This window comes from Mycobacterium sp. ELW1, assembly GCF_008329905.1.
Taxonomy (GTDB): domain Bacteria; phylum Actinomycetota; class Actinomycetes; order Mycobacteriales; family Mycobacteriaceae; genus Mycobacterium.
On record NZ_CP032155.1, the window covers coordinates 2,231,385 to 2,287,885 of the forward strand.

Genomic DNA, 56,501 nt, shown 5'->3' on the forward strand with positions numbered 1-56,501 from the left:
GGGGACCCGGTTCAATCTCGGGTTCGGCAATGTGGGGTCGTTGAACGTCGGGTGGGGCAATGTCGGCAACCTGAATCTGGGGTCGGGTAATCAGGGCAGTGCGAATGTCGGTGACGGGAACGTGGGTGGCTCGAACCTGGGGTCCGGCAATGCCGGCGACGGCAATATCGGGTCGGGTAATCACGGTAGTTCCAATGTTGGGTTCGGGAATCTGGGTAACTCGAACTTTGGTTGGGGGAACTTGGGGGACTTCAACTTTGGGTTCGGCAATGTCGGGTCGGGCAATATCGGGTTCGGTAACTCGGGGACCGGGAATATCGGGATCGGTCTGACGGGTAACAATCAGGTCGGGTTCGGTGGGTGGAACACCGGTACGGGGAACATTGGGTTGTTCAACTCGGGGAACAACAACGTCGGGTTCTTCAACTCTGGGGATGGCAATGTCGGGTTCTTCAACTCGGGCAACAACAACTGGGGTTTCGGTAACGCGGGCAACCTGAACACCGGGTGGCTCAACGTCGGCAACACCAACACCGGCTTTGTGAACGTGGGGCACTCCAACACCGGGTACGGCAACACCGGCAACACCAACTCCGGTGTGCTCAACGTCGGCAACACCAACACCGGCGGCTTCAACCCCGGTGATCTGAATACCGGTTTCGCGAATACCGGCAACTCCAACACCGGATTCGCCAACTCCGGCAACGTCAACACCGGCGCGTTCATCGGCGGAAACTTCAGCAACGGCCTGTTCTGGCGCGGCAACAACCAAGGACAATTCGGCGGCACCATCGGCATCGCCATCCCCGAGATCCCGATCACCTTGGACATCAACGCCCCCATCAACATCCCCGTCAGCGTCAATCTCGGCGACCTGGCACTGCAGACCTTCACCATCCCCGGCTTCCCGGTCAAGATCCCACTGTGGCCCCTCCCGCTCGGAACCAGCGGCGGCACACAGTTCGACATCAGCAACATCACCATCCCGACCGTTCCGATCCAGCTTCCCGACATCGGCGCCGTCGTCGGCGGTCCCGACACCAACATTCACATCACCGGTACCGGTGGAGTGGGCCCAATTGTCATCTCACTCTTCGATCTTCCGAAGGGGCCGGGTTTCTTCAATTCGACGACGAATCCGACGTCGGGGTTCTTTAACACCGGTGGTGGTGGGGGGTCGGGGTTCTGGAACGCCGGCGCGGGTGCGGCGTCGGGGTTGTGGAATGTGGCGGTGTCGCAGTTGGTCGGCTCCGGGGTGTCGGGGTTGTTCAACTATGGGGCGTTGTCGTCGGGTTTCTCGAACTTGGGTAACACGGTCTCGGGATTGTTCAACACGAGCAGTCTGAATCTGGCGACGCCGGGATTGGTGTCCGGAATCGGTTCGGTGGGAACGAGTTTGGCGGGTTGGTTCCGTGACGCCACGGGGACCCGGTTCAACCTCGGGTTCGGCAATGTGGGGTCGTTGAACGTCGGGTGGGGCAATGTCGGGGAGTGGAATCTGGGGTCGGGTAATCAGGGCAGTGCGAATGTCGGTGACGGGAACGTGGGTGGCTCGAACCTGGGGTCCGGCAACTCGGGGGATCAGAACGTCGGGTCGGGTAATCACGGTAGTTCCAATGTCGGGTTCGGGAATCTGGGGTCGGGTAATCAGGGCAGTGCGAATGTCGGTGACGGGAACGTGGGTGGCTCGAACCTGGGGTCCGGCAACTCGGGGGATCAGAACGTCGGGTCGGGTAATCACGGTAGTTCCAATGTCGGGTTCGGGAATCTGGGTAACTCGAACTTTGGTTGGGGGAACCTGGGGGACTTCAACTTTGGGTTCGGCAATGTCGGGTCGGGCAATATCGGGTTCGGTAACTCGGGGACCGGAAATATCGGGATCGGTCTGACGGGTACCAATCAGGTCGGGTTCGGCGGCTGGAACACCGGCACGGGGAACATTGGGCTGTTCAACTCGGGGAACAACAACGTCGGGTTCTTCAACTCTGGTGATGGCAATGTCGGGTTCTTCAACTCGGGCAACAACAACTGGGGTTTCGGTAATGCCGGCAACCTGAACACCGGGTGGCTCAACGTCGGCAACACCAACACCGGCTTTGTGAACGTCGGTCACACCAACACCGGGTACGGCAACACCGGCAACACCAACTCCGGTGTGCTCAACGTCGGCAACACCAACACCGGCGGCTTCAACCCCGGCAACACGAATACCGGTTTCGCGAATACCGGCAACTCCAACACCGGATTCGCCAACTCCGGCAACGTCAACACCGGCGCCTTCATCGGCGGAAACTTCAGCAACGGAATCTTCTGGCGCGGCAACAACCAAGGACAATTCAGCGCCAGCCTCGGCATCACGATCGCCGAGATCCCCGCCTTCCTCGACATCAACATCCCGGTGAACATCCCGATCGCCGTCACCGCCACACCGGTACACATCGACCAGATCACCATCCCCACGATCACCATCGGACCCGGCCCGATCACCGGCATCGCCCTCGGTATCTGCGATCTGGGTTGCACGGTCAACCAAGTCGGCCTCAGCGGCTCGTTCGGCCCGTCGACCATCGGACCCGTCGACATCGGCTTCACCGACAACAAGGCCGCCCAATTCGTCATCGGCGGACTCAATACCGCGATCCTCATCGGCGCGTCCGGCGGCGTGGGGCCGATCCGAATCTCGTTGTTGGACATCCCCGCCGGGCCCGGCTTCTTCAACTCGACCACCAATCCGACGTCGGGCTTCTTCAACACCGGCACCGGCGGAGGATCGGGCGCTTTCAACTTCGGGGCCGACACCTCCGGATGGGCCAACTTCGTCACCGGCGCCGGATCCACCCTGTCCGGCTGGCTCAACTACGGTGCGCTGTCATCCGGCTTCGCCAACCTCGGCAACACCGTCTCAGGGTTCGTCAACACCAGCACCCTGAACACGGCTACGCCGGGCTTCGTCTCCGGAATCGGCACGGTCGGAACAAATCTGGCCGGCTGGTTCCGCGACGCCACCGGGACCCGGTTCAATCTCGGGTTCGGCAATGTCGGGTCGCTGAACGTCGGGTGGGGCAATGTCGGGGACTGGAACCTGGGTTCGGGCAACGAGGGCAGCACCAATGTCGGCGACGGCAACCAAGGCGACGGGAACATCGGGTCGGGTAGTCACGGCAGTTCCAATGTCGGGTTCGGGAATCTGGGTAACTCGAACTTTGGTTGGGGGAACCTGGGGGACTTCAACTTTGGGTTCGGCAATATCGGGTCGGGCAATATCGGGTTCGGTAACTCGGGCACCGGGAATATCGGGATCGGTCTGACCGGCAACAATCAGGTCGGGTTCGGCGGCTGGAACACCGGCACGGGGAACATCGGACTGTTCAACTCGGGCAACAACAACATCGGGTTCTTCAACTCTGGTGACGGCAATGTCGGGTTCTTCAACTCCGGCAACAACAACTGGGGCTTCGGCAATGCCGGCAACCTCAATCGGGGTTGGCTCAACGTCGGCAACACCAACACCGGTTACGGCAACACGGGCAACAACAACAGCGGCGTGCTGAACGTCGGCAACACCAACACGGGTGGGTTCAACCCGGGCGACACCAACACCGGCGTCGCGAACAGCGGAAACGGCAACACCGGATTCGCCAACACCGGCAACGTCAACACCGGCGCCTTCATCGGCGGAAACTTCAGCAACGGCCTGTTCTGGCGTGGCGACCACCAAGGACTCGTCAACGTCAAGTACTCCATCACGATCGAGCAATTCGGCTATCACTACGCCGTCCACGTCCCGATCGACATCCCGATCACCGGCACCATCAACGCGATCAACCTCAGCGCTGTCAACATCAACATCCCGTTCTCCGTGCGAACCTGGGACCGCCAGGGCCTGTGCGGACTCGGCGACTGCATCTGGACGGATTGGGGCCTGCCCATAACCGTTGCCAGCGGCAACATCCCGGTCACCATCGACCCGACCACCATCATCGACCCCATCCCACTGAGCTTCGCCTTCCAAAGCCTCATCGATCTCATGGGCAACGGGACGCTGGGCCCCTACGAGTTCGATGTCATCGACTTCCACCAGACCCCCGGTTACTTCAACTCCACCGCCAACCCGTCCTCCGGCTTCTTCAACAGCGGAACGGGCGGCAATTCCGGGGCGCTCAACTCCGGCACCCTCACGTCAGGTCTGGCCAATGCCGGCAATCAACTCTCGGGCTTGTTCAATCGGTAGGTTGGCATCCCATGTACCCCAACGCCGAGACAACCGGCACCGCACCGGTGGTGGCCGTCATCGCGGAAGTCCGATTCACCGATGCACCGCGGCTGCGCCGGCAGGAGAACCTCGACGCCGTGGCCATTGCCGTCGACGGACGCTTCCCGGTCACCGAGCCGCTGACCGGTGTCAACCTCGCGGACGCCGGGCCGGGTCTGCCGCCGCGGGTGGAGCAACGCCAGGGCATCCTGCTGCGCAACGCTGACAGCACCGAGTCGCTGACCGTCACCGCGACCACCCTCAGTTACGAGACCACCAACTACGCCGGCCTCGACCCGATCCGCACCGCGATCACCGCCGGATGCCGGGCCCTCGCCGACGCGCAGATCACCTCCGGTCTGCAGCGTGTCGGCCTGCGCTACATCGACGAGATCCGGGTGCCGAACCCCCCGGCCGACGCCCGCGGATGGGCCACCTGGATCGATGGCGGCCTGCTCGGCCCGCTGGCGGTGGCCCCCGACCACGTGCCGTCCCGCGGCATCCAAGGAGTCGCCGCCTTCGACCTCGGCGGGCGCGCCGGACTCAACGTGCAGTACGCCGCATTCGCGAACGGGTCCGCAACCCTCCCGCAGCACCTGCGCAGGCGGCCCTTCCAGCCCGGGCCGTTCTTCGGCCTGGATCTCGACGGGTTCTACGAGTTCGGCACCGACGAGTTCGTCGGGCTGGACGGCGACGTCGTCACCGACATCCTGGCCAAACTGGACGCCCCGATCACCTCGGCGTTCCAGCGCGCCATCACCGAGGACGCCAGGTCCCTGTTCGGGCTGGCCGTCGGTGGCCCCAACGGCGCCTCCCGGCATCGCGGCGACCCTCTGGCCGGACCCGCCTAGACCGGGCCCCACCTGCCGGTTGGTCGGGAGACCGATACCCTGAGGGGATGAGTGTCGAAGCGGAGTCCGCACCTGCGGGCAGGAGCGCAGCGGCCCAGGGTTCGGGTGGTGCGGACCTGCGCGACCAGGTTCACGACGCCGCCCGCCGGGCGCGGGTGGCCTCACGCACCCTCGGAACGCTGACCACCACCATCAAAGACCGCGCCCTTCATGCCGCCGCGGACGCCGTGCTGGCCCACGCGGATGCGATCCTGGCCGCCAACGCCGCCGACCTCGACGCCGCACGTGCCGCGGGCACTGCGGAGGCGATGCTGGACCGGCTGGCGCTCAACCCGCAGCGCATCGACGGCATCGCCGCCGGCCTGCGTCAGGTCGCCGGGCTGCCGGACCCGATCGGTGAAGTGTTGCGCGGCCGCACCCTGCCCAACGGTTTACAACTGCGGCAGCAGCGGGTTCCGCTCGGCGTCGTCGGGATCGTGTACGAAGGCCGGCCCAACGTGACCGTCGACGCGTTCGGACTCACCCTCAAGTCCGGCAACGCAGTCCTGCTGCGCGGCAGCTCCTCGGCCGCCAACTCCAACGCCGCGCTCGTCGCCGCTCTGCGCGGCGCCCTGGCCGCCGAAGGCCTGCCTGACGACGCGGTCCAGCTGCTGCCCAGTGCCGACCGCTCCAGCGTCACCCACCTCATCCAAGCCCGCGGGCTGGTGGACGTGGTGATCCCGCGCGGCGGTGCCGGGCTGATCGACGCCGTCGTACGCGATGCCACCGTGCCGACCATTGAAACCGGCGTCGGCAATTGCCACGTCTACGTCCACGCCGCCGCCGACCTCGACGTGGCCGAGCGAATCATCCTCAATGCCAAGACCCGTCGGCCCAGCGTCTGCAATGCGGCCGAGACCCTGTTGGTCGACCAGGCGCTGGCCGACACCGCGCTACCGCGCCTGATCGACGCCCTGCGGCGGGCCGGCGTCACGGTCCGCGACAACCCGACCGAGGACGACCTGCGGGCGGAGTTCCTGTCGATGGACATCGCGGTGGCGACCGTGGCCGGCCTCGACGCCGCCATCGAGCACATCAACACTTACGGCACCGGGCATACCGAGGCGATCGTCACCACCAATCTTGAAGCGGCGCAACGCTTCACCGAACGTGTGGACGCCGCCGCGGTGATGGTCAACGCCTCCACGGCATTCACCGACGGCGAGCAGTTCGGCTTCGGAGCCGAGATCGGCATCTCCACCCAGAAGCTGCATGCCCGCGGCCCGATGGGTTTGCCCGAATTGACGTCAACCAAGTGGATCGTCTGGGGAGACGGCCACACCCGACCTGCCTGAGACGACAACAGGAGAATCCGTGACTGAAACCCCGGCCCGCCCGGCGCCGCTGTTCGCCGACATCGAGGATGTCGCCAAGCGGCTGGCCGAGACCGGCTACCTGCCCGACACCGCGACCGCCACCGCGGTGTTCCTCGCCGACCGGCTGGGCAAGCCCCTGTTGGTCGAAGGGCCGGCCGGCGTCGGCAAGACCGAACTCGCCCGCGCGGTCGCCCAGACCACCGGGTCGGGTCTGGTGCGCCTGCAGTGCTACGAGGGTGTCGATGAGGCGCGCGCGCTCTATGAGTGGAACCACGCCAAGCAGATCCTGCGGATGCAGTCCGGGTCCAACGACTGGGACCAGGCCAAGTCCGACATCTTCAGCGAGGAATTCCTGTTGTCCCGCCCGCTGCTGACCGCGATCCGGCGCACCGAGCCCACCGTGCTGCTGATCGACGAAACCGACAAGGCCGACATCGAGATCGAAGGCCTGCTGCTGGAGGTGCTCAGCGACTTCGCGGTCACCGTCCCGGAATTGGGCACGATCACCGCCGCGCGCACTCCGTTCGTGGTGCTGACCTCCAACGCCACCCGGGAGCTGTCCGAGGCGCTCAAGCGCCGCTGCCTGTTCCTGCACATCGACTTCCCCGACCCCGACCTCGAGCGGCGCATCCTGTTGTCGCGGGTGCCCGAGCTGCCCGAGTCGCTGGCCGCCGAACTGGTCCGCATCATCGGGGTGCTGCGCGGCATGCAGCTCAAGAAGGTGCCGTCGGTCGCCGAGACCATCGACTGGGGCCGCACCATTCTGGCCCTCGGGATGGACACCATCGACGACGCCACCATCGCCGCGACGCTCGGAGTGGTGCTCAAACATCAGTCCGATCAGCAACGCGCCACCGGCGAACTTCGGCTGAACTAGACCGATGGCCGTCCGCAGGGTGCGTCCCGCACAGCCGCTGGCCCCGCACGGGTTGCCCGGGCATCTGGTCGGCTTCGTCGAAGCGCTACGCGCCCAAGGCATCTCGGTGGGCCCCTCGGAGACCGTCGACGCGGGCCGGGTACTGACAGTGCTGGGCCTGGGGGAACGTGAGGCGCTGCGCGAGGGACTGGCCTGCGCGGTGCTGCGGCGTGCTGACCATCGTCAGACCTATGACGCGTTGTTCGACCTGTGGTGGCCTGCCGCGCTGGGCGGGCGCACCGTGCTGGTCGACGAGGACGCCGACGACGAGCCCCAGCAGGGCCTGCCGCCCGAGGACATCGAGGCCATGCGGGAAATGCTGCTGGACCTGCTGGCCGACAACCCCGACATCGGCGACATGGACGAGCGGCTGGTCGCGATGATCGCCCAGATCGTCGAGGCCTACGGCCGCTACACCTCGAGTCGCGGACCGTCGTACTCGTCGTACCAGGCGCTCAAGGCGATGGGACTCGACGAGCTGGAAGGCCGGCTGCTGGCCGGTCTGCTCGCACCGCACGACGACGACCCCACTCCCACGCAGGAGCAGATCGCCAAAGCGCTTGCCGCGCAAAAGATCGCGCAGCTTCGCCGGATGGTGGAAAGCGAGACCAAGCGGCGCACCGCCGAACAGCTGGGCCGCGACCATGTCCAGATGTACGGCATCCCGCAGCTGTCCGAGAACGTCGAGTTCCTGCGGGCATCCGGGGATCAGCTGCGCGAGATGCGCAAGGTGGTCGGTCCGCTGGCGCGGATGCTGGCCACCCGCCTGGCGGCTCGACGCCGTCGATCCCGCTCCGGTTCCATCGACCTGCGCAAGACGCTGCGCAAATCGATGTCGACCGGGGGAGTTCCGATCGACGTCGTGCTGCGCAAGCCGCGCCCGGCCCGCCCGGAACTCGTTGTGCTGTGCGATGTCTCAGGTTCGGTGGCGGGTTTCAGTCACTTCACCCTGCTGCTGGTCAACGCCTTGCGTCAGCAGTTCTCCCGGGTTCGGGTGTTCGCCTTCATCGACACCACCGATGAGGTGACACACCTGTTCGGTCCGGACGCCGACCTCGCGGTCGCGATCCAGCGCATCACCCGCGAGGCGGGGGTGTACACCCGCGACGGGCACTCCGACTACGGCAATGCGTTCGTCTCGTTCACCGAGAACTTCCACAACGTGTTGTCGCCGCGCAGTTCGCTTTTGGTGCTCGGCGACGGTCGCACCAACTACCGCAATCCGGCCGTCGACATTCTGGCTCACATGGTGACCTCCAGCCGGCATGCGCACTGGCTCAACCCTGAGCCGCGGCACCTCTGGGGCAGCGGCGATTCGGCGGTGCCGCGCTACGAGGACGTCATCACCATGCACGAATGCCGGTCTGCCAAGCAGCTCGCCGCGGTGATCGACCAGCTGCTGCCGGTCTAAGCCACATCGCCCAAACCGACATTTGGCAGGGTTTGCGCGAGTAAGGCCCTGCAAAACGTCGATCTCGGTGCGAAGACTTAGTCGGCCTTCTTCGCCGACGGCCGGGCGCTGCCGCCGGTCGACTTCTTCTTCGGCGCGTCGCTTCCTGACGAGTCGGTCGACTGGGCCGAAGAGCTCTTCTTCGCGCCGGTCGGCTTCTTGGCAGGCGTGCCGGCTTTCGGCGTCGTCTCCGCCGCCGGCGTGCTGACCTCCGGCGTCTCGGGCTTGCTCACCTCAGGCGTGCTGACCTCGGGTTCGGCGGCCGCCGCCGTGACGGCCTTCGGTGTGGCGCTGGCCGCTGCGGGCAGGCTGGGGAAGGCAGGCAGGCTGATTCCCGGCAGCAGCTGCGCTCGCGTCGGCGCGCTGTAATCGGCTCGGTTGTAACCCATTTCGATGAACTTGCGCAGGACCGGGTCGATCGCGCCCAGAATCGGATCGGGCACGATTCCCTTGAGCGGCATCAGTAGCGGCACCAGCGGGGTCCGGATGAGGTAGTACGTGGTGTCGCCATGCTGCTGGTAGTACGCGCTGCCGCCGGCCTTCGCGGCCTCGATGTCGGCGGCGGTGAGCTCGGTCTGGGTCTGACCGTGGACGTAGATCATGCCCATGATCGCGTTGATCGTTGCCAGCAGATTCAAGGGATAGGTGGGGAAGTCGGCCCAGCCGTCGTACTGGCGGGCGACGTCGACCGTCGTATCGCCGTTGTCGGGAGTCGCCCCGCTCACGCTGATATCGAGGACCGGAATGTACAGTCCGGCAAACCGTTCCAGGATTCCGCCGTTGGGCCGGCTCGGGTTCTCGACGAGGACAAAGGTGTTCCCGGTGCCCTCGGGGTGGGCGGCCTTGTAGCGGGACAGCACCACCGCACCCTGCGACAGTCCGAAGATGACGTCGCCCTGGGGGTCGCGTGCCTCGACGTTCTTCACGCCCTGCGCAACGGACTGGTTCCACGTCTTGTCGAAGATGTAGTTGTTCGACACCGGCCAGAACCCGGCGTTGTAGGCGATGTTGCCTGCCGAGGTGGGGGTGGCGGCCGGGGTGTCGGTGCCGTCGAGCACGCGGGAGATGAAATCGCGGTACTGCTGGTCGGTGGGGGTCCAGCCGATGTTCGTGCCGCGCAGATAATCCACGGTGGCGGCGGTGAGCACCGGTGCCGATGACACCGTCGGCGTCAGCCCTACCGCGACCGCCGCGGCCACAGCCACCACACTCGTCACAGGCACAGACATCCGTCGGCTACCGAGCTTCTTCATCACAGGCCCCTTGATCGGCATAACTCGACTCGGGGAAAAGGCTACCTGAACTTCGGTGATATCCATCACGTGCCTTTGCCAGAGCACAGAGTCCGCGACCGATCGCGAGCGTGAGGAAACCCACCTGCGCCTCCCGTAAGCTGGTCAATCGTGGTTTCCTCGGCGCGGCGCCGGCTCGGCGTGATGGGTGGGACGTTCGATCCCATCCACAACGGCCACCTGGTCGCGGCCAGTGAGGTCGCCGACCTCTTCGAGCTGGACGAGGTGGTGTTCGTGCCCACCGGCCAGCCGTGGCAGAAGTCCCGGGAGGTGACCCCGGCCGAGGATCGCTACCTGATGACGGTCATCGCGACCGCCGCCAACCCCCGGTTCTCGGTGAGCCGCGTCGACATCGATCGCGGCGGGGCCACCTATACCAGCGACACCCTGCGGGATCTGCGCGCGCTCAATCCCGACGCCGACCTGTACTTCATCACCGGAGCCGACGCACTGGCCTCGATCCTGTCCTGGCAGAACTGGGAGGAGCTGTTCGCGCTGGCGAAGTTCGTCGGTGTGAGCCGGCCCGGTTACGAGCTCAACGGCGAACACATCGTCGCCGCGTTCGACCAACTGCCCGAGGAGGCGCTGAGTCTGGTCTCGGTGCCTGCCCTGGCCATCTCGTCCACCGACTGCCGGCTGCGTGCGGCCAAGAGCCGGCCCATCTGGTACCTGGTGCCCGACGGTGTCGTGCAGTACGTGTCCAAGCGCGGCCTCTACCGCGACCTGGGCCGGGTGGACCGCCTGTCCGTCACCACAATCGAGGAGACCACCACGTGACCGCGTCCGACGAAGCCGTCCAGATGGCCACTGTGGCCGCGCGGGCCGCCGCCGCCAAGCTCGCGCAGGACGTCGTCGTGATCGACGTGTCCGGCCAGCTGGTGATCACCGACTGCTTCGTGATCGCCTCGGCCTCCAACGAGCGGCAGGTCAACGCGATCGTCGACGAGGTCGAGGAGAAGATGCGGCTGGCCGGATACAAGCCGGCCCGTCGGGAAGGCACCCGCGAAGGCCGCTGGGTGCTCTTGGACTACGTCGACATCGTGGTGCACATCCAGCATCAGGAGGAGCGCAACTTCTACGCCCTGGACCGGTTGTGGCGGGATTGCCCCTTCCTGAGCGTGAATCTGGATGACGTTGAGGTCGAGGACACCCCATGAGGGTGCGCAGGCTGGTCATGCTGCGCCACGGGCAGACGGAGTACAACGCCGGCAGTCGTATGCAGGGTCAGCTCGACAGCGAGCTCACCGACTTGGGCCGGGCTCAGGCTGTTGCCGCTGCCGAGGTGCTCGCCAAGCGTCAGCCGGTGCGCATCGTTTCCTCGGATCTGCACCGCGCTTACGACACCGCGGTGGCGCTGGGGGAGCGCACCGGGCTGCGGGTGGAGGTCGACACCCGGCTCCGCGAAACCCACCTCGGTGACTGGCAGGGTCTGACGCACCATGAGGTGGACGCCATCTCACCAGGTGCGCGGCTGGCCTGGCGCGACGACGCCACCTGGGCTCCGCACGGCGGCGAGAGCCGGGTGGATGTCGCCCACCGCAGTGTCCCTTTGGTTGCCGAATTGGTTGCCGCAGAACGTGACTGGGGTGTCGACGAGCCCGACCGGCCGCTGGTGCTGGTAGCCCACGGTGGGCTGATCGCTGCGCTGTGCGCCGGGCTGCTGGCGCTTCCGGTCGAGAGCTGGCCGGTGCTGGGTGGGATGGGCAACGCGAGTTGGGCGCAGCTGTCCGGACACGGTGCCGACGACGCCGCCTTCGAGGACATCCGTTGGCGTCTCGACGTGTGGAACGCTTCGGCGCAGGTGGCCAACGATGTCCTCTGAGCCGACACTTCTGATCTTCTGCGACTCGCTGTCCTACTACGGCCCGCAAGGCGGCCTGCCCTCGGACGATCCGCGGATCTGGCCCAATATTGTTGGCCGTCAACTGGGTTGGGACGTCGAGCTGATCGGTCGCATCGGGTGGACCAGCCGCGACGTCTGGTGGGCAGCCACCCAGGATCCGCGGGCGTGGGCCGCGCTGCCCCGCGCCGGTGCGGTGATCTTCGCGACGAGCGGGATGGATTCGCTGCCCTCGCCGCTTCCCACCGCGTTGCGTGAATTGATCCGCTACGTCCGCCCGTCCTGGCTGCGCCGCTGGGTGCGCGACGGCTACGGCTGGGTTCAGCCGAGGCTCTCGCCGATGGCGCGTCCGGCGCTGCCGCCGCACCTGACGGTGGAGTACCTCGAAATGACCCGCGGTGCAATCGACTTCAACCGACCCGGTATCCCGATGGTCGCGTCGGTACCCTCGGTGCACATTGCGCCCACCTACGGCATGTCCCATCGCGGCAGGCCCGGCACGGTCGCCGCGATCAACGAGTGGGCGGCGCAGCACGACATTCCGGTGGTCGATCTGAAAGCCGCGGTGGCCGAGGAGGTTCTGGCCGGCCGCGGCAACCCGGACGGGATCCACTGGAACTTCGAGGCGCACTCCGGTGTCGCCGACCTGATGCTCAAGGCCCTCGCCGAAGCGGGGGTCCCACTCGACAACGCGCGCGACTGATCCATGGCCGTCGTGGTGGTCACCGATTCGTCGGCTCGGCTCCGGACCGATGACGTCCGCGCCTGCGGTATCCGCGTTGTGCCACTGCACATCCTGGTCGACGGCCGCGACCTGCGCGACGGCGTCGACGCTGTCCCGGCCGATCTGTATCAACGCGGTCATGTGACGACAGCCGGGGCGACCCCGAGTGAACTGTCCGCGGCCTATCGGGAGGCATTGCGCGCCAGCGGCGGCGACGGAGTGGTGGCCGTGCACATCTCCGGCGAGCTCTCCAGCACGCTGGGGGCTGCCGAATATGCGGCCCGCGAGTTCGACGGTGCCGTACGGGTGGTGGATTCGAAGTCGACGGGGATGGGCACCGGGTTCGTCGCTCTGGCGGCGGCGCGTGCCGCGCTCGGCGGAGCTGGCCTGGAAGCCGTTGCCGCCGAGGCGGAATCGACGGTTTCCCGGGTGCGTGCCTATATCGTCGTGCAGCGGCTGGACAACCTGCGCCGCAGCGGCCGCATCGGTACCGCCGCATCCTGGTTGGGCACCGCGCTCGCGCTCAAGCCGCTGCTGCGCATCGACGATCAGGGCCGGCTGGTGCTGGCCCAACGGGTGCGCACCGCATCCAAGGCCCAGGCCGCCATGATCGAGCAGGTTCTCGAGGTGGTGGGCGAGCGGCATGCCGCGCTCGCAGTCCACCACATCGACAATCCCGACGCCGCAGGGGAACTGGCCGCCACGTTGGCGTCGGCGCTGCCCGGGTGCGGTGACGTGATCGTCACCGACCTGGGCCCGGTGCTCGGCGTGCACGTCGGCGCCGGCGCGGTGGGAATCGTCGTCGCACTCGATCCCACCCCGCCGGATCGCCTCACGCCTGCTTGAGGGCCTCGATTTCGAGGGTGATGGTGACCTTGTCGCCGACAACCGCCCCGCCGGTCTCCAACGGCATGTCGATGTCGATGCCGAAGTCCTTGCGGTTCAGCACCACTGATGCCTCGAACCCGGCGACCGCGCCGTGCCCCATGCCGGGATTCACCCCGTTGAACTGCACGGGCAGGCTGATCCGGCGAGTCACGCCCTTGAGGGTGAAGTCGCCCTCGAGCCGGTGGGTATCGCCGTCGGGAATCACCGCCGTCGAAACGAAGGTGGCGGTGGGGTACTGCTCGACGTCGAAGAAGTCGGGCGCCCGCAGGTGCGCATCGCGCTGCTCGTTGCCGGTGTAGACCGAGGCGACGTCGATCTCGGCGGTCACCGACGGCGTGCCGTCGGCCGCGACGGTGACGGCGCCGCTGAACGCGCCGAAGGTCCCGCGGACCTTGCTGACGACGAGGTGACGTACTGAGAAGCTGATCGACGAATGGACGGGGTCGATCGACCAGGTTCCGGTGAGGTCGGTGGCCTGAACCGCTGCGGTCATCGTGAGATCTCCTTGATCGGCGGCGCCGTGCCCTGTGCCGACGCCTCTCACGAAGTAACCGGACCGTGGTCCGGTTTCATTCCCGCCCGGTCAGCTGGGGGCGAACCTGCCCGTGACCGGCGGCAGATCGGCCAGCGTCGCGATGCCGGGCTTGGCGGCGACGACAGCGGGCACCGCGTTGGTGACCGGCAGCGCGGTGTAGATCATGCCCAGCCCCATGAAGCCCGGTTCCGGCCAGTTCTTCGGCGGCAGGCAGTGCAGCACCGTGCGCATGTTGGGCACCCCGTACACCTGGATGACGTGACCGTGCTCGAGTGGCTTGGGCGGCACCACGTGACTGCCCATGATCCAGTTGAACCCGACGCTGACGACATTGCGATCGCCCACCCAGCCCCGGTGGTAGCCGTACACGCCGCCGACGGTGCCCTCCGGAATCGTCATGAACCCGAGGTCGCTGTCCCCGGTGGCGGTGGTGAACGTGACATCGAAGGTCATCCGGTCCAGCTTCGCGCCGATCGCGTCGGCCATCATCGCCGCGGACTCGGCGAACACCTCGCTCTCCACCCGCACACTCTCGGCCAGCCCTTCGGTGTCGGGATCGCAGCCGAATCCCATCGCCGACTGGGTGCCCGCCGACTCATAGGTCGAGCAGTCCACCGACTCGGTGATGCGGATTTCGTCGACGCGCTCGCAGGCACCGGAGAGCACCATGCCGACCATATTCGTCATCCCGGGATGCGCGCCGCTACCGAAGATCGTGGAATTGCCTTGCTCACAAGCCTTTCGGATCCTGGCCAGATCCTCGGGTGACTGCTTGCCCCCGGTGATCCACGCCGCCGACGAACACACGTTGACGCCGGCCTCCAACAGCCGCACCAACTCGTCCACGCTGGGCCACAACGGGTTGTAGCAGCAGGCGTCCGGTTTGGCCGCCAGCAGCGCATCGATGTCGTTGGTCGCGGTGACGCCCGTGGGTTCGGGCCAGCCGGACAACTCGGCAGCGTCGACACCGAGCTTGTCGGCGCCGTGGGCGTACACCCCGACCAGTTCCAGATCCGGCCGGCTGATGATCGCGTGCAGCGACCGGCGACCGATGTTGCCGGTTGTCCACTGGATCACCCGGATGGGGCGGTCGGTGATGGCGGTCATGGGGTGCTCCCTGGGTGGCGAGGTTCGGACGTGTACACAGTTCCGGATTCATCCACAGGTTCGCACCGCGCAGTCCCGCACAGCGGATCTCCAGTCGTCATCGCGTCCTACGGTCGCGGCATGCGAACCGATGAGCCGCTGGCCGGCCTGCAGCGCCGGCTCCGAGGTGACCCGGCGGGTGAGCCGACTGATGATGACGACGAGGACGAGATCCCGGTACCCAGCTGGATCCCGGACGGGCGCACTGACCGCGGTGCGAACTGGCTGGCCGCGATCCGGGCCGACCCAGGCCGCTCCGGCGGTATCGCGCTGGCGGTGATCGCCGTTGTGGCCGTCCTGATCACGGTGTTCGCTCTGATGCGTGACGACCCGCCACCGGTGGTGTCGGCCAAGCTGCCGCCGGTGGAGATGGTGTCCTCGGCCGCCTCGCGGCCCGGACCGGATCCCAACCAGCCTGTGGTGGTCAGCGTGGTCGGGCTCGTCACCAAGCCCGGTCTGGTGACCCTGGCGCCGGACGCCCGCATCGCCGACGCGGTGTCGGCCGCGGGCGGCGCACTGAACGGGGCCGACACGCTCGGGCTGAACATGGCGCGCCATCTCACCGACGGCGAACAGATCGTCGTCGGCATCGGCACCCCGGCCGGCCAGCCGACCGCACTGGGCAGTTCGGTCAGCGGCACACCGCCCGCCGCGTCCGATCCGCCGGCGGCGCCGGGGAAGGGCGCACCGGCAGAGCCGGTCAACCTCAACGCCGCCACCGTCGAGCAGCTCGATGCGCTTCCGGGCGTGGGGCCGGTGACAGCCGCCGCGATCGTGGCGTGGCGGGACGCCAACGGCAAGTTCGCCAGCGTCGACCAGCTCGGTGAGGTCGACGGCATCGGCCCGGCGCGGCTGGAGAAACTACGGGCGCTGGTGCGGGTTTGACGGATGTGGGGGCCCGGCTCGATCTGCGGCTGGTCCCCGCGGCGGTGACGGCCTGGGCGGTGACCGCGGTGGCGATCACGTGGGCGGTGGGCCCGCTGCTGGCAGCAGCCTGCGCGGGCGTCGGCATCGGTTGGGCGCTGCTGGCTCGCCGGTGCAGCGAGCGGGTGCCGGTTCTCCGCATGGCCGGCGCCGCGGTGGCGGGCGCTGCGGTCGTGGGTGCGGGCTTCGCGCTGGCGGCGGCCATGCGCAGCGACGCGGTCCGTGAACATCCGATCGCACAGCGATTCGGCGCGGTGGCGACAGTGACGGTGACGCCGGGGGAGGAGCCCCGCCAGCTGGGCAGTGGACGGCTGATGTTCCGTGCCGCGCTTTCGCAGTTCGACGGTGCCGAGATGACCGGCAGTGTGGTGGTTTTCGCGCAGGCACAGGGTTTCGGTGAGGTGATGGCCGGCCAGCCCGTCCGCTTCAAGGCCCGCATCAGCCGGCCGACCCGGCGCGACTTGACGGTGGCCGTGCTCAACGCGACCGGCCGACCCACGGTGGGGCGGGCGTCGCCGCTGCAACGGGCGGCCCGGGCGGTGCGTGACCAGTTCGCCCGATCGGCCCGCGACGTGCTGCCCGCCGATCAGGCTGCCATCCTGCCGGGGCTGGTATTGGGCGATACCTCAGCGGTATCACCCACCACCGCAACGGAATTCAAGACAGCCGGGCTCACCCACCTCACCGCGGTCTCCGGCGCCAACGTCACGATCGTCTGCGGCGCCGTGCTGCTGTCCGCCGGCCTGGTGGGACCGCGCGCGGCGGTCGGGCTGGCGGCCGTCGCGCTGGTGGCGTTCGTCATCGTCGTACAGCCCACGGCCAGCGTGTTGCGCGCGGCGGTGATGGGCGCCATCGCATTGGTGGCCATCGTGAGCGCCCGCAGGAGGCAGGCGGTTCCGGTGTTGGCGGCCACCGTACTCGGATTGCTCATCGCGGCACCGCAATTGGCTGTCGACGCGGGCTTCGCGCTGTCGGTGTCCGCGACCGCCGCGCTCATCGTGCTGGCCCCCGGCTGGTCGGCTCGGCTGATCGCCCGCGGCTGGCCGAAGCCTCTGGCCGACGCGTTGTGTGTCGCGTTGGCCGCCCAATTGGTCACCGCACCGTTGGTCGCCGCGATATCGGGCAAGCTGAGCGTGATCGGCGTCCTCGCCAATCTGGCTGTCGCCGTGGTGATCCCGCCGATCACGGTGCTGGGTACCGCGGCCGCCGCGCTGTGTTGGCTGCTGCCCCCGGCCGCCGGGCTGCTGATCCGCTTCACCGGTCCGGAGCTGTGGTGGCTGCTGCGCGTCGCGTCCACCGCCGCGGACGTCCCCGGTGCCGCGGTGAGCGTGCCGTCCGGGCTCGGTGGCGTGCTGGCCGTCGCGGGAACGTCGCTCGCCGTGTTGCTGGTGTGGCGATGCGTGAAGGTCGGTGTCAGCCGATGTCGGCCGCACATGAAACGATCATCGGGTGAGCGCGACGGTAGACGGTCTGCATCTGATCCTGGGTGATGAGGAGTTACTGGTGGACCGCGCCATCTCCGAGGTGATGCGGCTGGCCCGCGACGCGTCCGGCGGCGCCGACGTCCCGGTGGACCGGTTGCGCGCGGGCGATGTGTCGGTCAACGAGCTCGCCGAACTGCTCAGCCCGTCGCTGTTCGCCGACGAGCGGGTGGTGGTGCTCGAATCGGCCGCCGAGGCCGGCAAGGAGGCTGTGGAGCTGATCGCGACGGCAGCAGCCGACCTGCCGCCCGGAACTGTGCTCGCGGTCGCACACTCCGGTGGTGGGCGCGCCAAGGCGCTCGCCGATCAGCTCAAGAAGCTCGGCGCCCAGGTGCATCCGTGCGCCAAGATCACCAAGGCCGCCGAGCGGGCCGACTTCGTGCGCGCCGAATTCCGCGCACAGAAGATCAAGGTCGACGAGGACACCATCACCGCGCTGCTCGACGCCGTCGGCTCCGACATCCGGGAACTCGCCGCGGCGTGCTCACAGCTGGTCGCCGACACAGCCGGTCATGTCGACGCGATCGCGGTCCGGCGCTATCACAGCGGTAAGGCGGAGGTCTCCGGCTTCGATATCGCCGACAAGGCCGTGGTGGGTGATGTCGCGGGCTCGGCCGAGGCGCTGCGCTGGGCGATGTTGCGCGGCGTGCCGCACGTCGTGCTGGCCGATGCGCTCGCCGAGGCGGTGCACACGATCGCGCGGGTGGGCCCGGTATCCGGCGACCCGTACCGGTTGGCCTCGGAGCTGGGGATGCCGCCGTGGAAGATCCAGAAGGCGCAAAAGCAGTCGCGGCGCTGGTCGCGCGACAAGGTGGCGACGGCGATGCGGCTGGTCGCGGCGTTGAACGCCGACGTCAAGGGTGCAGCAGCCGATGCGGACTACGTGCTGGAGGATGCGGTACGCAAGGTGGCGCAACTGGCCGCTGGAAGCGGCCGGGACTGAATCAGATCTTGTTGAAGGCCTGCGCCAGAGCGGACTTCTTGTTGGCCGCCTGGTTCTTGTGAATGACGCCCTTGCTGGCGGCCTTGTCCAGCTTGCGGCTGGTCGTCACGAGCAGCTCGGCGGCCTTGTCCTTGTCGCCCTCAGCAGCGGCCGTCCGGAAACCGCGGATCGCGGTATGCAGCGCACTCTTCACCGACTTGTTGCGCACCCGGCGCCGCTCGTTGGTGCGGATGCGCTTTTCCTGCGACTTGATGTTGGCCACGCGTTAGTTCCTCGTCTTCAAGCTTGGGGTTCGTCAGTCTTGCCGGGGCCGTCAGGCCCTCGGGCAGCGACTGCTCAGAGTACCAGTGGTGGCCCTGAACTCACAAAATGGAGGTCACTGGCCTGCCGAAACGGTGAACGTGCGGCAGCATGGGACACGTGAGCCTTCGAACCCTGCCTTCGGAAACAAACCGGTCGTCGCGCAATGGGTCGCGACAACCTCGGCATCACGACCATATCTTCGGCGGCTACAACAACCTCGGCTCCTATGCCAAGGCCTTCGACGAGATGTTCGACAACCAGGGCAATGTCCGGGGACCGTACAAGGGAATCTTTGCCGAACTCGCGCCGTCCGACGCCGAGGAGCTCGAGGCCAGGGCCGAGGCGCTGGGCCGCGCGTTCATCGATCAGGGCATCACGTTCTCGCTGTCCGGTCAGGAGCGACCCTTCCCGCTCGACCTGGTGCCCCGGGTGATCTCCGCCGCTGAGTGGTCCCGGCTCGAACGGGGCATCACCCAACGGGTCAAGGCCCTGGAGATGTACCTCGACGACATCTACGGCGACCAGGAAATCCTGCGTGACGGGGTCATCCCGCGCCGGCTGGTCACCTCCTGCGAGCACTTCCACCGGCAGGCTGCCGGCATCAGCCCGCCGAACGGGGTGCGCATCCACGTCGCCGGCATCGACCTGGTTCGCGACGCCCAGGGCACCTTCCGGGTGCTCGAAGACAACCTGCGCTCCCCGTCGGGCGTGTCCTACGTCATGGAGAACCGGCGGACCATGGCCCGGGTCTTCCCCAACCTGTTCGCCACCCACCGGGTGCGCGCGGTCGGTGACTATTCGTCGCACCTGCTGCGGGCGCTGCGCAATGCCGCGGCCACCAACGAGGCCGACCCGACGGTCGTCGTGCTCACCCCGGGGCCGTTCAACTCGGCCTACTTCGAGCATTCCCTGCTGGCCCGGCAGATGGGCGTGGAGCTGGTCGAGGGCCGCGATCTGTTCTGTCGCGACAACGTCGTCTACATGCGCACCACCGAAGGGGAGCGCCAGGTCGATGTCATCTACCGCCGCATCGACGACGACTACCTCGACCCGATGCAGTTCCGTCCCGACTCGGTGCTCGGCGTGGCGGGCCTGCTGAACGCCGCACGTGCCGGCAACGTCGTGATCTCCAGCGCGGTCGGCAACGGCGTCGGCGACGACAAACTGGTCTACACCTACGTGCCGACGATCATCGAGTACTACCTCGGCGAGAAGCCGTTGTTGGCCAACGTCGACACGTTCCGCTGCTGGCTCGACGAGGAGCGCGAGGAAGTTCTCGACCGGATCGACGAACTGGTGATCAAACCGGTCGAGGGTTCCGGCGGTTACGGCATCGTGTTCGGTCCGGACGCATCCGAGAAGGAACTGGCGACCATTCGCAAGAAGGTCATCGCGGATCCTCGCGGCTGGATCGCGCAGCCGGTCGTCCAGTTGTCGACGGTGCCCACCAAGGTCGGCGATGCCCTTGCCCCGCGTCACGTCGATCTGCGGCCGTTCGCCGTCAACGACGGCGAGGATGTCTGGGTGCTGCCCGGCGGACTGACCCGCACGGCGCTGATCGAGGGGTCGCTGGTGGTCAACTCCAGCCAGGGCGGGGGATCCAAAGACACCTGGGTGCTGGCCTCGAAGACATCGGTGGCCGCCCGCGAACTCGGTGACGCCGAGGTGGTGCGCAAGATTCCCAAACCCGGAAAGGCGCCGGTCGCCGAGAAAGGCCCCGAGTCGTCCGGTCAGCAGCAACAAGGCCAACAGCAGCAGAGCCAGAGCCAGCAACAGCAACAGCAACAGCAACAGCAGCAGGTGATGCGCTGATGCTGGCCCGCAACGCCGAGGCGCTCTACTGGATCGGGCGCTACGTCGAGCGCGCCGACGACATCGCCCGCATTCTCGATGTGACTGTGCACCAGCTGCTCGAGGACTCGAGCGTCGATCCTGACCAGACCTCGCGGATTCTGTTGCAGGTGCTGGGAATCGAGCCGCCCAAACATCAGCTCGATCTGTGGTCACTGACCGACCTGGTGGCATTCAGCCGCGATACCGCAGGCGGCTGCTCGATCGTCGAGGCGATCTCGGCGGCCCGTGAAAACGCCCGATCTGCACGGGAAGTCACCTCCAGTGACATGTGGGAGTGCCTGAACACCACCTACAACGCGCTCGCCGAAAGGGAGCGGGCGGCCCGCCGGCTCGGCCCGCACGAGTTCTTCAGCTTCATCGAGGGCCGGGCAGCGATGTTCGCGGGGCTGGCCGATTCGACGCTGTCCCGCGACGACGGGTACCGCTTCCTGGTGCTCGGCCGCGCCATCGAGCGGGTCGACATGACAGTGCGGCTGCTGCTGTCCCGGGTGGGCGACAGCGCATCGTCGCCCGCCTGGGTGACGGTGTTGCGTTCGGCGGGTGCCCACGACACCTACCTGCGCACCTACCGCGGGGTGCTCGACGCCAGTCGGGTCGTCGAATTCATGTTGCTGGACCGGCTTTTCCCACGTTCGATCTACTACTCGCTCAAGCTGGCCGAGCACAGTCTCGACGAGCTCATGCACCGCCCGCACAACCGGTTGGGTTCCACCGCCGAGGCTCAGCGTCTACTCGGCCGCGCCCGCAGCGAGTTGGAGTTCATCGGGCCCGGTGTGCTGCTCGAGTCGCTGGAGGAACGGCTGGCCGGACTGCAGGCAACCTGTCGCGACGTCGGAGATGCGGTGGCGCTGCAGTACTTCCACTCCGCGCCGTGGGTCGCGTGGTCTGACGCCGGGCAGCCGGGCTTGCTGGTGATCGAGGAAGGGGAAATCTGATGTGGCGGATGCGGGTCGTACACGCGACGGGGTACGCCTACAAATCACCGGTCACCGCGTCGTACAACGAAGCTCGGCTGACGCCGCGCTCGGACTCCCGGCAGAACGTCATCCTCAACCGCGTGGAGACCATCCCGGCGACCCGAAATTACCGTTACGTCGACTATTGGGGCACGGCGGTAACGGCTTTCGACCTGCACGCGCCGCACACCGAGTTGGAGGTGACAGCGTCATCGGTGGTCGAGACCGACAAGCCGGAACCTCCGAGCGAGGACGTGACGTGGGATGAGCTGGCGTCCGCGGCGGTCCGGGACCGGTTCGACGAGGTGCTGACTCCGACGCACTACGCGCCGGCCAGCCGGCGACTCGAGCGGGTCGGCAAACGCATCATCAAGGAGAACGATCCGGTGCACGCCGTGATCGCCGCCGCTCAATGGGTGCACAGCGAACTGAACTACGTTCCCGGCACCACCGGTGTGCACTCGTCGGGTATCGACGCTCTCCGCGAAGGCAAGGGTGTGTGTCAGGACTTTGCCCATCTGACGCTGATCCTGTTGCGTGGCATGGGAATTCCGGCTCGGTACGTGTCGGGGTATCTGCACCCCAATCGCGATGCCGTGATCGGAGACACCATCGACGGGCAGAGCCACGCATGGGTCCAGGCCTGGACGGGTGGGTGGTGGAACTACGACCCGACCAACGACAAAGAGATCAACGAGCAGTACATCAGCGTCGGCGTCGGGCGGGACTACGCCGACGTGACGCCGCTGAAGGGCATCTACTCCGGCGAGGGCTCGACCGATCTCGATGTGGTCGTGGAGGTCACCAGACTGGCATGATCGGCCGGTGGCCGCCGAGCACTGATGATCGCCTCGGCCACCAGCACCACCAGCAGCGATATACCGAAGACCGGGAACAAGATTCCGAGAACGACCGCGATCGCGGTCACGGCGATCATCGCCTTCTTCGGGGTGTTCGCCCGGGTGGATTCGCTGGCCGGGCCGGGTAGCCCGCTGCGGCCGGCGGGGCGGCGTTTCCACCACATCAGCAATCCTGTCGCCGCGCTGAGAAGAACACCGAGGCAGGCGACGGTGGCCGAAATGCGGGTGAGCCAACCCATTTGGTTGCCCATGTGCATGGCGATCCCGAAGCTCGTCAACCGGGACAGGGCACCGTCCTGGGCGGCGGTGGCGTTGGTGATGGTGGCGCCGGTGAACTGGTTCAGATACAACGTCCGCTGTTCGGACACTCGTTGCGGCCACCGGTTGACCACCGTGTAGCTGCCGTAGACCGTGGTTCCGTCCTGCGTCGTATCAGTCGGCGGGAAGATCGAATAGCCCGGCACCATGTGCTCGTCCTTCGCGATCCGGTCAATGTCGTTGTAGGACATCCGGGTCGCGCCCGCGGGAGACTGCGACGCGTAGATCGGGTCGTCGGTGGCGGACCAGGCGATGCGGCGCCCCAGACGGTCGTAGTCGCCGAGCTTCGCAGGCGTTGAGGGGGCATCGATTTCGGTGGACGGGGTGACCGTCGCGGTCACCGCCCGCCAGTTCTCACCCCAGTACCGCGTCCAGGTCATCCCGGACAGGATGTAGCAGATCAGGATGACCGCGACGACAACGCCGGTCAGCGCATGCACATCGCGCCACCGAAGCCGGCCGCCGGCACGCCATCGCACGCGCAGCAGCGGCTTGGCGGCTTCGGCGGCACGCGGCCACCACAGATAGATGCCGCTGCCGAGCAGCACCAGGATCCAGGTCGCGGTCAGCTCCATCCACAGGTTGCCGATCCCGACCGGGATGGTCGACTCGGGATACGCGGACGGATTGATGAGGTGTCCCAACGAGGGCAGCTGGATATGCGGGCCGTCGTTGCCGAACATCCGATGCAGCTGATTGGCCCAGCCGACCAATCCGGACAGTTGATCGCGCTGCCCCAGATAGGCGCCCGTGTAGGGATCGACGAACACCTGGATGACGTTGGCTTCGGCCTGCGGGTAGCCCTTGGCGTCGGCAGCGGAGAAGTCCACCCGGGTCGAGGCATTCGGTCCGTCCGGCGGCGTGACCGCCTCCAGTGTGCTTCCGGCGCCGGCGTGCTGGGTGGCGGTCGCCACCTGCGCGTCGAGGGGAACCGTCTGCGGTCCCTGCTCGACGACGAGCAGATGCCGGTTGAGCAGGGCGTCCAGCGGTTGGCTGTAGAGGATCACCAGGCCGCTGCAGGCCAGCACCACCAGCACCGGCGCGGCGAACAGCCCAACCCAGAAGTGCAGCCGCCAGATCCGGCGCAGCACAGCCGCATCACCGCGGCGCGTCGAAGTCTCCGTCGTCGTCATCGCCCATAAGTCGGGCGACGGGGCGGCTTAGTTCCCGACGGCTAGTTCCCGACGGCTAGTTCCCGACGGCTAGTTCCCGACGGCTAGTTCCGACGGCTAGTTCCCGACGGACACCCGATGTAGGTCGTTGCCGATCTCCACCGGGCCACTGAACTCGGTCGCCGCCTTGGCGCGCCACTGGTCTTCCTGGCCGGGCACCAGCGGCGGTACATAGTGGGTGAGCACCAGGGTGCCGACCCCGGCGCGGGCCGCGGTGGCGGCGGCCTGCTCGACCGAGGAGTGATAGTCGAGGATGTCCCGGATCCGCTGAACAGGCATCTGCTCGACGAGATCCGCGCGGATCACCGTGTGCACCAGTGCGTTCGCCCCCTTGGCGAGTTCGTCGAGCCCGGCGCAGGGCACGGTGTCACCGGCCAGCACGACCGAGACCCCGTCGTGTTCGACGCGGAAACCGAGCGTCGGCTCGACCGGACGGTGATCGGTCGGCGCCGCGGTGATCCGGACGCCGCCGTCGTCCCACACCTGACCGGAGGCGTATTCGTGCACCTGAATCGACGGCGGTTCGGTGATGTCGGGGTGGTGGCCGATGCGGTAGGAGATGTCGGGTGCCAACGCCGCCAGCGTCGCGTCGACGACGGCCTTGGTGCCGGGCGGCCCGATGATCGGCAGCGGGCTGGGCACGAACGTGGTGACCCAGCGGGTGGTGATCACATCGGACAGGTCGGTGATGTGGTCGCTGTGCAGATGGGTGAGGAGCAGCGCGGTGATGTTGGCGGCGCCGACGCCCGCCGCGGCGGCCCGCATCAGCACCCCGCGCCCGCAGTCCACCAGGAACAGCGAGTCGCCGGCTTTGACCAGGGTTGACGGCCCGGCGCGATTCGGGTCGACCATCGGGCTTCCGGTGCCGAGCAGAGTGACGTCGATCATGGGGTTAATTACTACCCTGCCGGGCAGCGACTCGGGGGCAATTGGTTCCCGGCATGGCGGGTTTCACAGCGCATGCGCTTTTCAATGACCTATTGACACATCTCGGCCAGCAGATATTGCCAACTGCTCAGTTCACAGGCATCGCTATCCAAAAAGTTTCAATAGGTCATTCACTCGTTGGAAACAGCGCAGTTACAGAGCGTGGCTACCGTGGCGTCGACCGGCTGCGAAAGGGAACAGATGACAAGCACGCTCAACGGGCAGGCGCACACCGACGTCCGCGAGGTCGCCGAGAAGCTGACCGCCGCGGGAGTCCGCTACGCGGCGATCAGCTTCGTCGACATGCACGGCAAGCCGAAGGCGAAGATGGTGCCGTTGGCCCACTTGGAGCAGGCCGCGAACGGGTCGGAGATGTTCACCGGGGCCGCCCTGGACGGTGTGCCGCAGGATGTCAACGACGACGAGGTCGCGCCGCACCCGGACCTCGACGCGGCGATCGTCATGCCGTTCAATCGCGAGATCGCATGGTTCCCCGGCGATCTGTGGGTCGGTGACAGCCCGTTCGTGTCGTGCAGCCGCCAGATCCTCAAGCGGGTCACCGCCGAGGCGGCGACCCTGGGCTACACCTTCAACCTCGGGATCGAGACGGAGTTCTTCCTGCTGTCCGATCGCACCGGGGTGCCGGAGCCCGCCAGCCCCGACGACAACCTCGACAAACCCTGCTACGACCTGCGCGGCATGCTGCACAACTTCGGAGTGGTCGACGAAATCGTGGCGGCGATGAACGAACTGGGCTGGGATGTCTACTCTTTCGACCACGAGGACGGCAACGGTCAGTTCGAGACCGACTTCACCTATACCGACGCGGTGTCGATGGCCGACCGGTTCGTCTTCTTCCGGATGATGGTCGGCGAGATCGCCCGCAAGCACGGCCTGTTCGCCTCGTGGATGCCGAAACCCTTCGCCGATCGAACGGGCAGCGGCGCGCACTACAACATGTCACTGGCCGACGCCGACGGGACCAACCTCTTCGAATCCAGTGACGATCCGCATGGCTGCGGGCTGTCCCGGCTCGGCTACCAGTTCATCGCCGGTGTGCTGCGCCACGCGCCGGCGATCTGCGCGGCCATCGCGCCGACGGTCAACAGTTACAAGCGACTGGTCAAGCAGGGCAGCATGTCCGGCCTGACGTGGGCCCCGATCTTCGCCTGCTACGGCGACAACAACCGCACCAACATGCTGCGGATCCCCCGGGGCGGCGGCCGCGTCGAATGCCGCGCCGCCGACAGCGCCAACAACCCTTATCTGGGCGCGGCCCTGATGCTGGCCGCCGGGCTGGAAGGTATCCGGGAGGGGCTCGACCCCGGTGCGCCCAACCGCGACAACCTCTACCGGCTCTCGGAAGCCGACCTGATCGAGCGCGGTATCACCTGGTTGCCCCGCTCACTCGGTGAGGCCATCGACGCGATCGAAGCAGACCCCTTGGTGCGCAGTGTGTTCGGCACGGCCATGTACGACTCGTTCGTCTCCGAGAAGAAGCTCGAGTGGGATTCCTACAACGCGCACGTCTCGTCGTGGGAGTCCGATCGCTACCTGCGGTTCTTCTGATGAGCAACCGCTGGGAAGACCTCAACTCGGTGCAGATCGCCCACCGGCTTTCCACCGACCCCGACACCGTTGCCCTGATCCCCGTCGGCGCCACCGAACAGCACGGGCCCCATCTGCCGGTGGGCACCGACACCATCATGGCCACCGCCGTCGCCCAGGCGGCCGCCGGTGAGCACGCTCTGGTGTTGCCTGCGATCGCGTTCGGCGCCAGCTTCTTTCACGGCACCGCGCCGCCGGGCACGGTGGCGTTCGACGGGGACCAGACCGCGACCGCAGCGGTCCGGGTCGCCGAGGCGTGTGTGGACTCCGGGGTGCGCCGCGTCCTGTTCGTCAACGGTCACGTCGGCAACAGCGCGCCATTGTGGTTGGCCTGCGACCGGTTTCGCAGACACCATCCCGACCAGCGCATCGGCGTCATGCAGTGGTGGGATCTGACACCCGACATCGCGCGGCGAGCCACCGAGGATGCGGTCGACTGGCACGCCAATGCCGCGGAAACCTCGCTGATGCTGGCGGTTCGGCCAGAACTCGTGGACGTCGACGCGATGCTCGACGCCGACGACCCGGACCGCACCGCGGGCACGGTGTTCCGTTATCCCGTCCAGCAGGTCTCCACCAACGGAGTGACGGGGTACCCGTCGCGGGCCTCGAAGAGCTACGGCCTCCAGTTGTGGGCGGACGTCGTGGCCGCGGCACGCGACGTGGTGACGCGCGCGCACAGTGAAGTCCCACCGCTGGGATGACGGCAGATCCCGGCCGTACAATTCGCGACGTGCCGACACCGCAGGGCCGGTCACGGGTTCGAGTGATCGGACGGCCCCGCAACGATGCCGATTCGGCGGCGACGACCTCGCCACGTACCGGGATCGTCAACGCCGCGACCCGGTTGTTCTCCGAAAAAGGTTATGCGCAAACCACAATGAGCGACATCGCGCGGGCCGTCGGCCTGCAGCAGTCGTCGCTGTACTACTGGTTCCGCAGCAAGGAGCAGCTGCTGGGGGAGACGCTGCTGGTGAACCGGGCGCCGCTGAAGTTCATCGCCGAGGTCGGTGCCGGTTCGGGATCACCGGCCGTCAAGCTCTACCGGCTGTTGCGGTTCGACACCATCCAGTTGGCCCTCTCGCCGATCGACTTCAACGAGATCCAGCGGATCGCCCACGACCAGCGGGCTGACTTCCACCAGTTCTGGACCGACTACGAGCGGCTCAAGGACTGGGTGTCCGACCTGATCGGTGCGGCGATCGCGGAGGGCAAGTTCATCGACTGCGATCGGGAGGAAACGGCAGGGTTGCTGCTGAACTTCGACGAGGGCGCACAGAAGCGCACCCGCCTGCACACCGATGAGGGCGACCGGGTGGCCGAGGCGGTCCGGGTCGCCGAGCAGGTTGCCATCATCTCGGTCCGCGGACTCCTCAAGCGGCCCAGCGAGATCAGCCGGATCAGTGCTGTGGCCGCTCAATTCGACGACGCCGCCGTCGCGACCGCCGGCTTCACTCCCGTGCCGAGGACACCCAATTCGGATCAATAGAGCGGTGGCCGGACACGCTCGCGCCGGCGGCCTCCAGAGCCACCACCTGATCGGCGTTGAGCTGCACCGACAACGACGCGGCGTTCTCGTCGACGCGCGCCGCGCGCCGAGTGCCCGGGATCGGCACCGATGCCACGCCGAGGACCTCGGCACGCTGCCGCAGCCATGCCAGCGCCACCTGCGCCGGCGTCGCGCCCACCTCGTTGGCGATCGAGGAAACCACCTGCACCACAGCAAGATTGGCGTCCAGTACGTCTTCGGCGAAGCGTGGGATGCGGCTGCGGAAATCTCCCGCTGAGGAGAGGTCGGCCGCCGACCGGATGGTCCCGGTGAGGAAGCCGCGCCCCAGCGGCGAATACGGCACGAAGCCGACGCCGAGTTCAGCGGCCGCCGGCACCACGTTGCGTTCGACGTCGCGGCTCCAGATCGACCATTCGCTCTGCACGGCGGCGATCGGGTGTACGGCGGCGGCCGCGCGCAACTCGTCTGCGGTCACCTCGGACAGGCCGAGGTGGCGCACTTTGCCCGCGGTGACCAGTTCGGCCATGGCGCCCACCGTCTCCTCGATCGGCAGCGACACGTCGCGGCGGTGCATGTAGTAGAGGTCGATCACGTCGGTGCCGAGCCGGCCCAGGCTCTCGTCGACGCAGCGGCGTACGTACTCCGCATCACCGCGGGCCTTGAGCTTGCCCGTCGTCGGGTCGCCGTCGATCCCGAATTTCGTCGCCAGCGTGACCTCGTCGCGGCGGCCGGCCAGCACCTGGCCGATGAGTCGCTCGTTGGCACCGCCGCCGTAGACGTTGGCGGTGTCGATGAAGGTCATCCCGACGTCCAGGCAGTGGTTCAGCGTCGCCAGTGACTCGGTGTCGTCGACCGCGCCGTAGACCGGCGTCAGCGCCATCCCGCCGAACCCGATGGCGCTGACCGTCAAACCGTCGCCCAGCTGCGTTTTCGGCAAGGTGCCCATGCGGATCTCCTCGTGTCTCGTGGTCGCCTGTTCTGTCTCAACGCAACCATTGCGGTTTGCTTCCCCGGCACCGCACTAAGCCTTAACCTGGTGTGACATCCATCACAAGGGGGTGGCGATGCGTATCGCCGACATCCTTCGCAGTAAGGCACGACGGTGGGGTGGCGATGCGTATCGCCGACATCCTTCGCAGTAAGGGCACGACGGTGGCCACGGTCACCGAGACCACGACGGTCACCGGCCTGCTGGCTGAGCTGGTCATCCACAACATCGGTGCGATGGTCGTCGTCGGGCCCGACGGCGGCGTGGTGGGCATCGTCTCGGAGCGCGACGTCGTGCGCACGCTGCACGATCACGGCCCCGACCTGCTCCGCAGCGCGGTCGCCGACATCATGAGCAAGGTCCTGGTGACGTGCTCACCCGACGACCAGATCGACGACCTGAGCGCGCTGATGACCAACAACCGGGTTCGGCATGTGCCGGTGATGCAGGGCGGGCGACTGGTGGGCATCGTCAGCATCGGGGACGTGGTGAAGAACCGGATGGAGCAGCTGCAGGCCGAGCAGGAGCATCTGCAGGCCTACATCACGCAGGGCGGCTAGCTCCAGGAGTATTCCGCGCGCAGCCGCGCTGCGACCAGTTCGAAGGTCGGCTGATCCAGGATCGCGCCCTCGCGGCGGATGCCCTCCTCGGGAACGTCGAGCACCCGGTCGAGGCGCACCCAGCTGGGGCGGCCGTCGTAATCCCAGCCGCCTGCGCCGATCGCCATCCAGTTGCGGTCCTCGGCGTGGTGGGCCTGGCTGGACAGCATCAGCCCGAGCAGCGTCCGGCGGTCCCGGCCGACCACCAGCACCGGGCGGTCTTTGCCCTTGGTCGGGTCGTCCTCGTAGACCACCCAGGTCCAGACCACCTCGCCCGGGTCGGCCCGACCGTCGAGATCGGGCGCATAGACCAGCCGACGGGCGCGGTGCGCGGTCGGGACACTGTTGTCGGTCACCGGCCGTCCCGCGGTGATGGCGGCAGGTTGGTCTATCTGGGTTGCGCTGGCCACCAGAACGTCGAGGCCCAGCTTGAGGCCCTGCTGGATGGTCCGCGGCACCGCCTGCGCGATCGGCAACTGCCGAATGAACTTGGGCGCCTCGTTGAAAACGAGGTGCTCCGCGAGTCTCTGAAACGTCCTCCACTGCGACGCCATTCTGATGAGCATAGGCGGATCGAAAGAGCCCCGCGGCGCGCGATTGTGTCCGGCCGGGCCCTACTCGATACGCTGGAGACACCCGAGGGCCCCCTCGAAGCACCACCCGACCAGGAGATTCCCATCAGCAGCTTCGCCGACAAGACGTTCACCGCGCCGGCGCAGATTCGGAACTTCTGCATCATCGCGCACATCGATCATGGGAAGTCCACACTCGCCGACCGGATGCTCGGCATCACCGGTGTGGTCGCCGACCGCGACATGCGCGCCCAGTACCTCGACCGGATGGACATCGAGCGCGAACGCGGCATCACGATCAAGGCGCAGAACGTGCGGCTGCCCTGGAAAGTGGGGGACACCGATTACGTCCTGCACCTGATCGACACCCCGGGCCACGTTGATTTCACCTACGAGGTGTCGCGCGCGCTGGAGGCCTGCGAGGGTGCGGTGCTGCTGGTGGACGCCGCGCAGGGCATCGAGGCGCAGACGCTGGCCAACCTCTACCTGGCGCTGGACCGCGATCTGACGATCATCCCGGTGCTCAACAAGATCGACCTGCCCGCTGCCGACCCCGATCGGTATGCCGGCGAGATCGCCCACATCATCGGCTGCGAGCCCGATGACGTGCTGCGGGTGTCCGGCAAGACCGGTGAGGGTGTCGCCTCGCTTCTCGACGAGGTGGTCCGGCTGATCCCCGCACCGGTCGGGGACGCCGACGCTCCCGCGCGGGCGATGATCTTCGACTCGGTCTACGACATCTATCGCGGCGTCGTGACGTATGTCCGAGTGGTCGATGGCAAGCTCAACCCGCGCGAGCGGATCAAGATGATGTCCACCGGCGCCACGCACGAACTGCTCGAGGTCGGCATCGTCTCGCCCGAACCAAAACCCAGTGACGGCCTGGGCGTCGGCGAGGTCGGCTACCTCATCACCGGGGTGAAGGACGTCCGTCAGTCCAAGGTCGGTGACACGGTGACGACGGCCCGGCACGGCGCCACCGAGGCGCTGACCGGCTATCGTGAACCCAAACCGATGGTCTATTCCGGCCTGTATCCGGTCGACGGCTCCGACTACCCGAACCTTCGTGAGGCCCTGGACAAGCTGCAGCTCAACGATGCGGCGCTGACCTACGAGCCGGAGACGTCGGTGGCGCTGGGCTTCGGGTTCCGCTGCGGCTTCCTCGGTTTGCTGCACATGGAGATCACCCGGGAACGTCTCGAGCGCGAGTTCGACCTCGACCTGATCTCCACCTCGCCGAACGTCGTGTACCGGGTGATCAAGGACGACGGCAGCGAACTCATCGTGACCAACCCGTCGGACTGGCCGGAGGGCAAGGTCCGCGAGGTCTACGAGCCGGTGGTGAAGACCACCATCATCTCGCCGAGCGAGTTCATCGGCACCATCATGGAGTTGTGCCAGTCGCGGCGCGGCGAACTCGGTGGCATGGACTATCTGTCGCCCGAACGTGTCGAGCTGCGCTACACGATGCCGCTGGGCGAGATCATTTTCGACTTCTTCGATTCGCTGAAATCGCGTACCCGCGGCTATGCCAGCCTGGACTACGAGGAGTCCGGCGAGCAGGAAGCCGCGCTGGTCAAGGTGGACATCCTGCTGCAGGGTGAGGCCGTCGATGCGTTCAGCGCGATCGTGCACAAGGATTCGGCCCAGGCGTACGGCAACAAGATGACCACCAAGCTCAAGGAGCTGATCCCGCGCCAGCAGTTCGAGGTGCCGGTGCAGGCTGCTGTCGGATCGAAAATCATTGCCCGCGAGAACATCCGGGCGATCCGCAAAGACGTGCTCGCGAAGTGCTACGGCGGTGACATCACCCGTAAGCGCAAGCTGCTGGAGAAGCAGAAAGAGGGCAAGAAGCGGATGAAGACCATCGGGCGGGTCGACGTGCCTCAGGAGGCTTTCGTCGCCGCGCTGTCCACCGACGGCGGCGACAAGGCCGGCGACAAGGCAAAGAAGTAGGGGATTTCATCACACGCGACCATCATGTCGTTCGGGGGCGATCGATTGCTGGTGCCGTAGTCGGTATCGCCGTGCTCACGGGCTGTGCGAGCACGGTCGACGGTTCTGCGGCGCGCCAGGACCAGAGCGTTGTCCTGCGTGATCTCGCCGAGGTGTTGCCCACTGGTGCGGAGGTCAGCCGGGCAGCGGGAAATCCGTTGTCCGACAGCGAACCTCCAACCGTCGGTGGGATCGATGTCCTGCCCAACGGAATTCGCGACAACGCCGCCGCCGATCCCATCGACTGTCTTGGACCTGCCACGCCCTTCATGCGCGTGGTGTACGAGGTGGGTGACGTGCGCCGGGCCGCCTGGCAGGAGTTCTCGAACTTCGGTGGCGGCCAAACCGTTTCCAGCGTGGACGCCGGTGTCGTCCAATTTGCATCCGATGCCGAAGCGCAACGGATGTTCGGTGCATTCGTCAGCCAATGGAAGGCATGCGAAGGCAAAACGGTGCGCTCCGCTCTGCCCGGCCCGGCCGGCGCCGAGATGCGTCAGAAGGTCACCGACGTGAGGGTCGATGGTCCGGTGTTGTCGGCGACGGTGATCAACTCCGACAACCAGTCGGACGCGTCGTTCCCCACCGAGCGGGCCATCGGGATGGCGGCCGATTGCGTGGTCGACGTGGACGCTGCGGTCACCGGCGGCCAGCGGCGGCCTTCGGGCCGCGCCGTGAGCTTGGCCGGAACCATGCTGGACAAGGTCACCCACGGACGATGATCCGTAGTTGAGCCACCCGATCGGGCCACCGGGGGCACAATATCGTGCGTGAGCCGCGTGCCCGTGTTCTGCGCCGCCGTCCTGTTCAGCGCGCTGCTGTCCGGATGTGAGTCCACCGTCGGGGGAACGGCGCTGCGCGGCCAGAGCGCCGGCCCCGCGTCCTTCGACGTCCCCACCCTCACGGAGTCCGACCTCGACCGGGTGCTGCTCACCCCGGGTGAGGTCAACGGCATCATGGGTGCCACCGGAATCCGGATGACCGCGTCCTCGCAGAACATGAGCGACAACTCCGACGGAGTGTCGGACGTCGACTGCCTCGGGGCGATCTACGGCGCCGAACAGATGGTCTACCAGGGCAGCGACTGGTCCGCGGTCCGCGACCAGGTGCTCCAGGAACCCACGACCGATAATGCGCACTGGGTCGAGCAGATCGCGGTGCTGTACCCGTCGACCGCGAAGGCGACGGCGTTTGTCGAGAAGTCCCGCACCACGTGGCAGAAGTGCGGCGGCACATCGATCGACATCGACAATTCCGACGTGCACTCGACCTGGAAGATCGACACTGCGGATGTGAGTGGCGACATCCTGACCCAGGTCTCCACCCAGCGCAACGCCGGCGGATGGGGCTGCCAGCACGCACTGACCTCAGCGTCCAACGTGGTTGTCGAAGCCTGGGCGTGTAGTAATTCCATCGCCGACGAAGCCAGGGCCATCGCTGCGGATATGGTCAAGAACGCGGCAAAGAAGTAACCGCCGCCTTCTCAAAATCGATGTGCAGCACCCAGATTCGGCTCGAAGAGGTTCGCCCGCGCGGCGAGCAGATCAGCCCACGCGTCGAAGGCCTCCGCCTCGAAGGGCACCGAGTCGCCCGGCGATCCGGCGATCGCCACCAATGCTCGGGCGATGCTGCCGATTCCGACACCGGTCCGATGTACGACGGCCACGAGTTCGGCGAATGCGTCGCGCTCCGAACACCCTCGCAGACCCACCAGAATGCCGGTGGCCAGATCGATGACACGACGGGGCGTTTCGCCGGGGCGATGGTTCATGGCAGTGATGTTCCGCAGCGCAGGCCACCTCGGACAAGACATCGGAGCATCGTGATCCTGAGGTGGCACGCCCACCGGGCACTGCCGCACAATGGCTCTCGTGCTTCCCGTACTCGACCTGACCGATGCCGAGCGCGATCCCACGGGGTTTCGTTCCCGGCTGCGTGAGGCCGCGCACGGCATCGGGTTCTTCTATCTGGTCGGGCACGGGGTGTCCGATGCTCAGGTCGACGAGGTGCTGGCGCTGGCGCGGGCGTTCTTCGCGCTTCCGCTGGAGGTTAAGAATGAGGTCAGCCAGCTGAAAAGCCCCCAGTTCCGCGGTTATTCGCGGGCCGGGGGAGAGCTGACCAATGGCACGATGGACTGGCGCGAGCAGATCGATATCGGGCCCGAACGCCCCGCCATCGATGGGGCGAGCGGTTATTGGCGACTTCAGGGGCCCAACTTGTGGCCGACCAGGCCGGAGGGGTTCCGCGCCGCCTTCGAACGCTGGGACGCGGCGCTGTCCGAGGTGGGCTTGCGGTTGCTGCGGCAGTGGGCTGTCTCGCTGGGCGCTGCCGAATCGACCTTCGATGCCGCATTCGCCGACAGGCCCGCCACTCTGATCAAGGTCGTTCACTACCCGGGGCGTGACGACTACGTGCAAGGCGTTGGCGCACACAAGGATTCCGGGGTGCTGACGTTGTTGCTGCTCGAGCCGGACTCGACCGGGTTGCAGGTGGAACTGGCCGACGGGCAGTGGCTCGATGTACCACCGATGGCGGGTGCATTCGTGGTCAACATCGGCGAGTTGCTCGAGGTGGCCACGGGGGGATACCTGCGTGCCACTCGGCATCGCGTCGTGTCGCCGCGGCCCGGCACCGATCGGGTGTCGATTCCGTATTTCGTCAACCCGGCACTGGATGCCACGATCCCGATCATCGCCCTGCCGCCCGAACTGGCGACCCGATCGCGCGGGGTGACAGCCGATCCGGACAACCCGATCTTCGACACCTACGGCGAGAACGCCTGGAAGTCGCGCACGCGTGCCCACCCCGACGTCGCAGCGCTGCATCACGCCGATCTCGTCGGCCCGGCCTTTCGGCCGTTGGTCAGCTAGCTGTACTGACCACGGACGTTAAGTACGGCGTGGCGTAGTGACATGACGAAGACCTCCGAGTGAAGTGCGAGCTGCTTAAGGAACGCACCAACTCACTCCGGAGGTCTTCATGGTCCACCGTAATGCCCCCTTGTCCGAAACCGGTCGTCTGCGGCTGGCACGTTGCGTTGTCGAGGATGGCTGGACGCTGCGACGGGCGGCCGAGCGGTTCCAGGTTGCGGTCACTACCGCTGCGCGCTGGGCCCGCCGCTACCGCGAACTAGGCGAAGCCGGCATGGCCGACCGCAGCTCACGCCCACATCACAGCCCTAATCAAACCCCCACACGCACCGAGCGGCGCATCATTAAAGTCCGAGTACTTCGACGTTGGGGACCGGCTCGCATTGCTTATCTGCTGGGACTGAATGTCTCGACTGTCCACAACGTGTTGAGGCGCTACGGCCTAGCCAAGCTGCGGTGGCTGGACCGGCCCACCGGGCGAGTTATCCGGCGGATGGAGTCAGCCAGCCCCGGCGACCTGGTGCATGTCGATGTCAAGAAGGTAGGCAAGATCCCGGCTGGCGGCGGATGGCGCATGTTGGGCCGCAGCGCAGGAAATCATCACTCCCGCAAGGACAGAAGCATAGGAACTGGCAGCGACCGTTCCGGGCGGCGTGGTTATCACTTCTTGCACACCGCCATCGACGCTCACTCCCGGCTGGCCTACTCCGAACTGCTAATCGACGAACGCAAAGACACAGCTGCTGACTTCTGGCAAAGGGCTAACGAATGGTTCAACGCATGCGGCTTCACCGTACGGAAAGTGTTGACAGACAACGGCTCCTGTTACCGATCCCACTCATTCCGAGATGCACTCGGGCAGATCGAACATCGTCGAACCAAACCCTATCGACCCCAGACGAACGGCAAGGTGGAGCGATTCCACCGAACCCTTGCCGATGAATGGGCATATGCGCGGCTCTACACCAGCGACGCCGAACGGTGCGCGGAGTTCCCTCGCTGGCTGCATACCTACAATCACCATCGCGGCCACACCGCACTCGGCGGCCAACCACCCGCCACCCGCGTACCTAACCTCTCAGGTCAGTACAGCTAGCCCGGCGGCCGACGAGGAAGGCAGCCAACGCCAGCACCGCCAGCGTCACCATCACGATTGCCAGCGGCAGGGCGGTGTGCTCCCCGCCCAGGCTGACCAGCGGTGAGACGGCGGCGCCGAGTCCGAATTGCAGCGCGCCGAGGCCGGCCGACCCCGTGCCGGCCGCGCGGGGGACGGCGGCCAGGGCCAGCGCGGTGGCATTGCCGAGGATCAGGCCCTGGGATGCGACGGCCACGAAGATCGGGATGGGAATCAACCATGCCGGTGCCCCGGTGAGGACCAGGCCGAGGAGGACCAGCGTGGCGGCCATGGTCAGGCCCAGGCCCACACCCAGCAGCTTCGCGGTGGCGATTCGCTGGTTCAGCCGCGCCGACAGCGCGCTGACGCTGACGATGCCCAGTGCGTTGATGCCGAACGCGACGCCGTACTGCGTCGGGGTGAGCCCGACCATCACCTGGTAGACGAACGGTGAGGCCGAGATGTAGGCCATCATCACGGAGAAGCCGAATGCGAAGGCCAGCGTGTTGGCGATATAGGCCCGGGATCGTAGTGCTGTCCACGGTGAGATGCCCTGCGCAGCATCAGCTTTCAGTTCGGCTCGGCGATGAGCGGGGTGTGACTCGCGCACCACGGCCACGGTTGCGACCAGCATGGCCACCGTGAGGCCGCAGACCACCCAGAGGATGCCGCGCCAGCCGACCGGGCCGACCAGCAGTCCGCCGGCGAACGGTGCGACCACCGGCGCCACGCCGCCGACGATCATCATCAAGCTGAACGCCCGCCCGGCGCTCTTGCCGACGGCGAGGTCGGAGATCACCGCGCGACCGATGACCATGCCCGCGGCGCCGGTGAAGCCCTGAGCGAACCGGGCCGCGATGAGGATGGCGATGTTCGGGGCGGTGGCGGCGACGACGCTGGCCAGCACGCATAGCAGCGCGCCGACGATCAGCGGGTTGCGCCGGCCGAGCCGATCAGACAGGGGGCCGAACAGCAATTGCCCGAACGTCAGCCCGAGCAGGAACGCCGTCAGGGTCAGCTGCACGGCCGTGGCGCTGGCCTGCAGTTCGGCAGTCATTTCGGGGAAGGCGGGCAGATAGAGGTCGGTGGCCACCGGTGCGACCGCACTGAGCAGGGCGAGTACCACCAGTAGCCACGGCGAGATCGCGGTCTCGTGGGTCTGGTCGTCCCGGGTGGCGGTCGTCATGGAAGAACCTCATCTTGATAGTTATGAAGAAATAACTATCAAAGAATAACTAATGCGCTAGGATTTGTCCATGGATGGTGAGTTGGCCGATCTCGCCGAGGCGATCATCGGAGTGGCACGGGAGCTCAAGCTCGGTGATTACGCCGATGTGGTCGAGTTGACGGCGTCGGAAGCGCACGTGATGCGCCATATCGACCACCATCCGGGCGTCACGCCCAGCGACCTCGCCCGGGCAACCGGCCTGCAGCGCAGCAATATGTCCACCGCGCTCAAAAGCCTGGAGAACCGGGGTTTCGTCGAACGCCGCGCCGATCCGCACGACGCCCGCGGCGTGAATCTGTATCCGACCGACCGGGCCGCCGACAACCTCAAGCGCCTACGGCGGCAATGGGCCCAGCTGATGGAAAGCGGTCTACGAGGAGATCGGCAGGGTGCGATGGCCGCCAAGACTCTCCTCGAACGGGTCGAGGCGGCTCTGATGGCCGACCGGCTGGGGTGAGCGCCGCGTACATCTGCCCATCTGTAGGCCATCCGCCTACATGGGGGCGTTGGCCGGCTGGAACACCCCGGTGCTGTCGGCCTCTTCCTCGGCGCGGATCACGTGCACCACGGCGTTGATCAGCGCCAGGTGGGTGAACGCCTGCGGGAAGTTGCCCAGGTGCCGACCGGTGCGCGGTTCGATCTCCTCGGCATACAGATGCAGCGGGCTGGCAAAGGACAGCAACCGCTCGCACAGATGCCGGGCCCGGCTGACCTCGCCGACCTCGACCAGCGCAGACACCAGCCAGAACGAGCAGATCGTGAACGACCCCTCCTCGCCGGACAGGCCATCGTCGGTCTCCTCGACGCGGTAGCGCAGCACCAGCCCGTCTTCGGTGAGCTCGTCGGCGATCGCCAGCACCGTGGCCCGCACCCGCGGGTCGTCCGACGGCAGGAACCGTACCAACGGCACCAACAGCAGTGACGCGTCCAGGGCGTCGTCGCCGTAGCGCTGGGTGAGCACCCCGCGGTCGTCGACGCCGTGCGTCAGGATGTCGGCTTTGATCTCCTCGGCGATCGCCCGCCATTGCTGCGCGTAGCTCTTCTCGCCGACCAGTTCGGCCAGCTTCGAGCCGCGATCCAGCGCCACCCAGCACATCACCTTCGACGAGGTGAAGTGCTGCGGTTCGCCGCGCACCTCCCAGATGCCCCGGTCGGGTTCCTTCCAGTGTTTGATCGCCTCTTCGACCTGCTCCTTGAGCACCGGCCAGAGCTGATCGGAGATCTGCTCACGCGACTTGGCGTGCAGATACACCGAGTCCAGCATGGTGCCCCAGATGTCGTGCTGCATCTGGTTGTAGGCGCCGTTGCCGATGCGCACCGGCCGGGCGTTGTCGTAGCCGGACAGGTGGTGCAGTTCCTCTTCGACCAGTTCGCGTTCCCCGCCGACGGCATACATCACCTGCAGCGGGTGACGTTCGCCATTGTTGGCGCCCGATACGTCGGCGATGAAGGCAAAGAAGTCGTCGGCCTCGCGGTCCAGGCCGAGGGTGTAGAGGCCCCACAACGCGAACGTCGAGTCCCGCACCCAGGCGTAGCGGTAGTCCCAGTTGCGTTCGCCCTGAGGCGTTTCCGGCAGCGACGTGGTGGAGGCGGCCAGTAGCGCGCCGGTCGGTGAGTACGTCAGACCCTTGAGGGTGAGCGCGCTGCGCTGCAGATACGACCGCCACGGATGGTCCGGGAAATCGCCGATGTTGATCCACTGCCGCCACGCCTCGCTGGTCTGCCACATCTTGTCCGCGGCTTCTTCGTAAGTCTGCGGCGCCGGGTGCTTGGACCAGGACAGTGCGACGAAGACGTTGTCGCCTTCTTTGAGGCGGGTGCGGGCGCGGGCTTCGCGGCCCTCGAGGCCGATGCGCAGGTTCGTGGTCAGCCGCAGCGTGGGATTCGCGTCGGGATCCGTCCTGGCCCGGGCGATCGCCTCGCCGTAGGCATTGGCCGAGTACTCCCAGGCGGCATTGACGCGGCCGTAGTCGAAGGACGGCTCGCAGTTCATCACCACCTCGACCGTGCCGCTCACACAGCGCACCGTGCGCAGCAGGATGTGCTCGGCATCCCAGTCCATCGGTGTGCGCCGGTGCGTCCGCGACCGGGTTTCGATGTCGTGCCAGGGGCCCATCACGAGTGCTTCACGCACGATCAGCCAGCCGGTGTGCGTCTGCCAGGTGGTCTCCAGGATGAGGCTGCCGGGCAGATAGCGGCGGGCTGCCGGAACCGACACCCCGTAGGGGCCCAGCCGGAAGTGCCCGGCGCCGCGGTCCAGGATCGCTCCGAAAACGCTGGGGGAGTCGGGCCGGGGAACGCACAGCCACTCGACGGCGCCCGCCGACGAGATCAGGCAGGTGTTCTCGCAGTCGGAGAGGAAGCCGTAGTCCGCGATCGGCGGGAACGGGTTGCGCAGCGCAGCCGGCGAGGCATAGGGCACCGGGGCGGTCACGGACAACGGTGCGGGCGCCTGGACGCGCACGGCGTCGGTGTTCTCACCGGCTGGCTGGGCTTGGAGGACCATCTGGACATCATCGAACGCCGACCCTGTTGCCGTCTACTTATGCCCCGATCCGTGGCTTTGCTGTTACCGCGGCAAAGACCCGCAGGCAGGCACCGCCTACGCTGGAGCAATGCAGGGAGTGCTGAGCTGGTGGGACGGCGTCGAACTGTGGTTGTCCGGGCTGGGTTTCGTTGTTCAGACCATCATCGTGATGCCCGTCGTTCTGCTGCTCGCCTATGCCATCGCGATAGTGATCGATGCGCTCCTCGGCAACGGCATGCGGCTGGTGCGCCGGGTGCGTCACGCTGACCGGCGGCAGGAGTGACGGGAATGCCACGATCACGCGTCACGCTCGCCCTGGTGGCCCTGCTGGTTTTGATCATCGTGCTGTGGCTGGTCAACCGCTGATACCTCCGCTGGTCGTCCACCGGAACTCTGTTAAGCTTCGCGCCATGCATTTGGCGACCGGTTACGGCGAGGGCCATATTTTGGCCCTCATTGCCGTTGGCCCGTTGGCCGTTGCTGATGTTGCATGTTGTCGCTGACACCGTTATGCCCGTCCGCGGTCTGGTGTCGGTGATGGTCGTTGACATTTTGTTGTCCAACATCGCCATTCCGTTGCGACGGGGCTCGATTCGCCCGTAACCCGCAATGAGAAAGGCAAGCAATGCCCAAGATTCACCTTCCCGGTCGCCGGTGGAGTACCGCCGTGGCGTTGGCGACGACCGCAACGGTGCTCGCCGCGTGCGGTGGCGGCGGTTCGAGCGACGTCGCCGGTGGCGGAAACCAGCCGAAGGCTGACACCACCCTCACCCTGGTCGCGTACGCCGTGCCCGAGCCCGGCTGGAGCAAGATCATCCCGGCGTTCGCCGCAACCCCGGAGGGCAAGGGTGTCGCAGTGACGACCTCCTACGGCGCCTCCGGTGACCAGTCGCGTGGTGTGGTCGACGGCAAGCCGGCCGACATCGTGAACTTCTCCGTCGAGCCCGACGTCACCCGCCTGGTCAAGGCGAACAAGGTGGCCGCCGACTGGAACAAGTCCACCACCAAGGGCATCCCGTTCGGTTCGGTCGTGTCGCTGGTCGTCCGCAAGGGCAACCCGAAGAACATCAAGGACTGGGACGACCTGCTGCAGCCCGGTATCGAGGTGGTCACCCCGAGCCCGCTGAGTTCAGGATCGGCCAAGTGGAACCTGTTGGCGCCCTACGCCGCCAAGAGCAACGGCGGCCAGGACGAGCAAGCCGGCCTGGACTTCGTCACCAAGCTGGTGACCGAGCACGTCAAGACCCGTCCGGGATCCGGCCGCGAGGCCACCGACGTGTTCCTGCAGGGCACCGGCGATGTGCTGATCAGCTACGAGAACGAGGCGATCAACACCGAGCGGCAGGGCAAGCCCGTCGAGCACGTCAACCCGCCGCAGACGTTCAAGATCGAGAACCCGGTGGCGGTGGTGACCACCAGCGCCCACCTGGACAAGGCAACCGCGCTGAACAACTACCTGTTCACCCCGGAAGGTCAGAAGATCTGGGCACAGGCCGGTTTCCGTCCCGTCGATCCGGCGGTGGCCGCTGACTTCGCCACCGACTTCCCGACGCCGCAGAAGCTCTGGACGATTGCCGATCTCGGTGGCTGGAGCAAGGTGGATCCGGCACTGTTCGACAAGGACAATGGCACCATTACGAAGATCTACAAGCAGGCCACTGGATGACAGCAGCTATCGAGCCAAATCCTCAGGCGGTCCGGCCCGAGCTCACCCCGAGTGAGCCGGGCGGGCCGTCCGGCTTCCTGGCCCGCAGGCATGGCACCACGAGCCTGCGGGTCGGTGCCGCGTCGATCTGGCTGAGCGTCATCGTCCTGCTGCCGCTGGCCGCGATCGTCTGGCAGTCGGCCAAGGGCGGCTGGCACGCCTTCTGGGTGACCGTCACCTCCAACGCTGCGCTGGAGTCGTTCAAGGTGACGCTGACGATCTCCATCGGCGTCACCCTCGTCAACGCGGTGTTCGGGCTGCTGGTCGCCTGGGTGCTCACCCGCGACGACTTCGCCGGCAAGCGACTGGTCGACGCGGTGATCGACTTGCCGTTCGCACTGCCCACGATCGTGGCGAGCCTGGTCATGCTGGCGCTCTACGGGCCCAACAGTCCGATCGACCTGCACCTGCAGCACACCAAATGGGGCGTGGGCGTTGCCCTCCTGTTTGTCACGCTGCCCTTTGTGGTGCGCTCGGTTCAGCCCGTGCTCCTCGAACTCGACCGCGAAGTCGAGGAAGCCGCCGCATCGCTGGGCGCGACCAACTTCGTCATCTTCACCAAGGTGATCCTGCCGGCGTTGCTGCCGTCGCTGCTGTCCGGTGCCGGGCTGGCGTTCTCCCGTGCGATCGGCGAGTTCGGCTCGGTGGTCCTGATCGGCGGCGCGGTACCGGGAGAGACCGAAGTCTCCTCGCAGTGGATCCGCACGCTGATCGAGAACGACGATCGCACCGGCGCGGCCGCCATTTCGATTGTGCTGCTGATTCTCTCGTTCATCGTCTTGTTCATCCTGCGCGCGATCGGTTCGCGCGCCGCCAAGCGGGAGGAGCTGTCGGCATGATCCTGTCTCCGCTGGTGCGCTATCTCACCCGCTACCTAGCGCTGGCCTACATCCTGGTGCTGGTGCTCGTACCCGTCGGTCTGATCCTGTGGCGGACCTTCGCGCCCGGCTTCGGTGCGTTTGTCGCGTCCATCACCACGCCCGCCGCGATCTCGGCACTGCAGCTGTCACTGCTGGTGGTGGCGATCGTGGTGCCGCTCAACGTGATCTTCGGGGTCCCGACCGCGCTGGTGCTCGCGCGCAACAAGTTCCGTGGCAAGTCGGCGCTGCAGGCCGTCATCGACCTTCCGTTCGCGGTGTCGCCGGTGGTCGTGGGTGTGGCGCTGATCCTGTTGTGGGGCAGTGCCGGATTGTTCGGGTTCGTCGAGAACAACCTCGGTCTGCAGATCATCTTCGGCTTCCCGGGCATCGTGCTGGCCAGCATCTTCGTCACCGTTCCGTTCGTGATCCGCGAGGTCGAGCCCGTTCTGCACGAGCTCGGCACCGATCAGGAGCAGGCGGCGGCCACCCTGGGATCCAGCTGGTGGCAGACGTTCTGGCGGATCACCCTGCCGTCGATTCGCTGGGGTCTGACCTACGGCATTGTGCTGACCGTCGCCCGCACGCTCGGTGAGTACGGCGCGGTGATCATGGTGTCCTCCAATCTGCCCGGCACATCACAAACCCTGACCCTGCTGGTCTCCGACCGCTACAGCCGTGGTGCCGAATACGGCGCCTACGCCGTCTCGACACTGTTGATGGCCGTCGCGGTACTGGTCCTGGTCGTCCAGGTGATCCTGGACGCACGACGGGCCAAGGCGAGCGAGTAATCCCCTAGGAGAACGACTCTTATGACCAATGCCATCACCGTCACCGGGGCCAACAAGCGGTACGGCGATTTCGCCGCCCTCGACAACGTCGATTTCGTGGTACCGGCCGGGTCGTTGACAGCGCTGCTCGGCCCCAGCGGCTCCGGGAAATCGACGCTACTGCGCGCCATCGCCGGACTGGATCAGCCCGACACCGGCACCATCACCATCAACGGGCGCGACGTCACCAACGTGCCCCCGCAGCGGCGTGGAATCGGCTTCGTGTTCCAGCACTATGCCGCGTTCAAGCACCTGACGGTGCGAGACAACGTGGCGTTCGGACTCAAGATCCGCAAGAAGCCGAAAGCCGAGGTCAAAGCAAAGGTCGACGACTTGCTCGAGGTCGTCGGTCTGGCCGGCTTCCAAACCCGTTATCCCAACCAGCTTTCCGGTGGTCAGCGCCAGCGGATGGCGCTCGCGCGGGCGTTGGCCGTCGACCCCGAGGTGCTCCTGCTCGACGAACCCTTCGGCGCGCTGGACGCGAAGGTCCGCGAGGATCTGCGGACCTGGCTGCGCCGGCTGCACGACGAGGTACATGTCACGACGGTGCTCGTCACCCACGACCAGGCTGAGGCCCTCGACGTCGCCGACCGGATCGCTGTGCTCAACAAGGGACGCATCGAACAGGTCGGCTCGCCGACCGACGTCTACGACGGCCCGGCCAACGCGTTCGTGATGTCCTTCCTCGGCACTGTGTCCTCGCTCAACGGAATCCTGGTGCGCCCGCACGATATTCGAGTGGGCCGTAACCCGGAGATGGCGATCGCGGCGGGCGACGGCACGGCCGAGTCGACCGGAGTCACCCGTGCCACAATCGACCGGGTTGTGTACTTGGGCTTCGAGGTGCGCGTCGAATTGACCAGCGCCACCAACGGCGCCCCGTTCACTGCGCAGATCACTCGCGGCGATGCCGAGGCACTGGGGTTGAAAGAGGGCGACACGGTGTATGTGCGGGCCACCCGGGTTCCGCCGATCGCCGGTGAGGTTCAGGTCGCGGCCAGTTAGGCGGCGACCCGGTTCGCGACCGCGATATCGAATCGGTCGAGCACCGTCTCGGCCACCAGCCGATGCGCGCCCAGCGGCGCGACCATGGACAGGCCTTCGGCATCGGCGATTGCGGCCACCCGGTCGGTGATGCGGCCCGGCGCGATGAACCACGGCGCCACGACAATCCGCCGCGCGCCGCGCGCGCCCGCAGCAGGTCAATGCCGTGTTGTACCGACGGCTGGGGACCGGTGGCGTAGGCGACCTGAACGCCCGACCACCGGGTCCCATGTCCCAACGTGTCGGCGAGCGCCGCGGTGCGGGCGTTGGCGGCGGCATGGGAGGATCCCACCGCCACCACCAGCACGCCGAGGCCGCGCTCGAATTGATGAATCTGATGCTCCGCCAAGCGTTCCCGCATGGCCATCAGTAGACGCGGATCCTCGCCGAGGGTGTCGGCCTGGATCACGTCGGCGCCGGTGTCGGCGATCATCGCCGGGATGTCGACGCGGGCGTGGTAGGCGCTCGCCAACAGCAGCGGGACGACGACGGCCGGCCCGTCGAGTGCTCGCAGAACATCACTCAGATTGGGGGCGTGCTTCTCGCAGAATGCCACGCGCACATCGAGATCAGGTCGTAGCTCGCGAATATTCTCGGCCACCGCATACGTAATGACCGCCGACCGTGGATCGGCGCTGCCGTGCGCGGTGAGGATGAGCGTCACGAAACGTGAAGCCCGCATTCGGTTTTCGCCAGGCCCTGCCAGCGTCCGCTGCGCGGGTCGGCGCCCTCGATCGGCTTGGCCGTGCACGGCGCGCAACCGATCGACGGATAGCCTTCCTCGACAAGCGGATTCACCAGAACGCCATTGGCCTGGATATAGGCGTCCATGTCCTCATCGCTCCACGCGGCCAGCGGGTTGATCTTCACCAGCTTGAAGCCTTCGTCGAAGCTGATCAGCGGTGCGTTCGCGCGAGTGGGTGCCTCGACGCGCCGGATGCCGGTGACCCAGGCGGCGTATCCGCCCAGCGCCTTGCTCAGCGGGACCACCTTGCGCAACCGGCAGCATTCGCCCGGATTGCTGGCGAACAGGTCCTTGCCCAGCAGCTGATCTTGCTGGGTCACGCTGTGCTCGGGAGTGACATTGACGACGTGGATGTCGTACACCGCCTCGACCGCGTCGCGGGTACCGATCGTCTCGGCGAAGTGGTAGCCGGTGTCGAGGAACAGCACGTCGACGCCGGGGCGCACCTTCGATGCCATGTCGACCAGCACCGCGTCCTGCATGTTGGAGGCGACGACGTAGTCACCGCCGAAGTGTTTGTCGGTCCAGGCCAGCAGCTCGAGCGCACTGGCGCCGTCGAGTTCGGCTGCGCCACGTTCTGCAAGCTCCCGCAGCTCGGCCTCAGTCACCCTGTCCACCCCAATACTCATCGCAACTCTTCTTCCTGTGCCCGTACAACCCACTGGGCGAAACGCTCGCCGTCGCTTCTTTGTTTCACGAAGTTGCGCACCACCCGCTCGATGTAGTCGCCGAGCTCGGTGCTGGTGACCTTGTGCTGGCGCAGTTTGCGGCCGAAACCGCTGTCCAGGCCCAGGCTGCCGCCCAGATGAACCTGGAAACCTTCCTCCGGGCCGTTGCCGTCGTCGATCATCTGGCCTTTGAAGCCGATGTCGGCGATCTGGATGCGCGCGCACGAGTTGGGGCAGCCGTTGATGTTGACCGTGACCGGGACGTCGAGCTGGGCGTTGATGTCCTCGAGCCGCTTCTCCAGGTCGGGCACCAGGCTCTGAGCGCGCACCCGGGTCTCGGCGAAGCTCAGCTTGCAGAACTCGATTCCTGTGCAGGCCATCAGGTTTCGTCGCCAGTGTGACGGAGTCGACGGCAGGCCGAGCGCATCGAGCCCACTGCGAAGCTCGTCCAGCTTGTCGTCGGGAACGTCGAGGACGATCAGTTTCTGGTACGGCGTGAACCGGACCCGATTGGAGCCTGCGGCCTCAGCCAGGTCGGCGACCTTCGTGAGGATGGTGCCCGAGACGCGTCCGGCGATCGGTGCCACCCCGACAGCGTTGAGTCCGTTCTTGAGCCGTTGCACACCGACGTGGTCGATCGGGCGGACGACAGGTTCGGGGGCGGGTCCGTCGATCAGGGGCCGCTTCAGGTACTCCGTTTCGAGAACTTCGCGGAATTTTTCGACGCCCCAGTCCTTGATCAGGAACTTCAGCCGGGCTTTGGCGCGCAGCCGCCGGTAGCCGTAGTCGCGGAACACACTGACCACGGCCTCCCAGACGTCGGGCACCTCGTCCAGCGGCACCCACGCGCCGACGCGCTGTCCGAGCATCGGATTGGTGGACAGACCGCCGCCGACCCACAGGTCGAAACCGGGACCGTGCTCGGGGTGATTGACCCCGATGAAGGCGACATCGTTGACCTCGTGCACCACGTCCTGCAGGCCGCTGATGGCGGTCTTGAACTTGCGCGGAAGGTTCGAGTACTCCTTCTTGCCGATGTAGCGCTTCACGATCTCGTTGATCGCGGGTGTGCCGTCGATCACCTCGTCGAGCGACTCTCCCGCCAGCGGCGAGCCCAACACCACGCGAGGGCAGTCGCCGCACGCCTCGGTGGTCTGCAGGCCAACCTCGTCGAGGCGGCGCCAGATCTCCGGCATGTCCTCGACCTGGATCCAGTGGTACTGCACGTTCTCGCGGTCGCTGATATCGGCGGTATCGCGGGCGAACTCGGTCGAAATGCCGCCGAGGGTCCGCAGCGCGGCGGTGGTCAGGGCGCCACCGTCGCTGCGCACCCGCAGCATGAAGAACTGGTCCTCGAGCATGTCGGTGTTCTCATCACCGGTCCAGGTGCCGTCATAGCCCGGCTTGCGCTGGGTGTAGAGGCCCCACCAGCGCATGCGGCCGCGCAGGTCGGTCTTGTCGATGCTCTCGAAGCCCTGCTTGGCGTAGATGTTCTCGATGCGGTCCCGGACGTTGAGCGCGTCGTCTTCCTTCTTGAACTGCTCGTTGGGATTGAGCGGCTCGCGCTCACCCAGGGCCCACTGGCCCTCACTGCGTGTCTTCGCCGCGGCCTTGGTCGGCTGGGTCATGAAATGTGCTCCTCGATGTCAAGGAGCTGGCGTTCGAATCGCGCGAATCCACCGGTGAGCTGTTTCCGGCGGCGCAGATCCGGTCGGCCAGCTGAAGTACAGGTGGGCGGGTCTACGGCGTCAAGCCAGACAACAACAGGTACAGACGCGCTTGAAATCCACATGCCGCCGAGCCACCAGTGCCACACGGCGCAGGTTCTGGGGGGCGGACATGCGGGCCATTCTGCCACGAAGAGCTTCGATAGCTCTAACCGGGCCAAATTTTGGCTCGCGGTGAGCAAAAGTCGACTCTGCGACACTGGAGCGATGTCGGTCCGTCCCGCACCGGCCGCCCTACCGGAACTCGCCCTGACGCCCGGCACGGCGTTCGGCATCTATGTCCATGTGCCGTTCTGCGCTACCCGGTGCGGGTACTGCGACTTCAATACGTACACCGCTGCCGAGCTCGGCGGCGCCTCGCCGCAGGGCTGGCTGACCGCGCTGCGCTCCGAACTGGAGTTGACCGCCACGCTGCTCGGCGAGGTGTCCGTCGACACGGTCTTCGTCGGCGGTGGCACCCCGTCGTTGCTCGGTGGCTCGGGATTGGGCGAGGTGCTCGACGCCATCCGCGCCAATTTCACGCTGGCCGCACAGGCGGAGGTGACCACCGAGGCCAACCCGGAGTCGACGTCACCGGCCTTCTTCGCCGAGATCCGCGCCGCCGGCTACACCCGGGTGTCGTTGGGCATGCAGTCGACCGCGCGCCGGGTGCTGGCGGTGCTGGACCGGACGCACTCGCCGGGGCGGCCGTTGCAGGCCGCGGCCGAGGCGATGGCGGCCGGCTTCGAGCACGTCAACATCGACCTCATCTACGGCACGCCGGGGGAGTCCGATGACGATTTGGCGCGTTCGGTCGACGCCGCGCTGACCGCCGGCGTCGACCACATCTCGGCGTACGCGTTGGTGGTCGAGGACGGTACGGCGCTGGCTCGGCGGGTGCGCCGCGGCGAGATCGAGGCGCCCGACGACGACGTGCTCGCGCACCGCTACGAATTGCTCGACCAGCGGCTGGCGGCGGCGGGGCTGACTTGGTACGAGGTGTCCAATTGGAGTCGTCCCGGCGGTGAGTGCCGGCACAACATCGGCTACTGGAACGGCGGGCAGTGGTGGGGTGCGGGTCCCGGAGCCCACGGGTTCGTCGGCGATACCCGATGGTGGAACGTCAAGCACCCCAACGCTTACGCCGAACTGCTGGCTGACGGGCGGCTGCCGGTGGCAGATTTCGAGCGCCTCGATGCCGAGGCCCGCCACATCGAGAACGTGCTGTTGGGAATCAGGTTGCGCGCCGGGTTGCCGGTTGCCGTGCTGACGGAATCCGAACAGTCGCGTGCGGGCCGGGCGGTGGACGACGGGCTGCTGACGCGGGCCGGAGAGCGGTTGCTGCTCACCGACCGCGGCCGGCTGCTGGCCGATGCCGTGGTGCGCGACCTCCTCGACGACTGAGGGCCGGACACGGCAAGGCCGCGGGGGAGCCTTGGGGGGTAGGCACATCCCGCGGCCTTGCCCGGCATGCCTGCCGGTTAGCCCAGCACCCACATCGGGATTCCGTTGAACCCGAACGCCTGCTGAGGCGAGGTGGCAGGAGGTGTGGCGTGGATCCTTGCGTGGCCCTGCTTCTGGCACATGGTGGCGCCGCCCTTGTCCAGGCAGTCGACCGGATTGGGTGCCGCGCCGGCGCTCGGCGCGAGGCTGACGGCCAGCGCCGCGGCACCGGCGGCGACGAGCGGGGCGAGGTGGCGGAGTTTGATCGTCATTGATCGTCCTTTCTTCTGCCGGGAGAGAAACCTTGGGGGGATTAGGTTTTCATTGATTCTTCCCGATAACTCAACTCTATGTGCTGCGGGCGAGCCAGTCACGAAGTTCATATCAGAGTCAAATCTATTGACGGCCAATTGAACTCAATCATCGGACCGCAATCCCGTTGGTCTGCAACGACAGTGCCGACGCCGGCTCGACATGCAGAACTTGGGCACTGCCGATGTCATAGAACAGGCCGATGACCTTCAGTCGGCCCTGCTCGTGCAGATCGCGGATCAGCGGGTGACGCACCAGGGTTTCGACCTGGACGGCAACACTGACCATGCTCAGCTGGTCGGCGGTGTTGAAGCCCTGCTCGGCGGCCGATTGCGCTATCGGGTGCCGGCCCTCGTCGAAGGCGTCCAGGGCCGGCTGGGCGTACTTCAGCCAGGACCGGAGGTGCTCCTCGCCGGGTGGGTGCTGCGTCGTGACGCCCTGTTCCCGCAACGCGGCATGCATTGCGCTGCAGGCGGAATGGCCGCATACCACAATCGATGACACGTTCAATCTGCCGACCGCGAAGGCGATCGCCGCTTCCACGGAATGATCGTGCTGATCGGCGGGGACCAGGTTGCCGACGTTGCGCACGGTGAACAGGTCACCCGGCCCGCTGCTGGTGATCGCATTGGGCACGATCCGGGCGTCGGTGCACGTGATGAACAGCGTCTCGGCCGTGTTGGCGTGCGCCAATTTCTCCATGTGCGGCCGTATTTGGGGAGCGGTCCTGCGGTGGTACACCTCGAGGCCGTCGAGAACGGACTGGGGTGGGGTGTCGCGCCGTTCGTGGCCGTTGGTGGCCAGCGGGTCCTGCCACGAACTCCACGGCACGATGCCGAGCCGCTTGTCGATCATGCCGAAGGCGCGCTGCGGCGGGCCGTCCAGCGCGCTGCTCAGCTCGACGGAGCCGACTTCCTGGATCAGCACACTGCCGCCGGACGCCTCGTGCTGCCGCTGCCAGTCCTCGATCACCTGGTGTGCGGCGTGGTCGATGAAGTCGACCGAAATCTCCAGTGTGACGCGCACACCGGGGGGCACCGACGCCAACGTCTTGTGCAGCTGCGGCAGGGACAGGAACGTCGCCGACCCTTCGACGGCGACGCGCCAATCGTCGTTGTCGTCGTCCTCGTCATCGGCAGGCTGGGCATGGATCCTGGCGCGCGCCACCCGCCAGACGGTCAGCGCGACCGCCAGCGCCAGCCCGAGCAGGACACCTTCGAGCAGGTTGAGGAAGACCACCCCGGTGATCGTCACCAGATAGACCGCGATATCGCCGGTTCGGCGTGCTGTCTTGATGTGGCTGAGCTTGACCAGCTGAATGCCGATGACGATCAGCAAGCCCGCCAGTGCCGCGGTCGGGATCTGCTGGGCCAACCCGGCGAACGGCAGTGCGAAGACCAGAACCCATACGCCGTGCAACATCGCTGATGCGCGGGTCTTGGCGCCAGCGGTCACGTTGGCCGAGCTGCGCACGATCACACCCGTGATGGGAAGTCCGCCGATCGCACCCGAGACGACGTTGGCGGCGCCCTGGCCCACCAGTTCGCGGTTCAGGTTCGACCGCGGGCCGTCCTGCATGCGGTCCACGGCGACCGCGGTGAGCAGGCTCTCGACGCTGGCGATGAGTGCGACGGTGATTACGCCCGTCGCGAACGCACCCCAGTTGCCTTCCGGCAGGCCCGGCGGCTTGAGAGCGTCGAGCAGTGAACCGTTGAGCTGGATGCGCGGCACGTTCATCGCGAACAGCACCGACACGGCGCTGGCGACGACGATCGCGACCAGCGGCCCGGGCACCTTGCGAATCTTCGCGGGCACCCAGCGCCAGCTCACCAGGATCCCGATCACCAGCAGCCCGACGGCCAGCCCGGCCTGATCGGCGGCGAGCAGCTGGCCGGGTAGCTCGGTGATGTTGCGCCAGGCCGAACTCTCGGAGCTGCCGCCCAGCAGGACGTGGACCTGCTGAAGTGCGATCGTGACGCCGATGCCGGCCAGCATGGCGTGCACCACCATCGGCGAGATCGCCAGCGCTGCGCGGCCCACCCGGCTGACTCCCAGCAGTACCTGGAGGATGCCGGCGCAGACGGTGATGGCGCAGGTCACGGCCCAGCCGAATTCGGCCACCAGGCCCGCGACGATCACCGTCAGTCCGGCGGCAGGACCGCTGACCTGGAGCGGCGATCCGCCCAGGGCGCCGGCCACCACGCCGCCGACGATCGCGGCGATCAGCCCCGCCAGCACCGGTGCGTCAGAGGCGATGGCGATACCCAGGGACAGTGGTAAAGCCACCAGGAAGACCACCAGCGAGGCCGGTAGGTCGTACCGCAGGAGGGTGGACATCCTGCCCGGGTCAGCAGAACCCTCAAGTGGCGCGGTTGAACGCTGCAAGGCCAGACTCCTGTCTGCGTATGCGAGATCTATTAATTGACAGTCGATTCACGAATTGTGTCGCTGAAGCGAAACGAATTCGTAAGCGCGACAGTAGGTGTGGTGACAGACCCTCTTCAAGGAATCCATATGGGATCCATATCTGCGGACACTCTGCGCGGTCGAGTTGTGACCAAAATGTGTCGCGTCTAACAGATCATTGCGGAATGTGCTGGCCGCGAACGCAATACGACAACGCCCTCACGAGGGCAGCGACCGGGCAAGATATGAAACACATATGGGCTCCATGACAGATTCATGTGCTTTCACCAGAATCGAAGTATGGCTATACCGGTCGCACCGTCAACGTCTCGTCCTCTACGCCCCCGTCAGGCCATCCTCGGTCAGCTTCCGCGCATCTCCCGCGCGGATGGTTCGCCCATCCGCGTGCTGCTTGTCGACGACGAGCCGGCGCTGACGAATCTGGTCAAAATGGCCCTGCACTACGAGGGCTGGGAAGTGGAAACGGCGGCCGACGGTCGTGACGCCTTGTCGAAGTTCCGGGAGTTCGAGCCGGATCTGCTGGTGCTGGACATCATGCTGCCCGACACGGACGGACTGCAGATCCTCAAGATGACGCGGGAGACCGAGGGCTATACGCCGACGCTGTTCCTGACGGCGCGGGATTCGGTGATGGACCGGGTGACCGGACTGACTGCGGGTGCTGACGACTATCTGACCAAGCCGTTCAGCCTCGAGGAGTTGGTAGCCCGGTTGCGGGGTCTGCTGCGGCGGTCCAAGGCCACCACCGCGCCCGAGGACGAGGTGCTGAAGGTGGGTGATCTCGTGCTGGACGGCCCGAGTCGTGAAGTCACCCGGGACGGCGAGCAGATCTCGCTGACGACCACCGAGTTCGAGCTGCTGCGGTATCTGATGCGCAACCCGCGCCGGGCCGTCACCCGCGCCGAGATCCTGGACCGGGTCTGGAACTACGGCTTCGGCGGCCGGTCCAGCATCGTCGACCTCTACATTTCCTATCTGCGCCGCAAGGTCGACGCCGGACGCGAACCGATGATTCACACGGTGCGCGGCGTCGGCTACATGCTGCGGCCAGAGCGTTGAGGCCAGCCACTCACGGCGAGAGGCGGTGGCGTCCGCGTTCGTTGCGCCGGCGGCTGGTCATCTGGGTGTCGGCGATCAGCAGCGTCGCGATGATAGCCATCGGCGCGGTTGCGGTGATGAGTCTGCGCGACGAGGCGATGAGCCTTGCCAACAGTCAGGTGTCCAATTCGCTTGCCGCGTTCAGTTATTCGTATGCCAAGGCCAAGCGGTACGGGGACATCGAGCAGCCACCGGAAGACGGTAGCGCCAGTCACGGGGACTTCGACGAGTTCCCGGGCCAGGGGCCGGGCACGGTGATCGCGATGCTGCGCGACGACCGGGTGGTGTACGCCAGCGCGTTCACCGACGGTGAACCCGTCCCGGCTCCGCCGGACGCACTACGCGCGTTGGAGAAGATCAACTGGGCGGGCGGCGATCCGCAGACCGTCGAACTCGGCGACATGGGATCGCATCGGGTCGGGCACCGGGATTTCCCCGGCGGTGAGCGGCTGGTGTCGGCGGTGTCGCTGGAGCTGGCGAACAAGACCGTCGCGGGCAAAGGCCTGACCGTCGTGTTGCTGGTGGTGGTCGCTGTGGCGCTCACCGCGCTGGGAACGATGATCGTGGTGAACTACGCGTTGCGTCCGCTGCGGCGCGTCGCGGACGTCGCGGCCAAGGTCGCCGCCCTTCCCCTGGATCCCACCGACTACCGGATCACCGCCCGGGTGAGCCCGGCCGACACCGACCGGGCCAGTGAGATCGGGGTCGTCGGCCATACCCTCAATCGGCTGTTGGCCAATGTCGATACCGCGCTCGGCGATATCGCCGCCTCCGACCGCCGAACGCGCCAATTCCTCACCGACGCCAGCCACGAACTGCGCACACCGCTGGCCGCGATCCTCGGTTATGCCGAGCTGACCCGCCAGGACAGCGACGTGCTGCCGCCGACCACCGAGTACGCGCTGGCCCGTATCGAGGCGGAGTCCCGCCGGATGGCCTCGTTGGTGGCCGACCTGCTCCTGCTGTCACGGCTCGACGAGGGCGGCGACCTCGAACTCGAAGACCTCGACCTGTGCGACATCGTGGCCGACGCGGTCAACGACGCGGCGGTGAGCGCGCCGGATCATCACTTCATGATCGACCTGCCCGACGAGGCGATCTGGGTTCGCGGCGACCGCGCCCGGCTGCATCAGCTGCTGGCGAACCTGCTCGGCAATGCGCGGGTGCACACCCCCGCGGGAGTCACCGTCAACACATCGCTCACCACGGGCAGCGACGGGCGGGCGAAGCTTGTCGTCAGCGACGACGGGCCCGGCATTCCCGAGGAGATCATGCCCAATCTGTTCGGCCGGTTCGTCCGCGCCGACAAGTCGCGGTCGCGTGACCTTGGCTGCAGTGGGCTGGGATTGGCGATCGTGTTGTCGATCGTCGAAGCCCACGGAGGCACGGTGAACGCGCAATCCCGCCCGGGCAGAACTCAATTCACGGTGAGCCTGCCGGCCGCCGGTCAGCTGGCCGAGAACTGGTCGGCTACGCCGCCGTCCATGTCGTAGACCCGTGCGTGCAGGACGGTGCGATTACGCAGCGCGGCCCGGACCGCCCGGTGCAGGCCGTCCTCGAGGTAGATCACGCCGCGCCACCGGACCGCGTGCGGGAAGAGGTCGCCGTAGAACGTGGAGTCTTCGGACAGCAGGCGGTCCAGCGCCAGCACCGTCGTCGTCGTGACCAGCTCGTCGAGGCGGATCTGTCGCGGCGGGATCTGGGACCAGTCGCGGTAGGTGAGGTTGTGGTCGGGGTATGGCTTGCCGTCCCGAACGCCTTTGAAGATCATCGGGCCGTCGTCCGTGCCGACTGAGCCCGCATCGCCATTCGAGCAAGGTTAGTCGGTGACGGCCGGAACGTCAGCGCAGGGCGAACATCGGTGCGCTCGCCGCCCGAGCCGGTGGCACTCTGAGCGCGTGGGTGCTAATTGTGCTGTTGGTGCCCGTAAAATGGAGACGACTTGGAGGTGTACCAGATGGGAAGTGCTGACGACCGTCGCTTCGAGGTGCTCCGTGCCATCGTCGCCGACTTCGTGGCGACCCAGGAACCGATCGGATCCAAAGCCCTCGTCGATCGCCACAACCTGGGCGTATCCAGCGCCACAGTGCGCAATGACATGGCAGTGCTCGAAGCCGAGGGCTACATCACCCAGCCCCACACGAGCTCCGGGCGAGTGCCCACCGAGAAGGGCTACCGAGAGTTCGTCAACCGCATCGACGACGTCAAACCGCTGTCCGGGTCCGAGCGCCGCGCGATCCTTCAGTTCCTGGAGTCCGGCGTCGACCTCGACGACGTGCTGCGGCGTGCGGTGAAACTGCTGGCCCAGCTGACCCGGCAGGTCGCGATCGTCCAGTACCCGACGCTGTCGACGTCGACGGTGCGGCATCTGGAGATCGTGGCATTGACCCCATCGGATCGTGGCATTGACCCCGCGCCCGGCCCGGCTGCTGATGGTGGTGATCACCGACTCCGGCCGCGTCGACCAGCGCATCGTCGAGTTGGGCGACACGATCGACGACCACCAGCTGTCCCAGTTGCGGGAATTGCTCGGGCAGGCCCTGGAGGGCAAACGCCTGGCAGCGGCGTCGATTGCGGTCGCCGACCTGGCTGCGCGGCTGGACGGATCGGGCGGGCTCGGCGATGCCGTCGGCCGGTCGGCCACGGTGCTGCTCGAGTCGTTGGTGGAGCACAATGAGGAACGTCTGCTGATGGGCGGCACCGCCAACCTGACCCGCAACACCGCCGACTTCGGTGGATCGCTGCGCTCCGTCCTCGAAGCCCTCGAGGAACAGGTCGTGGTGCTTCGCCTGCTGGCCGCGTCACAGGAAGCGGGTAAGGTCACGGTGCGCATCGGCCAGGAAACCGAGGCCGAGCAGATGGCTGGAACGTCGGTCATCAGCACGACTTACGGCAGCTCGGGCACCGTGTACGGCGGCATGGGTGTTTTGGGACCCACCAGAATGGACTATCCGGGAACTATCGCCAACGTCGCAGCAGTTGCGATGTACATCGGCGATGTCCTAGGACACCGAGCCGGCTAGCCGGCGGGGAATTCGAAAGGTCAACAGTGGCACGGGACTACTACGGCTTGCTCGGGGTGAGCAAGGGCGCCAGCGATCAGGAGCTCAAGCGCGCCTATCGAAAGCTGGCCCGCGAATACCACCCCGACGTCAACCCCGACGAAGAGGCCCAGCACAAATTCAAGGAGATCAGCGCCGCTTACGAGGTGCTCTCCGATCCGGAGAAGCGGCGCATCGTCGACCTGGGTGGCGACCCGCTGGAGGGCGCCGCAGCGGGCGCCAACGGGTTCAGCGGCTTCGGCGGTCTGGGGGATGTGTTCGAGGCGTTCTTCGGCGGCGGCGGTGGGGCGCGCGGCCCGATCGGCCGGGTGCGGCCCGGTTCGGACTCGCTGCTGCGGATGCGGCTGGATTTGTCGGAGTGCGCGACCGGGGTGACCAAGCAGGTGACCGTCGACACGGCGGTGCTCTGTGATGTGTGCCAGGGCAAGGGAACTCACGGCAACAGCACGCCCGTGGCCTGTGACACCTGTGGCGGACGCGGCGAGGTGCAGACGGTGCAGCGATCGCTGCTCGGTCAGGTCATGACATCCCGGCCCTGCCCGACCTGCCGCGGCGTCGGCGAGGTCATTCCCGATCCCTGCCACCGATGCGCCGGCGACGGACGAGTGC

General features: G+C 66.6%; 53 protein-coding genes and 2 pseudogenes (2 of these 55 cut by a window edge). 37 read left to right on the top strand and 18 right to left on the bottom strand.

The genetic code is table 11. The features are described 5' to 3' along the window. The 5 genes in view from D3H54_RS31180 to D3H54_RS10360 are tightly spaced (at most 47 nt apart) and all read left to right on the top strand, a layout consistent with a single transcriptional unit that may run on beyond the window. Positions 1-4,231, top strand: the 3' portion of a protein-coding gene (locus D3H54_RS31180) for a beta strand repeat-containing protein (protein ID WP_502707761.1). 56 nt of this gene lie to the left of the window's left edge; only the last 4,231 of its 4,287 coding nucleotides appear in the window; its start codon lies off the left edge, out of view; the stop codon is at positions 4,229-4,231. 11 nt (positions 4,232-4,242) lie between these two features. Continuing rightward, a complete protein-coding gene (locus D3H54_RS10345) occupies positions 4,243-5,103 on the top strand; it encodes a TIGR04255 family protein (RefSeq protein WP_149378955.1) in 861 nt (286 codons plus the stop codon). Between the two features lie 47 nt (positions 5,104-5,150). After that, positions 5,151-6,437, top strand: coding sequence for a glutamate-5-semialdehyde dehydrogenase (locus tag D3H54_RS10350; RefSeq protein WP_149378956.1), 1,287 nt, complete (start codon positions 5,151-5,153; stop codon positions 6,435-6,437). 19 nt (positions 6,438-6,456) lie between these two features. Beyond that, a complete protein-coding gene (locus tag D3H54_RS10355) occupies positions 6,457-7,335 on the top strand; it encodes an AAA family ATPase (RefSeq protein ID WP_149378957.1) in 879 nt (292 codons plus the stop codon). Between the two features lie 4 nt (positions 7,336-7,339). After that, entirely contained in the window at positions 7,340-8,785 is a 1,446-nt protein-coding gene (locus tag D3H54_RS10360) for a vWA domain-containing protein (RefSeq protein WP_115320712.1), read from the top strand. A gap of 77 nt (positions 8,786-8,862) precedes the next feature. Here D3H54_RS10360 and D3H54_RS10365 read toward each other — a convergent pair whose 3' ends face one another. After that, a complete protein-coding gene (locus D3H54_RS10365; RefSeq protein WP_286199199.1) occupies positions 8,863-10,077 on the bottom strand; it encodes a PE-PPE domain-containing protein in 1,215 nt (404 codons plus the stop codon). 150 nt (positions 10,078-10,227) lie between these two features. Here D3H54_RS10365 and nadD point away from each other — a divergent pair, with 150 nt between their 5' ends. The 5 genes from nadD to D3H54_RS10390 are packed head-to-tail and all read left to right on the top strand — an operon-like array spanning position 10,228 to position 13,526. After that, entirely contained in the window at positions 10,228-10,893 is a 666-nt protein-coding gene (gene nadD / locus D3H54_RS10370; protein WP_286199200.1) for a nicotinate-nucleotide adenylyltransferase, read from the top strand. Beyond that, positions 10,890-11,273 carry a ribosome silencing factor gene (gene rsfS / locus D3H54_RS10375; RefSeq protein WP_149378959.1) on the top strand — a complete coding sequence of 128 codons (384 nt, stop codon included), beginning with the start codon at positions 10,890-10,892 and terminating at the stop codon, positions 11,271-11,273. The genes nadD and rsfS overlap by 4 nt, the downstream gene beginning before the upstream one ends. Next, a complete protein-coding gene (gene gpgP / locus D3H54_RS10380; RefSeq protein ID WP_149378960.1) occupies positions 11,270-11,938 on the top strand; it encodes a glucosyl-3-phosphoglycerate phosphatase in 669 nt (222 codons plus the stop codon). Before rsfS ends, gpgP begins: the two co-directional genes overlap by 4 nt. Continuing rightward, entirely contained in the window at positions 11,928-12,659 is a 732-nt protein-coding gene (octT, locus tag D3H54_RS10385) for a diglucosylglycerate octanoyltransferase (RefSeq protein ID WP_149378961.1), read from the top strand. The genes gpgP and octT overlap by 11 nt, the downstream gene beginning before the upstream one ends. Before the next feature lie 3 nt (positions 12,660-12,662). Next, positions 12,663-13,526, top strand: coding sequence for a DegV family protein (locus D3H54_RS10390; protein WP_149378962.1), 864 nt, complete (start codon positions 12,663-12,665; stop codon positions 13,524-13,526). Here the strand turns inward: D3H54_RS10390 and D3H54_RS10395 are convergent. Together D3H54_RS10395 and D3H54_RS10400 are read right to left on the bottom strand one after the other, a co-directional pair. Further along, the gene (locus D3H54_RS10395; protein WP_149378963.1) at positions 13,513-14,061 is read right to left on the bottom strand and encodes a YceI family protein; all 549 of its coding nucleotides are present in this window, start codon (positions 14,059-14,061) and stop codon (positions 13,513-13,515) included. The genes D3H54_RS10390 and D3H54_RS10395 overlap by 14 nt on opposite strands. Before the next feature lie 90 nt (positions 14,062-14,151). Then, positions 14,152-15,210: an NAD(P)H-dependent amine dehydrogenase family protein gene (locus D3H54_RS10400; RefSeq protein WP_149378964.1), complete on the bottom strand. Its 1,059-nt coding sequence runs from the start codon at positions 15,208-15,210 to the stop codon at positions 14,152-14,154. 120 nt (positions 15,211-15,330) lie between these two features. On the opposite strand from D3H54_RS10400, the gene D3H54_RS10405 reads away from it, so the two are divergent. The 3 genes from D3H54_RS10405 to holA are packed head-to-tail and all read left to right on the top strand — an operon-like array spanning position 15,331 to position 18,597. Beyond that, positions 15,331-16,134 (top strand): ComEA family DNA-binding protein, encoded by an 804-nt coding sequence (locus D3H54_RS10405; protein WP_149378965.1) that lies wholly within the window; start codon positions 15,331-15,333, stop codon positions 16,132-16,134. After that, positions 16,131-17,663 (top strand): ComEC/Rec2 family competence protein, encoded by a 1,533-nt coding sequence (locus D3H54_RS10410; protein ID WP_149378966.1) that lies wholly within the window; start codon positions 16,131-16,133, stop codon positions 17,661-17,663. The genes D3H54_RS10405 and D3H54_RS10410 overlap by 4 nt, the downstream gene beginning before the upstream one ends. Continuing rightward, entirely contained in the window at positions 17,644-18,597 is a 954-nt protein-coding gene (holA, locus tag D3H54_RS10415; RefSeq protein WP_168215059.1) for a DNA polymerase III subunit delta, read from the top strand. The genes D3H54_RS10410 and holA overlap by 20 nt, the downstream gene beginning before the upstream one ends. A 1-nt stretch (position 18,598) precedes the next feature. Here holA and rpsT read toward each other — a convergent pair whose 3' ends face one another. Further along, positions 18,599-18,859: a 30S ribosomal protein S20 gene (gene rpsT / locus D3H54_RS10420; protein ID WP_149378968.1), complete on the bottom strand. Its 261-nt coding sequence runs from the start codon at positions 18,857-18,859 to the stop codon at positions 18,599-18,601. Between the two features lie 287 nt (positions 18,860-19,146). Between rpsT and D3H54_RS10425 the strand changes: the two genes are divergently transcribed. From D3H54_RS10425 to D3H54_RS10435, 3 genes are read left to right on the top strand one after another with little or no spacing between them, the layout of a single operon-like run. Beyond that, positions 19,147-20,712, top strand: coding sequence for a circularly permuted type 2 ATP-grasp protein (locus D3H54_RS10425; protein ID WP_502707762.1), 1,566 nt, complete (start codon positions 19,147-19,149; stop codon positions 20,710-20,712). Continuing rightward, entirely contained in the window at positions 20,712-21,689 is a 978-nt protein-coding gene (locus D3H54_RS10430) for an alpha-E domain-containing protein (RefSeq protein ID WP_149378969.1), read from the top strand. Before D3H54_RS10425 ends, D3H54_RS10430 begins: the two co-directional genes overlap by 1 nt. Next, positions 21,689-22,528: a transglutaminase family protein gene (locus D3H54_RS10435; RefSeq protein WP_149378970.1), complete on the top strand. Its 840-nt coding sequence runs from the start codon at positions 21,689-21,691 to the stop codon at positions 22,526-22,528. The genes D3H54_RS10430 and D3H54_RS10435 overlap by 1 nt, the downstream gene beginning before the upstream one ends. On the opposite strand, the gene D3H54_RS10440 is transcribed toward D3H54_RS10435, so the two are convergent. Together D3H54_RS10440 and D3H54_RS10445 are read right to left on the bottom strand one after the other, a co-directional pair. Then, complete coding sequence (locus D3H54_RS10440) at positions 22,468-24,021, bottom strand: PepSY-associated TM helix domain-containing protein (RefSeq protein ID WP_149378971.1); 1,554 nt, start codon at positions 24,019-24,021, stop codon at positions 22,468-22,470. The two genes, D3H54_RS10435 and D3H54_RS10440, sit on opposite strands and share 61 nt — an antisense overlap. A 96-nt stretch (positions 24,022-24,117) precedes the next feature. Next, positions 24,118-24,948, bottom strand: coding sequence for a ribonuclease Z (locus D3H54_RS10445; RefSeq protein ID WP_149378972.1), 831 nt, complete (start codon positions 24,946-24,948; stop codon positions 24,118-24,120). A 240-nt stretch (positions 24,949-25,188) separates the two neighbouring features. Between D3H54_RS10445 and glnT the strand changes: the two genes are divergently transcribed. The 3 genes from glnT to D3H54_RS10460 are packed head-to-tail and all read left to right on the top strand — an operon-like array spanning position 25,189 to position 28,084. Then, the gene (gene glnT / locus D3H54_RS10450; RefSeq protein WP_149378973.1) at positions 25,189-26,556 is read left to right on the top strand and encodes a type III glutamate--ammonia ligase; all 1,368 of its coding nucleotides are present in this window, start codon (positions 25,189-25,191) and stop codon (positions 26,554-26,556) included. Next, positions 26,556-27,299 (top strand): creatininase family protein, encoded by a 744-nt coding sequence (locus tag D3H54_RS10455; RefSeq protein WP_149378974.1) that lies wholly within the window; start codon positions 26,556-26,558, stop codon positions 27,297-27,299. Before glnT ends, D3H54_RS10455 begins: the two co-directional genes overlap by 1 nt. A 29-nt stretch (positions 27,300-27,328) precedes the next feature. After that, complete coding sequence (locus D3H54_RS10460; protein WP_286199201.1) at positions 27,329-28,084, top strand: TetR/AcrR family transcriptional regulator; 756 nt, start codon at positions 27,329-27,331, stop codon at positions 28,082-28,084. On the opposite strand, the gene D3H54_RS10465 is transcribed toward D3H54_RS10460, so the two are convergent. Then, positions 28,047-29,051, bottom strand: coding sequence for an aldo/keto reductase (locus tag D3H54_RS10465; protein ID WP_149378976.1), 1,005 nt, complete (start codon positions 29,049-29,051; stop codon positions 28,047-28,049). The two genes, D3H54_RS10460 and D3H54_RS10465, sit on opposite strands and share 38 nt — an antisense overlap. A 167-nt stretch (positions 29,052-29,218) precedes the next feature. Between D3H54_RS10465 and D3H54_RS10470 the strand changes: the two genes are divergently transcribed. Continuing rightward, the gene (locus D3H54_RS10470) at positions 29,219-29,653 is read left to right on the top strand and encodes a CBS domain-containing protein (RefSeq protein ID WP_149378977.1); all 435 of its coding nucleotides are present in this window, start codon (positions 29,219-29,221) and stop codon (positions 29,651-29,653) included. Here D3H54_RS10470 and D3H54_RS10475 read toward each other — a convergent pair. Further along, a complete protein-coding gene (locus tag D3H54_RS10475) occupies positions 29,650-30,246 on the bottom strand; it encodes a type II toxin-antitoxin system PemK/MazF family toxin (protein ID WP_149378978.1) in 597 nt (198 codons plus the stop codon). The genes D3H54_RS10470 and D3H54_RS10475 overlap by 4 nt on opposite strands. On the opposite strand from D3H54_RS10475, the gene lepA reads away from it, so the two are divergent. From lepA to D3H54_RS10490, 3 genes are all read left to right on the top strand, one after another. Then, on the top strand, positions 30,235-32,220 hold the full coding sequence (lepA, locus tag D3H54_RS10480) for a translation elongation factor 4 (RefSeq protein ID WP_432246583.1): 1,986 nt from the start codon (positions 30,235-30,237) through the stop codon (positions 32,218-32,220). The genes D3H54_RS10475 and lepA overlap by 12 nt on opposite strands. Positions 32,221-32,291: 71 nt before the next feature. Further along, entirely contained in the window at positions 32,292-32,978 is a 687-nt protein-coding gene (locus D3H54_RS10485; protein ID WP_286199202.1) for a sensor domain-containing protein, read from the top strand. A gap of 48 nt (positions 32,979-33,026) precedes the next feature. Continuing rightward, complete coding sequence (locus tag D3H54_RS10490) at positions 33,027-33,728, top strand: sensor domain-containing protein (RefSeq protein ID WP_149378980.1); 702 nt, start codon at positions 33,027-33,029, stop codon at positions 33,726-33,728. A gap of 11 nt (positions 33,729-33,739) precedes the next feature. On the opposite strand, the gene D3H54_RS10495 is transcribed toward D3H54_RS10490, so the two are convergent. Beyond that, positions 33,740-34,027: an ANTAR domain-containing protein gene (locus tag D3H54_RS10495; protein WP_149378981.1), complete on the bottom strand. Its 288-nt coding sequence runs from the start codon at positions 34,025-34,027 to the stop codon at positions 33,740-33,742. A 100-nt stretch (positions 34,028-34,127) separates the two neighbouring features. Here D3H54_RS10495 and D3H54_RS10500 point away from each other — a divergent pair, with 100 nt between their 5' ends. Both D3H54_RS10500 and D3H54_RS10505 read left to right on the top strand, forming a co-directional pair. Continuing rightward, positions 34,128-35,126 (top strand): isopenicillin N synthase family dioxygenase, encoded by a 999-nt coding sequence (locus tag D3H54_RS10500; RefSeq protein WP_149378982.1) that lies wholly within the window; start codon positions 34,128-34,130, stop codon positions 35,124-35,126. A gap of 109 nt (positions 35,127-35,235) precedes the next feature. Continuing rightward, positions 35,236-36,222, top strand: a complete 987-nt coding sequence (locus D3H54_RS10505) for an IS481 family transposase (RefSeq protein WP_149378248.1) — start codon at positions 35,236-35,238, stop codon at positions 36,220-36,222. Here the strand turns inward: D3H54_RS10505 and D3H54_RS10510 are convergent. Then, complete coding sequence (locus D3H54_RS10510; RefSeq protein WP_149378983.1) at positions 36,197-37,426, bottom strand: multidrug effflux MFS transporter; 1,230 nt, start codon at positions 37,424-37,426, stop codon at positions 36,197-36,199. The two genes, D3H54_RS10505 and D3H54_RS10510, sit on opposite strands and share 26 nt — an antisense overlap. A gap of 70 nt (positions 37,427-37,496) precedes the next feature. On the opposite strand from D3H54_RS10510, the gene D3H54_RS10515 reads away from it, so the two are divergent. Further along, positions 37,497-37,925: a MarR family winged helix-turn-helix transcriptional regulator gene (locus D3H54_RS10515; protein WP_149378984.1), complete on the top strand. Its 429-nt coding sequence runs from the start codon at positions 37,497-37,499 to the stop codon at positions 37,923-37,925. 36 nt (positions 37,926-37,961) lie between these two features. On the opposite strand, the gene D3H54_RS10520 is transcribed toward D3H54_RS10515, so the two are convergent. Then, entirely contained in the window at positions 37,962-39,932 is a 1,971-nt protein-coding gene (locus D3H54_RS10520; RefSeq protein WP_149383458.1) for a glycoside hydrolase family 15 protein, read from the bottom strand. A 151-nt stretch (positions 39,933-40,083) separates the two neighbouring features. Here D3H54_RS10520 and D3H54_RS10525 point away from each other — a divergent pair, with 151 nt between their 5' ends. From D3H54_RS10525 to D3H54_RS10545, 6 genes are all read left to right on the top strand, one after another. After that, positions 40,084-40,278 (top strand): hypothetical protein, encoded by a 195-nt coding sequence (locus D3H54_RS10525; protein WP_149378985.1) that lies wholly within the window; start codon positions 40,084-40,086, stop codon positions 40,276-40,278. Between the two features lie 127 nt (positions 40,279-40,405). Next, the gene (locus D3H54_RS32160) at positions 40,406-40,498 is read left to right on the top strand and encodes an Ms4533A family Cys-rich leader peptide (RefSeq protein WP_353620049.1); all 93 of its coding nucleotides are present in this window, start codon (positions 40,406-40,408) and stop codon (positions 40,496-40,498) included. 122 nt (positions 40,499-40,620) lie between these two features. After that, positions 40,621-41,661, top strand: a complete 1,041-nt coding sequence (locus D3H54_RS10530; RefSeq protein WP_149378986.1) for a sulfate ABC transporter substrate-binding protein — start codon at positions 40,621-40,623, stop codon at positions 41,659-41,661. Then, positions 41,658-42,539: a sulfate ABC transporter permease subunit CysT gene (cysT, locus tag D3H54_RS10535; protein ID WP_210419670.1), complete on the top strand. Its 882-nt coding sequence runs from the start codon at positions 41,658-41,660 to the stop codon at positions 42,537-42,539. Before D3H54_RS10530 ends, cysT begins: the two co-directional genes overlap by 4 nt. Further along, positions 42,536-43,348 carry a sulfate ABC transporter permease subunit CysW gene (cysW, locus tag D3H54_RS10540; protein ID WP_149378987.1) on the top strand — a complete coding sequence of 271 codons (813 nt, stop codon included), beginning with the start codon at positions 42,536-42,538 and terminating at the stop codon, positions 43,346-43,348. The genes cysT and cysW overlap by 4 nt, the downstream gene beginning before the upstream one ends. Before the next feature lie 21 nt (positions 43,349-43,369). Beyond that, positions 43,370-44,392, top strand: coding sequence for a sulfate/molybdate ABC transporter ATP-binding protein (locus tag D3H54_RS10545; RefSeq protein ID WP_149378988.1), 1,023 nt, complete (start codon positions 43,370-43,372; stop codon positions 44,390-44,392). On the opposite strand, the pseudogene D3H54_RS10550 reads toward D3H54_RS10545, so the two are convergent. The 4 genes and pseudogenes from D3H54_RS10550 to D3H54_RS32165 all read right to left on the bottom strand — a co-directional run bounded on the left by D3H54_RS10550 (position 44,389) and on the right by D3H54_RS32165 (position 47,694). Further along, positions 44,389-45,113, bottom strand: a pseudogene (locus D3H54_RS10550) (sirohydrochlorin chelatase). The gene D3H54_RS10545 and the pseudogene D3H54_RS10550 sit on opposite strands and share 4 nt — an antisense overlap. Beyond that, positions 45,092-45,805, bottom strand: a complete 714-nt coding sequence (locus D3H54_RS10555) for a phosphoadenylyl-sulfate reductase (protein ID WP_149378989.1) — start codon at positions 45,803-45,805, stop codon at positions 45,092-45,094. Before D3H54_RS10555 ends, D3H54_RS10550 begins: the two are co-directional and overlap by 22 nt. Next, a complete protein-coding gene (locus D3H54_RS10560; protein ID WP_149378990.1) occupies positions 45,802-47,472 on the bottom strand; it encodes a nitrite/sulfite reductase in 1,671 nt (556 codons plus the stop codon). Before D3H54_RS10560 ends, D3H54_RS10555 begins: the two co-directional genes overlap by 4 nt. A gap of 120 nt (positions 47,473-47,592) precedes the next feature. Then, positions 47,593-47,694: an Ms4527A family Cys-rich leader peptide gene (locus D3H54_RS32165; protein WP_353620050.1), complete on the bottom strand. Its 102-nt coding sequence runs from the start codon at positions 47,692-47,694 to the stop codon at positions 47,593-47,595. A gap of 84 nt (positions 47,695-47,778) precedes the next feature. Between D3H54_RS32165 and hemW the strand changes: the two genes are divergently transcribed. Further along, positions 47,779-48,954 carry a radical SAM family heme chaperone HemW gene (hemW, locus tag D3H54_RS10565; protein WP_149378991.1) on the top strand — a complete coding sequence of 392 codons (1,176 nt, stop codon included), beginning with the start codon at positions 47,779-47,781 and terminating at the stop codon, positions 48,952-48,954. Between the two features lie 77 nt (positions 48,955-49,031). On the opposite strand, the gene D3H54_RS10570 is transcribed toward hemW, so the two are convergent. Both D3H54_RS10570 and D3H54_RS10575 read right to left on the bottom strand, forming a co-directional pair. Beyond that, a complete protein-coding gene (locus D3H54_RS10570) occupies positions 49,032-49,265 on the bottom strand; it encodes a hypothetical protein (RefSeq protein ID WP_149378992.1) in 234 nt (77 codons plus the stop codon). A 148-nt stretch (positions 49,266-49,413) separates the two neighbouring features. Then, complete coding sequence (locus D3H54_RS10575; protein WP_149378993.1) at positions 49,414-51,642, bottom strand: SulP family inorganic anion transporter; 2,229 nt, start codon at positions 51,640-51,642, stop codon at positions 49,414-49,416. A 369-nt stretch (positions 51,643-52,011) separates the two neighbouring features. On the opposite strand from D3H54_RS10575, the gene D3H54_RS10580 reads away from it, so the two are divergent. Together D3H54_RS10580 and D3H54_RS10585 are read left to right on the top strand one after the other, a co-directional pair. Beyond that, positions 52,012-52,791, top strand: coding sequence for a response regulator transcription factor (locus D3H54_RS10580; protein WP_149378994.1), 780 nt, complete (start codon positions 52,012-52,014; stop codon positions 52,789-52,791). An 89-nt stretch (positions 52,792-52,880) separates the two neighbouring features. Then, entirely contained in the window at positions 52,881-54,323 is a 1,443-nt protein-coding gene (locus tag D3H54_RS10585; protein ID WP_149378995.1) for a sensor histidine kinase, read from the top strand. Here D3H54_RS10585 and D3H54_RS10590 read toward each other — a convergent pair. Further along, a complete protein-coding gene (locus D3H54_RS10590; protein ID WP_115320676.1) occupies positions 54,278-54,601 on the bottom strand; it encodes a type II toxin-antitoxin system VapB family antitoxin in 324 nt (107 codons plus the stop codon). The genes D3H54_RS10585 and D3H54_RS10590 overlap by 46 nt on opposite strands. A gap of 186 nt (positions 54,602-54,787) precedes the next feature. Here D3H54_RS10590 and hrcA point away from each other — a divergent pair. Continuing rightward, positions 54,788-55,853 (top strand): annotated as a pseudogene (gene hrcA, locus D3H54_RS10595) (heat-inducible transcriptional repressor HrcA). Between the two features lie 26 nt (positions 55,854-55,879). Continuing rightward, positions 55,880-56,501: the 5' portion of a molecular chaperone DnaJ gene (gene dnaJ / locus D3H54_RS10600; protein WP_149378996.1), read on the top strand. Its footprint extends 521 nt past the window's final position; 622 of the gene's 1,143 nt are visible here — the first part of the coding sequence; it begins with the start codon at positions 55,880-55,882; its stop codon lies off the right edge, out of view.

What these genes read in the sequence shown, in the direction of transcription:
- cysW (WP_149378987.1), top strand. Translation starts at nt 42,536, where the DNA reads ATGATCCTGTCTCCGCTGGTGCGCTATCTCACCCGCTACCTAGCGCTG.
- D3H54_RS10495 (WP_149378981.1), bottom strand. Translation starts at nt 34,027, where the DNA reads ATGAACCATCGCCCCGGCGAAACGCCCCGTCGTGTCATCGATCTGGCC.
- D3H54_RS10570 (WP_149378992.1), bottom strand. Translation starts at nt 49,265, where the DNA reads ATGACGATCAAACTCCGCCACCTCGCCCCGCTCGTCGCCGCCGGTGCC.
- hemW (WP_149378991.1), top strand. Translation starts at nt 47,779, where the DNA reads ATGTCGGTCCGTCCCGCACCGGCCGCCCTACCGGAACTCGCCCTGACG.
- D3H54_RS10360 (WP_115320712.1), top strand. Translation starts at nt 7,340, where the DNA reads ATGGCCGTCCGCAGGGTGCGTCCCGCACAGCCGCTGGCCCCGCACGGG.
- D3H54_RS10390 (WP_149378962.1), top strand. Translation starts at nt 12,663, where the DNA reads ATGGCCGTCGTGGTGGTCACCGATTCGTCGGCTCGGCTCCGGACCGAT.
- D3H54_RS10560 (WP_149378990.1), bottom strand. Translation starts at nt 47,472, where the DNA reads ATGACCCAGCCGACCAAGGCCGCGGCGAAGACACGCAGTGAGGGCCAG.
- D3H54_RS10510 (WP_149378983.1), bottom strand. Translation starts at nt 37,426, where the DNA reads ATGACGACCGCCACCCGGGACGACCAGACCCACGAGACCGCGATCTCG.
- D3H54_RS10440 (WP_149378971.1), bottom strand. Translation starts at nt 24,021, where the DNA reads ATGACGACGACGGAGACTTCGACGCGCCGCGGTGATGCGGCTGTGCTG.
- D3H54_RS10465 (WP_149378976.1), bottom strand. Translation starts at nt 29,051, where the DNA reads ATGGGCACCTTGCCGAAAACGCAGCTGGGCGACGGTTTGACGGTCAGC.
- D3H54_RS10590 (WP_115320676.1), bottom strand. Translation starts at nt 54,601, where the DNA reads ATGATCTTCAAAGGCGTTCGGGACGGCAAGCCATACCCCGACCACAAC.
- glnT (WP_149378973.1), top strand. Translation starts at nt 25,189, where the DNA reads ATGACAAGCACGCTCAACGGGCAGGCGCACACCGACGTCCGCGAGGTC.
- D3H54_RS10400 (WP_149378964.1), bottom strand. Translation starts at nt 15,210, where the DNA reads ATGACCGCCATCACCGACCGCCCCATCCGGGTGATCCAGTGGACAACC.
- D3H54_RS10430 (WP_149378969.1), top strand. Translation starts at nt 20,712, where the DNA reads ATGCTGGCCCGCAACGCCGAGGCGCTCTACTGGATCGGGCGCTACGTC.
- D3H54_RS10505 (WP_149378248.1), top strand. Translation starts at nt 35,236, where the DNA reads ATGGTCCACCGTAATGCCCCCTTGTCCGAAACCGGTCGTCTGCGGCTG.
- octT (WP_149378961.1), top strand. Translation starts at nt 11,928, where the DNA reads ATGTCCTCTGAGCCGACACTTCTGATCTTCTGCGACTCGCTGTCCTAC.
- D3H54_RS10530 (WP_149378986.1), top strand. Translation starts at nt 40,621, where the DNA reads ATGCCCAAGATTCACCTTCCCGGTCGCCGGTGGAGTACCGCCGTGGCG.
- D3H54_RS10575 (WP_149378993.1), bottom strand. Translation starts at nt 51,642, where the DNA reads ATGTCCACCCTCCTGCGGTACGACCTACCGGCCTCGCTGGTGGTCTTC.
- D3H54_RS10525 (WP_149378985.1), top strand. Translation starts at nt 40,084, where the DNA reads ATGCAGGGAGTGCTGAGCTGGTGGGACGGCGTCGAACTGTGGTTGTCC.
- D3H54_RS10455 (WP_149378974.1), top strand. Translation starts at nt 26,556, where the DNA reads ATGAGCAACCGCTGGGAAGACCTCAACTCGGTGCAGATCGCCCACCGG.
- D3H54_RS32165 (WP_353620050.1), bottom strand. Translation starts at nt 47,694, where the DNA reads ATGGCCCGCATGTCCGCCCCCCAGAACCTGCGCCGTGTGGCACTGGTG.
- D3H54_RS32160 (WP_353620049.1), top strand. Translation starts at nt 40,406, where the DNA reads ATGCATTTGGCGACCGGTTACGGCGAGGGCCATATTTTGGCCCTCATT.
- D3H54_RS10555 (WP_149378989.1), bottom strand. Translation starts at nt 45,805, where the DNA reads ATGAGTATTGGGGTGGACAGGGTGACTGAGGCCGAGCTGCGGGAGCTT.
- D3H54_RS10445 (WP_149378972.1), bottom strand. Translation starts at nt 24,948, where the DNA reads ATGATCGACGTCACTCTGCTCGGCACCGGAAGCCCGATGGTCGACCCG.
- D3H54_RS10425 (WP_502707762.1), top strand. Translation starts at nt 19,147, where the DNA reads ATGTTCGACAACCAGGGCAATGTCCGGGGACCGTACAAGGGAATCTTT.
- D3H54_RS10545 (WP_149378988.1), top strand. Translation starts at nt 43,370, where the DNA reads ATGACCAATGCCATCACCGTCACCGGGGCCAACAAGCGGTACGGCGAT.
- D3H54_RS10350 (WP_149378956.1), top strand. Translation starts at nt 5,151, where the DNA reads ATGAGTGTCGAAGCGGAGTCCGCACCTGCGGGCAGGAGCGCAGCGGCC.
- cysT (WP_210419670.1), top strand. Translation starts at nt 41,658, where the DNA reads ATGACAGCAGCTATCGAGCCAAATCCTCAGGCGGTCCGGCCCGAGCTC.
- D3H54_RS10405 (WP_149378965.1), top strand. Translation starts at nt 15,331, where the DNA reads ATGCGAACCGATGAGCCGCTGGCCGGCCTGCAGCGCCGGCTCCGAGGT.
- D3H54_RS10580 (WP_149378994.1), top strand. Translation starts at nt 52,012, where the DNA reads ATGGCTATACCGGTCGCACCGTCAACGTCTCGTCCTCTACGCCCCCGT.
- D3H54_RS10585 (WP_149378995.1), top strand. Translation starts at nt 52,881, where the DNA reads ATGATAGCCATCGGCGCGGTTGCGGTGATGAGTCTGCGCGACGAGGCG.
- D3H54_RS10435 (WP_149378970.1), top strand. Translation starts at nt 21,689, where the DNA reads ATGTGGCGGATGCGGGTCGTACACGCGACGGGGTACGCCTACAAATCA.
- D3H54_RS10365 (WP_286199199.1), bottom strand. Translation starts at nt 10,077, where the DNA reads ATGAAGAAGCTCGGTAGCCGACGGATGTCTGTGCCTGTGACGAGTGTG.
- D3H54_RS10395 (WP_149378963.1), bottom strand. Translation starts at nt 14,061, where the DNA reads ATGACCGCAGCGGTTCAGGCCACCGACCTCACCGGAACCTGGTCGATC.
- D3H54_RS10475 (WP_149378978.1), bottom strand. Translation starts at nt 30,246, where the DNA reads ATGGCGTCGCAGTGGAGGACGTTTCAGAGACTCGCGGAGCACCTCGTT.
- D3H54_RS10515 (WP_149378984.1), top strand. Translation starts at nt 37,497, where the DNA reads ATGGATGGTGAGTTGGCCGATCTCGCCGAGGCGATCATCGGAGTGGCA.
- D3H54_RS10345 (WP_149378955.1), top strand. Translation starts at nt 4,243, where the DNA reads ATGTACCCCAACGCCGAGACAACCGGCACCGCACCGGTGGTGGCCGTC.
- D3H54_RS10470 (WP_149378977.1), top strand. Translation starts at nt 29,219, where the DNA reads ATGCGTATCGCCGACATCCTTCGCAGTAAGGGCACGACGGTGGCCACG.
- gpgP (WP_149378960.1), top strand. Translation starts at nt 11,270, where the DNA reads ATGAGGGTGCGCAGGCTGGTCATGCTGCGCCACGGGCAGACGGAGTAC.